A 57,671-nucleotide genomic window follows, 5' to 3' on the forward strand; every position below is an offset into this window, starting at 1 on the left:
TATGAGTTTATTAATTATGGAGTGATATAAATATGATTTGCAATATAAGTTTCAAGGTGAAATTATTGGTTATTATATTATTTTCATCTACATTTTCTTATGCCAATAATACCACTTTATTAGGTGGGAGTAGTAAAGCAGATGGTAATGAATCGACAGCGGTTGGATATAATACGTGGGCACATTCAGACCAATCAACAGCGATTGGAGCTAATGCTGGTGCTGAAGGTGAAAATGCAACGGCAATCGGTCATAAAAGTACGGCAATAGGAGATAATGCATTGTCATTAGGAAGTGGGGCAATGGCAATTGGCGAAGGTTCTCTTTCTATTGGCTCTCAAGCTTATAGTGAAGGTAAGGATGCAATTAGCATAGGTAAAGGCGCAATAAATAATGCGGAAAATGGGGTAATATTAGGTAGCGGAAGTCATCTTTCAGATAGCGCTGAAAATTCGGTTCTTATTGGGCGTAAGTCATCAGGAACAGCAAGTAATGCTATTATCCTAGGTGATAAAAGCAGTAATAATCGAGATAATACGTTATCAATAGGTAGCGATAAAAATCAGCGACAAATTATTAATGTTGCAGCAGGAACACAAGATACAGATGCAGTGAATGTTTCTCAACTGCAAGAAGAGAAAAATAATATTCTTATCGAAGCTGATAAGCGTATTCGTGACAATAATGTCGTCATCAATGATAAAATTCAGCAAGAAAAAAACACTCTACTCAAAACAACCACAACACAAATAAATGAAAATAACAAACTAATACAAAACGATATTTCGAAAGCAAATGAAGCTGTATTGAAACAAAGTGAATCTAAAGCAAAGGTATTAGCTGATGATGCAAATAAAAAATCGAATCACTATACCGACAGCAAAATAAACGAACATCAAGATATTATTGTTAATTATATCAATGATGAAAAAAATGAATTTTATCTTTATACCGAAGATAAACTTTCAAAAATAAAAGCTGGTGTTGAGTCTTATGCTGACAATAAAGTCAATGATATAAAAGAAGAAATAGAAAAGCATACTAATAATAAAATTAGTGATTCTGAAAATGATATTAAAAATTATACAAATAATAGATTTGTTGAAATTGAAAATAGTAGTAAAGAATATACTGATTTTAAAATTAATGAGTATGATGAAGAAATAGTTGAGCACATTGGTAATATTAGAGATGAAATTGCGATATCAACAGAAGAGCAAGTTAAAGGATCAGAAAAAAGCGCCAATAGTTATACGGATATAGAAATTAGTAAAATAGCTTCAAGTATGGAAGGATTTATTGGTAAAAATAATGAAAAAATAAAAAGGGAGCGTGAGAAGTATATTACTCAAAAAGGAAATGAGTATATAAATACTACTAATAACATTATTAGTGAGAGAGATGAATCGTTGAAGGAATATATCGAAAGATCAAAGCATGATTCTATCTCTATTGCGAATGAATATACCAATAATAAAATTAAAAATATCTTTATTGATAACGATATCGCACTTAAAAATATGGATAATAAAATTGATAAGGCAGATAAAAGAGCAAGTGCGGGTATTGCTTCCGTTGCAGCTATGGCGAATATTCCCTATGTAACGGCTCACACTTTTAGTTTAGGTGTGGGCGTTGGTAATTATCGAGATGCCAATGCACTTGCAACAGGTGCTCAGTATCAAATAACAGAAAGTGCAATTATTCGCGTTTCAGCTTCATGGAATACGGAAGATCGTGGTGTTGTGGGTGGAGGTGTTTCTTATGGTTGGTAAGCGTTTACTGAATTACATTGTTTAGAATAATAATGAGAAATAAGGTCGTTTTTTCTTATAGGATTGACTGGCTTTTCTGTTGTCGATTTGAATAATAAGGATAACGACCTTTATTTTTATAATGAGACAATTATGATTTATCTTCATTCTGGTGGTGGCTGTATTGAAAAGCAAGTAAGAGTAAATCAAGCTGCCACAAATAAAGCACAAGAAATTGCTAACAATAAAATGAAGCCAATAATTCAAATAAGATCGCTTACTGACATTTCTGTAGATAACGAGGATATTGGCGCAATATTGCTCATTGAACCTTCCATCGATTTAGCGCTTGAAGTGGGGCAAAGATATTCACATTCTATTGATATTATTATTGCTGAAAGTGCAAAAATGGGAATGAAATTAACAGTTTGTCAGATTGAATTTTTAGTGATAAAAATCTGTGTTCTCTAAATCTCTGCTGTATGCAGTTATCCACATTAACTGTGGATAACTCTTGTCTTACGTGTTAGTAATCTTATAATTATTTGATTTTATTGAATATTTATTGTTGATTGAAAAATATCCATTTAAATTAATTATTTTAATGTCTTGTTATTACTAAGAATAATTTACGACACAATAAAATCATGTACTTTTTAATTAAGGCAGGTCAAAAGCGAGATTATACTCTTTATAAGAGGCTATTTTTCGAATAATGGCGTAGGTTTACCGGCATTGTCGACAGCTACAAAATTAAATTGGCCATGGATCACTTCTTCACGTCCTTCAGCGTACATATTTTCCAGAAAAATAGAGACATTAACAGTTAAGCTGGTGCGCCCAACACGAATAACTTCACCTACTAGCTCAATAATCGTGCCTGAAGGGATTGGGTGGTTAAAGTTGATTTTTTCGGTTGAAACAGTCACTAGACGTTTACGGCTAAAGCGTGTAGCGGTAATAAATGACACTTCGTCCATCCAAGCTAATGCAGTACCACCAAAGAGTGTAGAGTGATGATTGGTTGTGGTTGGAAAGATAACTTTAGAAACGCGAGTAACTGAATTTTTAATTTTATCTTGTAGTTCAGGAGATAAGTCAGAGATAGACATAACAATAAAGCCTTTTCTTTTTGATACTGTAGGGAAATTACCCACAGTATAAAATAGAGTAAATTGAAAGCAAAGTAGATGAATGGCTGATAGTGTCGTCAGTAATTAAAAGGTAATTTCGCCTGTTAGAAAAAGAGCAGCATCACCTGTAAGTAAAATACGACCATTATTTAATTCACAGTCGATATTTCCACCTCGCTTGGAGACTTGTCTTGCGTGTAATTGTTTTTTATTTAGCTTATTACTCCAAATAGGCACTAACACACAATGAGAGGTGCCAGTAACGGGATCTTCATTTACCCCTTTTACAGGTGCAAAAAAACGAGAAATAAAATCAAAAGGTTTATTGCCTTTAGCAGTAATAATAACGCCGGGTAAATCTAACTGTGCGATTTGAGCAAAATCAGGTTGATAATTAATCACCGTATCAGGATCAGACAAAAAGCAAACATATCTATCACGCGCCTGCCAAACTTCATTGATGGTTAAATTTAGTTGTATTTCGAGTTGTGATTTTATGCTGTTATTTAACGTTGCAGGAATGGACGGAAAATCAAGTGTAAAGAATGAATCTTGACAAGAGACTGTGAGCTCACCAGAAAACGAATGAAATTTAAATACATTATCTGGAGCGTGTTTAATCGTTTTTAATACAAATGCGGTGGCTAATGTGGCATGTCCACACAACGGTACTTCCATTTTTGGTGTAAACCAGCGAATGTGATTACCCACTAAAAAGGCGGTTTCAGGTAAATTAATTTCACTGGCAAGTGTAATTAAGGTGGTATCAGGCAACCATTTTTCTAACAAAATAACAGCAGCAGGATTTCCTGAAAAAGGTGTAGAGGAAAAGGCATTAACATAATAAATAGGAAGAACAGTCATTCCATTACCTTAGTGATAAACTATCAATAAATAGAAGATAATGAGATTAAGTGTTTTAAATACTCTGTGCAATATATAAAAATCACCTGTTAAATAACAAGTATAAAAGCAAAAAGCCATGCCTAAATAAACGAGGCATGGCTTCTAACGAACAAGTGAAATTAAGCTTGCGCTTTCTCTTTGCTGTCTGCGTTTTGTAAAATCTTACGAACTGGGATAATCAGTGCAGCAAGAACAACGGCACAAATAACTAGTGCGATAGAAACATGAGAGAAGAAATCAGGCATAACATCCAATTTGTCTGGACGAATATTTCCACCCATTAAACCAGCAGCTAAATTACCTAATGCGCTCGCACAGAACCATAATCCCATGACCTGCCCACGCATTCTTGCTGGGGCTAAAATAGTCATTGTGGCAAGGCCAATTGGACTTAGGCATAATTCACCTAATGTCAGCAATAAAATGCTACCAATTAACCAAAGTGGTGAAACACCTTGTCCTGTCGCGATAACGCTTTCAGATGCAAACATCATGACGGTAAAGCCACCCGCTGCAAATAAAATACCAATCACAAACTTAGTGATGCTGCTTAAATTCATATTCTTACGTGCCATCATTGGCCATAACCAACTAAAGACAGGCGCAAGAACAATAATAAACAGGGCGTTTACAGATTGGAACCAAACTGCAGGGATCTCAAAGCCCATAAAGTTTAGGTCTGTATAGTCATTGGCAAATAAGTTAAACGATGTCGGTTTTTGTTCGAATGCAGACCAGAAAAGGGCAGCTGAAACCAATAAGAGGAAACAAACAAATAAACGAGAACGGTCACTACTACTTAATCCAGCAAATAGGAATAAATAGATAAAATAGGCGATAACACTACCGGAAATCACATAGACCATAAAGTTAGCCACAGCAACTGGGTTAAAAGGAATAACACCAGAAATAATCAGGCCAACAATTGCCATAAGAACGACAGATAATGCTAAAATCCATTGACCGACATTACGACGAACAACCGTAGGGCGATCCCAGCTTGAATCTAAACCAACTTCGCTATCAAAGCGGCGCATGGTCGGTACTGCGTAAAAGCGGAAAATCAGTAACGCAACAAGCATACCAATTCCGCCGATACCAAAGCCCCAATGCCAGCCATAATCACGCACTAAGAAACCCGTGATTAGTGGTGCAATAAATGAGCCCATATTGATACCCATATAAAATAAGGAGAATCCACCATCACGGCGAGTATCATCCCTTTTATATAAGGTTCCTACCATCACAGTGACACAGGTTTTAAATAACCCTGTACCCAATACAATCAGTAATAAACCGATAAAGAACAGATCTTGTGACCAAAACGCAGAAAGTGCGATGGATAGGTGCCCTAATGCGATAAAGATAGAGCCATACCATACAGCTAGGCGCTGACCTAACCAGTTATCAGCTAACCAACCCCCTGGTAGCGATGTTAAATAAACACCGCCTGCGAAAATACCCACAATAGCAGATGCCTGCTCTCTGGGGATTTCCATGCCACCCTCATAAACAGTTGCCGCCATAAATAAAATTAATAATGGACGAATACCATAGAAAGAAAAGCGTTCCCACATTTCAGTGAAGAAAAGGGAGCTTAATGGATATGGGTGGCCAAAGAAAGTTCGGCTAGATTTTGAGTGAGTAGATTGCATCTTAAATTCCCAAAAAAAACCTCTACAGGTCGTTTGCAAGTAAAAAGAACAAAATATTAGCAAGTGATGAAACAAAATTATTTCATTTTGTTATCAGTGTTCACTGCATTTAATTAATATATTTTTAACATACTTCTGTCAGAATTTAGCGACTAAAAGTATATTTAATACTTTATAAACCATTTTTTGGTGCAAAAGTCGATAAAAATCTCATTTTACAATAGTTAACCTTGCAATTTTTTGAAAAAAGAGGACAAGAAAAATTTAGTAGTCTTAACAAATAGGTGTTAAGAATGTTCTTAATAAACAATAAATTACAAAAAACAGAATAAAAAAACTAACAATTAGGCCTTTAAATGTAAAAGTGTAATTTTTTGAAGAAAAAAAACTATTAACTGATCTTATTTGTGGATTTTTTAACTACTTTTCTTGTGGCGTTCTAAAGCTTAACCAAGAATAAATTAGATTAAAAAAGACAACAGCTGCGGTGAAATAAAAAACAGCTCTAAATCCATAGCTTGCAGCAACAAAAGCACCCATTAACGGTCCTGTAACATTTCCAACATCTCTTAGTGCTTGGTTATAACTGAAGATTCGACCCGCAATAGCTGGGGTAATGTTATAGAGAATAAGCGTTTGTACTGCAGGTAACATGGCAGCATTGACCGCACCAAGTAAAAAACGTAGTGCGCCAAGTTCCCAATAACTACTGACCAGCGCCATTGGAATTAGCATAAAAATAGAGAGTCCTAGAGTAAAAATAAGGACTTTATCAGGGCCAATTCTGTCCCCTAACTTACCAAAGCGAGGGGCACTAATAAGTGCTGCGATACCAGGAACTGACGCAATAACACCACTGATAAATGCAAGATTGCTAATAGGGCCAGTTAATTCACGGATATAAAGCGTTAAAATAGGCGTAACAGAACCTGTTGCAACTTGAATAATCATGGTGGTGAAAAATAAGCAAACAACCAGCCTTTTATTTTTTAGTGACGAAAACACTTGCTTTGTAGTTAGTGCATCTTTTTTAGAAACAGGGGTAAAGTTTTCACTCACGAAAAAGAGGGTGACTAGGAAACAAATAAATAAAACCGTTGAAGTAATAAAGAAGACAGGACGTAAACCATAGAGATCGGCAAGCATTCCTCCAATTAAAGGACCGATTAAAGCGCCACTTACAGCACCTGTTGAAAGGGTACCTAATGCCCACCCACTTTTTTTGACAGGAACTTGAGTTGCAATTAGTGCGTTAGCATTAGGAACAAAGCCACCTAATACACCCAGCAAGGCACGTAATACCAGTAATTGCCATATATTTTGTGCAAAACCAATTAATACCATGACGATTGCCATGCCAAGGGCAGAGCGTAATAGCATTAATTTTCGGCCTTTCCTATCAGATAATTTTCCCCAGAAAGGGGCAGCAATAGCAGAAAAAAGAAAAGTAATACTAAAAGCTACACCCGTCCAAAGGTTAAGCTCTTCATGATCGGTTATACCTAATTCTTCAACATATAAAGGAAGAAAAGGCATAATCAAACTAAAACCTGCGCCAGTTAGAAAACAACCAAACCAGACAATATAAAGATTACGTTTCCAAGAATTATTTCGGGGCTTGAGATCCATGTTACTCCTTTAGCCGAGAACGAGAGAGTAAACCAAGAAAATAGGCTGAACATAACCGTGGTGACGTTGAATATTGTGACAACGCATCGGTCTTCTTATTTATAGTGAATAAGAATATAGCCATGATACAGAATAAGTGCGATAGGTCTTGCTCTTATAATGTGTTTTTGCAGGAGTTTACAGCTTGTGCTGTTGTTGATTTTATTATTGTAGTTTCAGCGTGTTGTCATATTGCAAAGAGGCTGCTTTGGAATAAAACAGCCAATTAGTGATTAGTGTACTTTCTTTATTTCGTTATATAAAGAAGCGTCACCTTCTGGGCGGGTTTTAAAGCGACGATGCAACCACATATATTGGTCTGGTGCACGTAAAATCTCTTGTTCAACCACTTTATTCATCGCTTTAGCAGTATTTTCCTCATTATCAACAGGAAAATCAGCAACAGCCGGAGAAATAATTAACTCATAACCCTTACCTTCAGGTAAGCGTTTGGGCGTAAATGGAATTAATGCGGGTTTGCTGATTCTTGCCAGAACATAAGTTCCCGTTGTTGTTGCCGCTTTATCAACAGCAAACAAAGGTACAAAAACGCTTTTACGTGGACCATAATCATGGTCAGGTGCATACCAAACAATTTCACCCGCTTTTAAACTACGGATCATGCCTTTAACATCTTTTCTATCGATCATAAATTTATTAGAACGTAATCGACCCCATGTTTGTAGCCAGTCCATAACAGGATTATCGTTAGGGCGGTAAACACCAACTCCTGGGTTATAGATACCAAAAATACGAGCACCTAGTTCAAGAGTAAGAAAATGGATCCCAATAAGTAAGATGCCTTGTCCTTTTTCTTGAGCCGCTGAAATGTTTTCAAGTCCGCTGACTTTAAACCAGCGCTTAACTCGCCATTCAGGCCAGAACCAAGCCATTCCAGTCTCAAATAATCCCATACCAACAGATTCAAAATTTTTATTAACTAAAGCTTCTCGTTCACTTTTAGGCATTTGTGGAAAACAAAGTTCAAGATTTCGTTTCGCTATTTGGACACGTTTTTTTAAAAAAACTTTAGAGAAACGGCCTAGGCGTGTGCCTAGCCAATAAATGACAGGATAAGGAAGCAAAACCAGAATATAGAGTACTCCGATCCCAAACCAAGTCAGCCAATACTTAGGCTGCAAAAATGATTTTTTAAATGAAGGTGACTTTATCATAAGCCTATCTATTTACTATTTTTCCAATGAATATCTTATATTGTGACACTTTTTGGCGCAGATAAGAAATTTTGTCATAAATTAGGTGAAATTATTTCAATGCCTTGTAATGCAGTCACCAATTCAGCAATATTTTTAGCTGCCATTTTATCCATCACTTTGGCTCGATGTACTTCAACAGTTCTTATTGAAACACAAGCAACTTCAGCGATTTCTCGGTTCATTAAACCTTGAATAACATAATAAGCAATGTCTTTTTCTCTAGGGGTTAATGATGCATAGCGACGACGGATATCATGTGCTGTAAAACGGGTATTTGTTTCAAGAAATGCAGCATCTAGGGCAGATAATAATGCATTGCTATCAACGGGTTTTTGTAAAAAATCAATAGCTCCTTTTTTGATCTCTTCAACGGCCATAGGAATATCACCATGACCCGTTAAAAAAATTACAGAAAGTGTACTGTGTTTATCAATTAAATGCTGGTGGACTTGTCTACCGTCAGGTTTTGGCATTCGCATATCTAACAGCACAACTCCTTGTTGATAGAGATTAACGTTGTTGATAAAGAATTCGCTATCATTCCAAACATGGGCTGAATAACCTAAGCTTTCTAATAAAAACTGACAAGCATCAGTGACAGCAAGATCATCATCAACAAGGTGAATAGTGGGCATTTTTTCTCCGTTATTTATTTTTATTAGGGAAAATAAGCGTGATTTTTAATCCGACATTATTTTGCTCGTTTTGTTGATTTTCAATGTGAATATCCGCACCTTGAGAAAGCAATAATCGCTGGCAAATCACTAACCCTAATCCAAGCCCTTCCGTTTTTGTTGTTTGGAATGGGGAAAAAGGTTGTTCGAGCTGACTATGACTCATTCCGCCTGCATCATCTTCAATAACGACAAGCAATCTATCTGGTGCTTTGTGTGTACTTATCTTCAAGTGTTTCGCACCAGCTTGCAGGCTATTGGTGATTAAATTCGATAAAATTTGCTCTAATAAGGTTTCAGGTAAACACAGCGTATCATGTTCATCAACATTGGTTTTCAGTGAAACTTGTGGATATTTTTCTTCTACACGTAAAAGTTTCCAAATATGGTGGATACATTCCGCAATATTTTGATGAGAAAGCGTAATCGTATCTGTGTTAGGTGTCTGTTTTCCAACCCATAAACGTAGATTTCTAATAATATCAGCACCGCGTTGTGCTTGCTTGTCTATTTGTTGCAATGCAGGTAATAGTGGGTGTGACTCATTTTCTTTTTTAAGGCGAATAACACTGCCTTGTGCGTAACTTTTTATGGCAGAAAGAGGCTGATTAAGTTCATGAGCAAATCCTGAAGCCATCTCCCCCAATATATTTAAGCGTTGAGCATGCTCTAATTCTTCTTTTTGCTGTCTTAATCGATTATGGGCATGCTCTAATTGCTGACTGCGACGTCTTACTAAATAGCTAATCCACACTTGGTTTAAAATAAGAAAAAGAATAGCAACCAACGAAAGACCAATTATAAATTGGTGTTGAATTGCCCAACTTTTTGCATCTTGCCAAAGTTGCCTTTGTCGTGGATGTTGGTTGACTTCTCTGAGTAAGTTTTCAACTTGTGTATGTGACGCAGGAGCTCCCCATTTCATAGGTTTACTATCATCCGTGAGTAAAATGCGAGTCACTTTATCGACTAGCTCATCAGGCACAGTGTCTAACGCTGCAAATGACCAATTAGGATACAAGGGGGTGCTAGTTAAGCACGGCGTGTTAGTTTGATAGGAAATCACTGGGCGATAATCACCTTTTCGAATCAACCCTTCATTATCCATATTTTCTAGTAGGCAGACGGGAATAATTGCCGCGTTAATATCTTCATCTCGTAAGAGATAAAGCAAGGCATCGGCGGGAAAACCAGTGAAACGTAATGTGAAATCTTTATCGGGATCAATACCTTCTTCGCGTAGCGTTTTATAACCTAAAAGATAACCACCGAAAGCATCAGGTGCAATGGCGCCGACACGCTTTCCTATTAGTTCGTGAACAGAGGTAATTGGGCTGTCATTACGAACTAAAATCAGACTACCAATCACATTTCGTGTTGTGTTATCAGGCTCATAACCAGAGCGTAACGAGAGTAACCAGCGTAATGGAAAAGCATTATCCAATTGAATAAATTGCGCAGGATTTGTCAGTAAGAAATCAACATTTTTTTTTGCTACCGCTAGCTTCATTTCTTCCAGGTTTAAAGGAACTAACACAAACGTTTCTGAAGGGAATTGTTCATTTAATGTTTGAACAAGAGGCAACCAGTGTCTTTGTGTTGAAGCATCGCCCCGTAAGGCTAAGACGCCAATGTTCCACTCTTTTGCGATGGCGTGTAGAGGAAGTACAAAAAAGAGCAGTAATAATCCGATAGTTACTGCGTTTCTTATCCCAATTATCTGTTTTATCGTCATAAATATCTAATGTTAAATATTGTTTTGGATCAAGTTCATACCCGGTATGTGGTAAACCACAATAGGTGTTGTCTTCAGTAATTTTTACAATGCACTTATAACAAAACACATACTTTTACTTTCTATTTCCTTCACTCATTGTGAGATTGTGTTGTTGAGTGATGCTGGAGACAAATATGGATCTTGGAAAACGAAAATTTTTACAACAATTAGGGGTCCTTACTGCGGGTGCTTCACTGGTTCCTTTAGCTGAAGCCGGCATTAAATTATCACCTGAGCGTCGTGAGGGCTCAGAAGATAAACGCTATGGCATGCTGATTGATTTACGCCGTTGTGTAGGATGCCAGTCCTGCACTGTGAGCTGTAATATTGAAAATCAGACACCCCAAGGGCAATTTAGGACGACAGTAAACCAATATCAGGTTGCTATCAAGGGGCAAGAGGGGATAACTAACGTCTTACTACCTAGATTATGTAACCATTGCGATGAACCACCTTGTGTGCCAGTTTGTCCAGTCCAAGCAACTTTCCAACGTAAAGACGGCATTGTTGTTGTTGATAATGAACGTTGTGTCGGTTGTGCGTATTGTGTTCAAGCATGTCCTTATGATGCACGTTTTATTAATCACTCAACACAAACTGCGGATAAATGCACTTTCTGTGCACATCGCCTTGAAGTCGGTCTATTACCTGCCTGTGTCGAATCCTGTGTTGGTGGCGCGCGTATTATCGGTGATATGAAAGATCCTAATAGCACTATCAGCAAAATGCTACGTACACATGAGAAAGAGCTGAAAGTATTAAAACCAGAAAGTGGCACATTACCACAAGTTTTCTATCTCGGTCTCAATGATGCATTTGTACAACCGTTAGTAGGTCAAGGACAACCCGCATTATGGCAGCAGGAGGTTCACTCATGATCCCGCAAGTTTCTCAAATTCAAGAAGTGATGGCGATCCCGCAAGAATATTTTTGGTTGCCTTGGGCTGTGCAGTATTTCTTTTTTATTGGTATTGCTTGCAGTGCAACACTTTACGCATGTTGGCAGTGTTGGAAAGGTCGTGCAGGTAATCAACGTTTAGAAGCCGTTGCGGTATTTATTGCAGTAACTGCTGGTATTACGGCACCGCTTGCTTTAACAGCAGATTTACACCAAACAGCGCGTGTATGGCACTTTTATGCTTATCCAACACCGTGGTCGTGGATGGCATGGGGTTCTCTGTTATTGCCATTATTCTCAGCGTTTAGCATGCTTTATTTTGTGGCAATGGTTGTTCGCTTAGTGTGGAAACGTGAATATAAATTAACACGTTGGGTTGCATTAGCTTGCTCATTAACTGCAATTGGTTTGCTGTTATATACAGGGCGCGAAGCTTCTATCTTAAAAGCAAGACCTGTGTTGTATACCTATTGGTTACCGATCCTACTGTTCTTTAGTGCAATGCAAGTACTACCAACATTGTTGGCATTAGGAACGCGTCGTGAACCTGCACATCAGCGTGAATTAGCGATGTGGTTTATAAGTTCATTAATGTTATTAGCAGTGTGTACGGGCTTTTGGATTGCAGGCGATACGATCTCAGGTCAAGCCATTAGGCAGCAATTAGCAATGGGAAGTCTTGGCTGGTGGAGTGCTATGGGTGTTATCGCACTATGGATTATCGCTCTCGTGATGGGACTTTTGATGGCAAAACAAGCCCGTTCGGTTGTATTTATTACCATTATGGCATTTGTATCAATGGGGCTTGCGTGGGTATTACGCTGGTTAATGTTAATGGGAGCGCAATATATTCCCAAATATAACATTATTACAAATCCTTATGAATTTACGCTAGGCAATGATGGTCTGATGGCAATTGTCGGAACATTTGGATTGTGGATAGCGTTAACCATCATATTTAGAGAAAGTATTCGTTGGGTTGTCAGGAGAGTGCAGCATGGCTAAGTTTACAAGACGTCAATGGCTTAAAGGTGGGTTAGTTATAGGTGGTATTGCCGCATTTGCTGCCAGCTACCGTGATGTTGCTAAACGTGCCGTAGATGGTTTAGTTGATGGCACATCGGGCAAGGTGACACTTGACAGGATCAATGGCAACTCATTATTACCTGAAGGTAAGGTTGTTAAAGAGAAAAAATGGCAAGCGAATACTGATCAATCTGTTTGTATGACCCAGTGTTTTGGTTGTTGGACGCAATGCGGTGTTCGTGCCCGTGTTGATAGAGCAAACAATAAAGTGTTACGTATTGCTGGTAACCCTTATCATCCACTTTCTCATGATCATCATTTTGGCTACAACATGCCAATTAAAGAAGCATTTGAAAAAATGAGTGGTGAAAGTGGGTTAGAAAATCGCTCTACGGCTTGTGCGCGTGGCGCAACCATGATGGAAAGCCTTGATAGCCCAACACGTATTCTTGAACCGATGAAACGAATCGGTAAACGTGGTGAAGGTAAATGGAAACGCATCAGTTTTGAACAATTGATCAAAGAAATTGTTGAAGGCGGTGATTTATTCGGGGAAGGTCATGTTGATGGTTTACGTGCCATCCGTGACTTAGAGACTCTGATCGATCCCAAACAACCCGCATTAGGCCCTAAAGCTAACCAATTATTAATGACAAATGCAGGTGATGATGGACGTGATACGTTTATTCGTCGCTTCGCTCAAAATTCATTTGGTAGTAAAAACTTTGGTGCTCATGGCTCTTATTGTGGATTAGCGTATCGAGCTGGTTCTGGCGCGTTAATGAACGATTTAGATAAAAACGCCCACGTTAAACCTGATTGGGATTACGTTGAGTTTGCACTATTCTTAGGAACCTCACCTGCACAATCAGGCAACCCATTTAAACGCCAAGGCCGCCAATTAGCTAATGCACGTATTCGTGATTCATTTAACTATGTTGTGGTGGCGCCAGCATTACCGTTAACCACTACGTTAGCGAACGATCACGGTCACTGGGTTCCTGTTCAACCGGGAACGGATGCTGCTTTAGTGATGGGAATGATCCGTTGGATCATTGAAAACAAGCGCTACAATGCAGACTATCTGTCAGTACCTAGCGAAGTTTCAATGAAAAATGTGGGTGAGAAGAGCTGGACAAATGCGACTCACCTTGTGATCAGTGATGAAAAGCATCCACTTTCAGGACAAATGCTCACAACGGCGCATTTTAATGATGTTGCTGAAGGGGAAGAGCAAAACTTAGTGTTATCACTAGATGGTGAATTAGTTCCTGCAACACAAGTTGATAAAGCACAATTATTTGCTACGTATAAAGTCACTTTAAAAACAGGCACCGAAGTGACTGTAAAATCAAGTTTTCAATTACTTGATGACGCAGCTAAACGTATGACACTGGCTGAATATAGTGAGCGTTGTAAAGTACCAGAAACGACCATTGCTGCATTAGGCCGTGAATTCACCGCTTATGGACGAAAAGCTGCCGTTATCTCTCATGGCGGTATGATGGGAGGAAATGGTTTTTATACTGCTTGGAGTGTGATTATGCTCAATGCACTAATAGGTAACTTAAACCTTAAAGGTGGAGTATCTGTTGGTGGCGGTAAATTTAACGGCGCAACAGATGGCCCTTGTTACAAAATGGATAGTTTTAAGGGGAAAGTAAAACCCAAAGGTATGGTGTTATCACGTAGTAAAGCAGCCTATGAAAAATCGGATGAATATCGTGAGCGTGTAGAGAAAGGGGAATCTCCATATCCGGCAAAAGCACCTTGGTATCCGTTTGCAGCGGGGCAATTAACTGAGCAATTGGGTTCTGCATTAGCGGGTTATCCTTATTCATTAAAAGCATGGATCACGAATATGACCAATCCTGTTTATGGGATTGCTGGTATTCGTCAAGTAATGGAAGAGCGTCTTAAGGATCCGAAGCATCTGCCTTTAATTATTGGTATTGATGCCTTTATGAATGAAACAACGGCACTGGCAGATTATATCGTTCCTGATACACATAACTTTGAAAGTTGGGGATTTAGTGCGCCTTGGTCTGGTGTTCAAGTGAAAGCAAGTACAGCACGTTGGCCGATTATTGAACCTCGTGTTGCTAAAACAGCGGAAGGTCAACCAATCTCAATGGAAACATTCTGTATTGCTGTTGCAAAAGCCTTAGATTTACCCGGCTTTGGTGATAAAGCTATTGAAGATATGGATGGAAATTTCTATCCAATCAATAGTGCAGAAGATTACTATTTACGTGTTGCTGCTAATATGGCGTTTATGGGTGAAAAGCCAGTTGCACCTGCGACTAATGAAGATATTTTGTTGAGTGGTGTTGATCGAATTTTGCCAGCAATGACTTCCACATTAAAAAATGAAGAAGTATTGCGTGTTGCATATATTTATACCCGAGGCGGTCGTTTTGCTCCTTATGACAAAGCATGGAATGGTGACGAAACGGGGCCTCAGTGGAAAAAACCATTACAAATTTGGAATGAAGAAGTTGCGAAAAACCATCATGCAATAACGGGAGAACGTTATAGCGGTTGTCCAACTTATTATCCACCACGTCTTTCAGATGGTAGTGATATTCATCAGCATTACCCTGAAAACCAATGGCCATTAAAACTAATGTCCTTTAAGTCTCATGTGGTGAGTAGTTCAACGGGTATGATCCAACGTTTACGAATGGTGAAACCGAGCAACTTGGTCGCAATTAATCCTCAAGATGGTAAAAAATGGGGTGTTAGCCATGGTGATAAGGTTCGTATTGTAACACCTGGTGGGCAAGTTGAAGCTGAGATTAGTTTACTCGATGGTGTGATGCCAGGTGTTTTAGCGATTGAACATGGTTATGGGCATCAAGAATTAGGCTCTCGTCAACATTATTTAGATGAACAACCTTTACCGATGGATAAAGGTATTGGTAATGGTATCAACCTTAATGATTTAGGGTTTGCTGATCCAACAAGAGAGATAACCAATACTTGGTTAGACTGGGTATCGGGTGCCTCTGTTCGTCAAGGTTTACCCGCTAAAATTGAACGTATCGCTTAATTATCTGCCTTTAGTTTTAACCCATCACTTCACTCTTCAAAATGGAGAGTGAAGTGATAACAAAATAAATAGCTTATTTTTATATTATAAAATAGACATAAGATTAGTTTAATTATTTTAATATCATATGTACCCTACATACATAATATTATAATAAATTTAAGGTGACTAACACGTCTATTCGTCACCATACTTACAGTGAGTAATAATAGGAATCGGACTCCTTTTTTCTTTTGTTTATTTTATAATGTAAAAGGTACAAGACTACTTTTCATATATGTATTTTAAAATGTTATATATGAAAAATAACTCAATTCTATTTTTTACGTTAATTTTTTCAGTAATGTGTCTCTTGTGTGAATATACCGTGCTATTACTAATACGTAGCTTTTTAGCTATTTGGTGATTAGGTAATTCGTTCATCCAATAATTAATAATTTTTTGCTCTTGTGTGCTGAAAATAGAACACATAGAGTGTTTATATGTTGGAAAAAATACTTGGCATCGTGATGTGAATAAAGAGGTTTTTTCAAGCACCCAAGGAAGTACTCTTTTTGGAAGGATAAAACAGTTATTTGTCAATGCGATAGGTCTTTCTTTATCAGGGTAGTTTGCATCAATGTAGAGATAAAGTCGGCAATTTTTTGTTGAAATGAAAAAAAGTTGCAAATGTTGGCAGTGTGCTATTTCTCGGCAATATCGAGTAAGATCAATAAATATAATATCAGGCATAGAATGATTAATATAATTATTGGCTTCTTGTATAGATGATACATCAATAATTTCATGTCTTATATTTCTCTTAGAGAAATAATGTTTTATACCATTACGAGTAAAGAAACACTCATCAATAATTAATACTTTCACAAATAACTTCCTTGTTTGTTTCTATTTTATTAATTTATTAAAATAAAGATAACTTCATTTTATGTCAATTCGGCTTATATATTATTTTTCTAAAGATATATCGAATAAAATAATTATTATTACTCTTGTATTAAATAATGATTTATTTATTAATGTTGTTAATTATTTTTTATGATATGAAATTTACGAATGGATAATATATAAGAGATAATTATGTTGAATAATAAAAATGAGAACAGGAGTACATTGTACTCCTGCTTTGCGTTCGCTATCTTTTTGTCGATCTTTTTATTAATGCTTGGTGTTGTCTGAAACAGAATCTTCAGATGATTCAATTTTATCAATACCTGCTTGAAGAATATGAATCAACTGTTTAGCTATGTCTGTTGTGAGCCAAAGTGTCTTATCTACAACTGCATTTTCTGGATGATGTTCATTTTCAGGGAGATAATGTAAACGCAACATCATGGCATCGTAGATGTCAACAGTACTGATATCCCAGCCTACAACAGGATGTGTCTGTATAACTTCATTTTTTCTACTCATAATACCTCCTAATCATACAGCCGGTTTTGACTAAGAGAGAAGCTCCCACACAATGTGGTTACTTTTCAGTATACGAGATTTATCATGATTAAAAAGATAAATTTTTGTTGTAACAAAAAAATGTGTGCTGGCTCTGATAAAAGAGTAATGCACCATTAACAGTCGAACATATGTTATATGGTGCATTTTAGATAAATATCAAGGGGCAAGATTAATCGACAGTAATATCCCAGTGAATATCTTCATTTGCTAAGAATGGGATAAGTGCTTCATTACCACAAAGAATTTTAGCAGGTGCTTCAATGGTTTTTTCTGTTAGCGTAATGGTACCTTCATTTACAGGTAACCCATAAAAATGTGGACCATTGAGTGAACAGAATGCTTCAAAGTGCGCTAATGCATCAAGATCTTTAAATACGGTTGCATAGGCGGCTAATGCAGTAGGGGCGTTGAATACACCCGCACAGCCGCAAGAGGACTCTTTTCGATGTTGCAAATGTGGTGCAGAATCTGTTCCTAAGAAAAAGCGAGAATTTCCAGATGCTACTGCTTGTCTTAATGCTTCTTGGTGAACATTACGTTTAAGAATTGGTAGGCAATAGAGATGAGGCTTAACACCGCCAACTAACATATGATTGCGGTTAAACATCAAGTGTTGCGGAGTAATGGTGGCACCGAGAAATTCATTTCCTTCTAACACATACTGAGCGGCTTCTTTGGTTGTAATATGTTCAAAAACTATTTTTAGCTCAGGAAATTGTTTGCGTACAGGAGACATAACGCTATCGATGAAACGCGCTTCTCTATCAAAAATATCAATATGTGAAGCAGTAACTTCGCCGTGGATCAACAATGGCATACCGATTTTTTCCATCACACTTAAGATTGGATAAATCTTTGTAATATCAGATACACCATGGCTTGAGTTTGTTGTTGCATTTGCAGGGTAAAGCTTACAGGCGGTGAAAACACCTTGTAAAAAACCTTGTTCGACTTCTGAAGGCAGTGTGCTATCCGTTAAATAACAAGTCATTAAAGGTTCGAAGTTATCACCAGCAGGAATAGCCGCTTTAATACGATCACGATAAGTACGAGCAGCTTCAATGGTTGTTACGGGTGGAACAAGGTTTGGCATGACAATGGCTCTGCCAAAATAACGACTGGTATAAGGAACAACAGTTTTTAGCATGTCATCATCACGAAAGTGAACATGCCAATCATCAGGACGGCGAATAGTGAGAGTGATAGGTTGTGTAGTGGTCATATACCGGCTCCGTGTGTCTTAGGAAAATCGAAAGATCAAGGATTGGATTGGACTAAGTAGTCAAGCCGGAAACGAATGCTAATACGAAAACGATTAAATAGCTACCATTTAATCGTATTTTTTATTATTTATTATAGAGTACCGTAAGGGAAAACAGAGAGTAAAATCAAAGAGTTACGAGGGTGACACAAATAGAAATGGCTCCTCCAACTGGACTCGAACCAGTGACATACGGATTAACAGTCCGCCGTTCTACCAACTGAACTATGGAGGAATAACATTAAGTGGCGTGTATCATATAGCGGTCGTTTTGATATGTCAAAGGACAATCCTTGATATTTATTTAAGTGCGTAGATAAGCAACATTTTGTGTATTTCTAAAACGGATGCTCTGATAAAGAGGTGAGATTTTCTACAAGAATGAATAAAAACAAAGAACGCAACATGCTCAACAGTAAAATAGAGATCTTAAAAAAACACATTAACGGAAAAGAGAATGAAATGGTTCATACGGATGGTAGAAAGCAAAAAGCCCGCACTACAATAGCGCGGGCTTTTCTAAATTTGGCTCCTCCAACTGGACTTGAACCAGTGACATACGGATTAACAGTCCGCCGTTCTACCGACTGAACTATGGAGGAAGCGTGTTCTCGTGAGAACGAGAAGAATAATAGCGAGGGTGATGAACTTTGTAAAGTAAAAAAAGTGAAATAATAGTTTAAGTGGTTAAAAAATAACTAATTTATGGGATTTAAATCAAATGAGGTTACTTTAAGATAAAAATAATTCAATAAATCATGCTAGATAATATGGAATACATGAAAACGAGAGTTTTTATTAGTGATTGAGTTATAGAAAGCTATCTCTAAAACTTAGAGAAAATGAGATCAAAAAACAAAAGTAAAAAATAAAAAGTTAGAAAGCAAAAAGCCCACACTGTAATAGTGTGGGCTTTTCTAAATCTGGCTCCTCCAACTGGACTCGAACCAGTGACATACGGATTAACAGTCCGCCGTTCTACCGACTGAACTATGGAGGAAGCGTGTTCTCGTGAGAACGAGGCGAATAATAGCTATCCTTTGGCACCTTGTAAAGTAAAAAAATGAAAAAAAACACCGTTTGCTCAAGACTGCATCAAGTTGTTTCTTTTTTGATGAAAATGTATAAAAAATAAATGGTTATCAGTAGATATTATGCTCAATAAGACATTTCTATTATGCGGTGTAATTCTAAAGTCGATAAGAAGCAATAAGCGGTCTTTTCAAAAGAAAGTTTTTCATACCGTTTAATAATACAATGTAAGGAATGCAGAGGTTAAATAGAAGATCCAGAGATAATGAATACCACCGATTTATCAACGCCAATTTTAATTGAGTTCGAAGAATTTAAAAAAACGCTCCTTTCCCATACGAAAGATAAAGAAGGAGGTTGGGATACGGCTGTTTCTGGATTAGCGTTGTGTCACTATACAGTAACGACAGAATCGGAAGGGTGGATGTATGAGCCAAGTTTGGCTATTGCGGCTCAAGGTGCAAAACAAATAACGATAGGCTTAGAAACAAATTGTTATCGCCCTATGAATATGCTTTTGACATCGTCTGATATACCCACTTTTGCTAAAGTCTGTGAAGCATCTAAAGAGGTGCCATTTTTAGCTATCTTACTTAAATTAGATCTCTCTTTATTACCTGAATTATTAGCTGAGAATAGATTTGAATTATTACAAGAGAACAATCAACATAGAGCTCAACAAGTTGTTCCCGCCACAGCACCAATATTACAAGCAGTCACTAGACTTATTAAACTGATTGATGCACCAGAAGATGTCCCTTTCATTGCTCCTTTGATCCAAAAAGAGATCCTTTATTACCTATTACGATCAAATGGTGGCGCAAGGCAGCAGTTATTGGCATCGCAACATCCTCAATGCCGTCAAATTAATCATGCTCTTGATTGGATTAAGCTACATTATCGAAACACTATCCGTATTGAAGATTTGACCACGTTAGTAGGAATGAGTACCTCTTCATTTCATTTCCACTTTAAAAATCGAACGGGTATGACACCATTACAATATCAAAAATGGCTACGCCTTAATGAAGCCCGACGCATTATGTTAATTGAAATGGCAGACGTTTCTGAAGCTGCATTTAGCGTGGGATATGAAAGCCCATCACAATTTAGTCGTGAATATCATCGATTATTTGGTCTAGCCCCTTTAAAAGATATCCAACGATTAAAAGAATCTGAGACTGGAAGGGTATCTTTGGATTATTAGGCAAGAATAATGGAGAAATGAGTTAAAGCAATAATGAATGATTGCGTTACAGTCATGCTATTAGATATTGGTATATAAAGGAGTTTGAAGTGGCTAACGTATTTATTATTAATGCATCAAAAGAATTTGGCGGTTCTGAAGGAAAACTCAACGATCATTTAACCCAAGTTGCGACGACATTGCTATCTTCATATCAGATAAATGTACAATCAACACGTATTGATGATGGTTACGATAATAGTGAAGAAGTTGATAAATATTTATGGGCTGACGTTATTATTTATCAAATGCCAGCGTGGTGGATGGAAGGGCCTTGGATCTTAAAAAAATATATTGATGATGTATTTAGTGCAGGTGACGGCAAACTATTTATTGATGATGGTCGCACACGAAAAGATCCTTCAAAAAAATATGGTTCGGGAGGATTGTTACAAGGTAAAAAATACTTACTTTCTGTGACTTGGAATGCGCCATTTGGATCTTTTGAAGACCAAGAGCAGTTTTTTGAAGGAAAAGGTATTGATGCTGTGTATTTTCCATTCCACAAAGCAAATCAGTTTTTAGGCATGGAAGGATTAAAAACCTTTGGAATGTTTGATGTGGTAAAACAACCTCAAATTGAAAAAGATGTTGAGGCGTATAAAAAACACTTAGAACAAGAAATTATTGGTTTGCATCGTTAAACTTAGCCAAGCGTATTTATTTGCTATCTATTATTTACAAGAGATCTAAACAACCACAATGTGGTAGAAATGAAAAAGATAGATTAAAAAATAAGGAAATATGGTTGATTTTAATGGGAAAATATTGTTGGAATAGTTAATAGCAAAAAGCCCGCACTGTAATAGCGCGGGCTTTTCTAAATTTGGCTCCTCCAACTGGACTCGAACCAGTGACATACGGATTAACAGTCCGCCGTTCTACCGACTGAACTATGGAGGAAGCGTGTTCTTCTTGAGAACGAGGCGCATAATAACGATGATATATCAGAGTGTCAACGCTAAAAATGGATTAAATATCTGTTTGGTCGGTTTATCAACAAAGTGGTTAAATAATAGAAGTTATCCTCCGTGTTTTTACTGTCAACACGGAGAATGGATCAGGCTTGAGGCGATAGTTGTGATGCTGAAATAGATTGCTGGACAGGATCGAACGCTATCAAATAGACATCATAAAAATGTATTTCTTGTTTTTTGCTAATAATATCACGAATGTCTTCTTTTATTTGTGGCGAAATTGCGGGGTGTTGTTGAATTTCATTTACTGCTTCATCAGAAAGCTTTTCGAAGGTATACCATTCACCGTTATAGCAAACTCTTAAATCAAGCACACCAATATCTTCAAATTTATAGATAGGCTTAATATCAAATAACAATACTCCAGCCATTACTAGGAACATCACAGTAAAAAGAACCAGTGAAATAATGCCAAAATAGGGAGAGTAGATAAGTAATGCTGCAAGTAATATATAAGAGAGAACCATGCTGATACATAACCAGATATGGTTTTTTAAAAATTGACTATTAAAGTGTGGTTTTCCGTCTCTTTTTTCAGCCTTATTGATCCGGTCTAAATCACGCTCTAAGATTTCTTTTAATACATTCATTGTAAACACCTTAAGAGATGAATGTTGCAAACTTGTTTCTTGTTGCTAGATTATCACGGAGACAAGATAAGCGGGTAGAACAGTTTTTTTAAATTCCGACATTAACTGTTATTGTAATGCCATTAAGATTATTCTTAGTTGTTGTTAATAATAGAGATAAAATATCAAATAAATTTTATACACAGTGATAAAAATGGAGGAAGAATTGTATTTTTAATGTGCAATTCGCATTTTTTTAATCTTTAGACGCATAAAACTATTGCTATTAAACTTGTCTCATGCGTTAATGAGTAAGGCCTCAATACAGACCTGATTTATGATTGACATTCTAAGTTAATGAGTTTTAAACAGCATCGCTTTTTGACCGTTTTCTTCATGTGTGCCCATAAGTTATAGGTAGTTCAGGCCAGTAGATGCCGAGAAGGCAACGTTTTATTGATATATAGGAAAGTCACATGTCTGACAAAATGAAAGGTCAAGTTAAGTGGTTCAACGAGTCTAAAGGCTTTGGTTTTATTACTCCAGCAGACGGAAGCAAAGACGTATTCGTTCACTTTTCTGCCATTCAAGGTAACGGTTTCAAAACTCTGGCTGAAGGTCAGAACGTAGAATTCACAATTGAAAACGGTGCAAAAGGTCCAGCAGCTGCTAACGTAACAGCTCTGTAATTTAAAGCCTTTTAAAAATTTTCTTCAAGCCTGTCACCTTATGGTGGCAGGCTTTTTCTTTATGGGTAAAATAAACAAAAAGAGAATGATAATATTTATCAGGAGAGAACATGAAGATTAATGATAAGGTTGTTGTGAAAACGGATGGTGTTGACGATCGTGAAGGGATCATCCTACTTATTGAAGAATTTAACGAAGGTATTATGTATTTAGTATCACTCCCTGAATATCCAAAAGGAATTTGGTTTTTTAATGAAAAAGAGGGAGGAGATGGGACATTTGTTAGGCCAATACAAGAAAAGTGATTTGTGTTTAGGTTCGGTTCATTTACAAATTTAAATCAGATAATTATACTTTTGCTAAATTTAGTGAGGAGAAGTCACCTTGGATACGCAAAATTGCAGGTTAACGGTAACTCAGTTAACCCAAAATAGATTTATTCAAATCAATAGGTAGGCTGTTTTCTTCATTAAAACTGCTTACCATTTTGGGTGGGCAGTGCATTGTAATATTCCTTTCTTGTATATTCCTGTGTTTGCACTTATCCAGAAAATCTCCCTTATGCTACTAATAAAAAAGGTAAAGATATGTGCTACATTTTTTTCTCTCTATTTCCTCCGCCTAGGTTGATACGTTAATTCTAATACTCTGAATATTTAGAGAAAATTTTTCATATATATTTTTTAATCATCATGTAGAGGAAGTAAACATGACGATGACACCTTATATTTTAAATTTGGTGATTGCCATGTGTCTTGGTGCTTTGATTGGGGCTGAGCGTCAATGGCGACAAAGAATGGCTGGTTTAAGAACGAATGCACTCGTTGCTACCGGAGCTGCTGTTTTTATCTTAAGTTCCATCGAGACTTCGCCAGATAGTCCTGGTCGAATAGCTGCTCAAGTGGTTTCGGGAATAGGCTTTCTGGGCGCGGGTGTCATTATGCGTGAAGGAATGAATATTCGAGGATTGAATACAGCGGCAACACTTTGGTGTTCTGCCGGAATTGGTGTGTTATGTGGTTTAGGTTTGTATCAATTGGCGACTATAGCAACACTTCTTATCCTTTGTGCCAATATTTTATTACGAGAAGCGGCCCAACGTATTAATGCTCAGCCACAACACCAAGCGATAGATATTGAGCAACGTTACTCAATTCGAATTATTTGTCATGAAGAAGATGAAGTTTTAGTTAGAACCCTTATTTTACAAGCAATAAATGGTTCACACGTTCGATTACAATCTTTGAGTAGTGCGGATACATTGATGCCTAGTCAACTAGAAGTTTGTGCTGAGTTGCTGGCAACTCCAGTTGAACAAAAAGAGATAGAAGCTATTGTTTGTCGTGTTAGCTTAGAAAAAAGTGTAAGTGCTATTAATTGGAAAGTTGTAGCTGAACACCCTGCTTAATTAACAATAGTTTGAGCTAAATGCATCTCTTATGATGACTCTCTATATTCTATATAGGGAGTTTTTTTGTCTCCTTAATACAGAAAAGATATTAAATATCAAAAAATAGTTTAAAAAGAATATGAATGTTATAGAAAATTATAAGCATATTGTCTGTGAGCAAATAAACGTAATGGGTGATTTTAAAACTAAGTGCCTTATTGAAGGGCGTAAGCGCTATATCATATATTAAGTATTATTACTGACATTTAGAGACAAAGTATTTTATTGAAGTAATTATTCTCTCTGTAACTATTACTATATGGAATAAAAATAGAGCGTTTATTCATAACAGACTAATTAAAAATATACAGGAAAAGACGGGATTTATTTTTATTTTATTTTAAACACCTGTTTTTATGTAATTTGATTAATATGCAATTATTTATATTGTGGTTAACCCGTATATTGTGAGCTTTGAATGAAAATGACTGAATAGTGATTAAGCGTATTTGATATGGTTTCTCTTTTTTATTAATTATTGATTTCAGATTGGTTTGATTTATCACTGTTTATTTTATCTTGAATAAATGATGAACATTAAAATCAAGTAAGCGTTTGCCATCAGTTATTTACTTATTAAATTAGGTGCTTAGGTGTATTGTAGAACAAAAAGTCGTTATTAAGGGGCTTAGAGCAGTATAGAATTTTGGGTCGGAAAGTGTGTTTTTTATTGATTATACTGGAGATTTTTTTAATACCTGGATAATACTCTCAAATTATTTCAATGTATTTGGCGAAATATATATCAATGTTTTTCATCAGGTTTGGTTTAAGTTTCAATTTTTGAGTAATATTTTTAATTTAACCAAATTAGTGTCCAGAAAAAGTGGGGTGAGTGTAGCTAAATGGCAAGTTTAACCCGCTACAGCAAAGCTGATGAATGGTCAGATAATGTTGTTCATAATTGCTCATCAGTGATATACAAAATTTTTTGAAAGAATGTAATATATTTTGTAAAAAACATGTAGGAAAAATGATACTAGTAAGTAATCTTATAATAAGAATAGAAAAATCATGCCAAGGATTTCTTTGTGTAAAATAATAATTTCATGATTTCATTATTTATAACTTTGTCAAGGATGTAAATCTTAGTTATTACAGAAGGAGAATTATCTTAGAGTGAAATAGCTATGCCATTGCCATTCATTCTGAAAATAAATATAAAGGATTATTGAGATATTGACCTTTTTTGATTTACTTAAAAAGATAAAACCAAATTCGAACTACCATTAATTAAAAAAGTATGTCATCAAAAAAAGATGAAACATTTCACGATAACGATCTCAAAAAGATAGCGCTCATTTCAATAGAACTGAAAGCAATACACAAAGTATTTGTATTCATGGCATGAATAATCTCAATTATTCTCGATTTAAAAAATAAAGTTACAATATTTTACCAATTTTTCTCTTCACAAAAAACAGAACACTTTTGGAGCGTAAATGATGGGACCTTGTTATTGCTTTTTAAGCCTAATCTAATAAATGAGATATAGATCTAACTTGCTTAGATATATCAATATTTTTATTACGATTTTATGGAGAGGAAATGCCTTTTTAAACCCAAAATTACTCAAAAAAAGGGTAATAATACGAGCTAAATTAGTGATAAAAGGTGATGAATATTTAGATATGTATTTAGCTATCTAAATAAAAGTATAACGATGTTTAAATGTCAGCCTGTGTCTAACCCTGTCAACATCAACTTTTGTTAAGCAATGGTGTTACTTAACGCCAGCACTTTTAGCCCTGTAATGCTTTAAGACTTGTGCTAGCTAGGTTGAAATGAAGGGGTTGAACACCGAAGGGGAGAGAAAGTGAAACAATACTCATCATTTTTAGGTATAAAACAAATTACGAAAAAAATTAGTTTTAGTGGTAAAAAGTAACATTTGATATTTTATAGTTTCTCTTGATGATAATGGAGTAATCAATAAGATGCTATTTTGATCGTATTTATTTTGTTTTGTTTACATTGAAAAGGTCTGGGTATACAAGTGTTAAGTGTGGTATGGTGTGTTTTTCTGTACAGGGGAAGTTCAGCATTTAGTTGTAATCTCAAATAGAAGAAACAGAATTTATATTCGATTTTGTTCTTTAATGAATTAATCACTTTATAGTAGAGATCTCTAAATCTTTTTTTATAAAATTGAAACGAATATTTCAATTTTAGTCTATTTTTTTATAATATAAAAAATTAAGATTTGCTTAAATTTTTATTTTTCTTCATTAAATATAATGTCTATAATTAATTGCAATGTATTTTACCAATATAGGTAACCATACTTTTAAATTTTTTTTTAAATCATTCTTTTTTATTTTAATTAAATAAGACTTTTTTTTATAAATTAATTCTTTGTTTCTTATATTTTTCTTAAGCTAAATATTGTATTATATTTATATTCAAATTTATTAATTGATTAGTGTAAAACTCTTCATTATTAAATTTCTTTTTTTTCTTTCTATCTTTAATATTAAAAATCCAATTAACATAAATATTATCTGTTTATAAAATAGACTGTAATTCATAAATAAAACTTACTTATAGAGGGATATTATTTAGCTATGCTTAATTTACAGTCAATAAAACTCTTATTAAGAGTTCTGTAATTTAAGTGTTAAAAGCTTATCTTTAAACATAAGTATATTTACATTATTACATATGAAACTTTAATAATGTGGAAATAAATATTCAATGATTTAAGGGGGATGGTGCATAACTAAGAATTTAATTTTATATGACTTATCCTTCTGAATCATAAAGGCATGAATTTATCCTTTTGATTTTAAAGGAAAAAAATACCTATCAAATTGAGATAAAAAAAAGAATAACTAGAAATAATTATGGTAGACTATTTTTTAAACAAATTGTAAATAAAAAGTGATCATTTCTGAAGGTTTAAGTAAATGATGAAAAAAATAATATCTGTAGAAATATTTATTAAACGGGAAGAGCTTGTTTAGATAAAGATGAGGAGTAGATATTGCAATATATGTTACTGTGATCAAAAAAATCTTCAATTTTGGATTTGTCAAATTTTTATGCTGTATTTTTAGGTTTATAAGTTTAATAGATCGTATAAAATAAAAAATTATCATTAATATTTTAATTTGGGTAGATTAGCTTATTAATTTACACAGAGTTTTATTACTTTTATCACTTGAATAGTTAATGAACTAATTCCATAATAATGATTATCTTTTTGTGATGTGACTCACATAGTATTTAAATTGGACTACTTTATCCGTTGAATAACTTAATCGTTAAGGAGTAAAGTTGTCGCGTTAGGATTATTCTTAACTAGCTATATTGGCGAGCATTTAAAGTTTACTTTTAATTTAAATGTTTTTTTCGCTACTTTTGAAAATGACCGTAACTAAGTAATACAAGGTAGTGTTACTACGTGTCATGTTCATAAAATGGGGCCTGGAAATTTAATATTACATTTATATTAATTTCCTCGGGATCTTTCATTAGGGAGATCCTCTTTGTTCAATATAATCGGACGGGATGTAAAGAGATGAGTACGGTTGAATTGCTTAAGCATATTTATGACATAAATTTATCGTATTTGCTTTTGGCGCAAAGGTTAATTAACCAAGAAAAGGCTTCAGCAATGTTTAGGCTTGGTATTAGTGATTCTATGGCTGATGCTCTTGCAGAGCTTACATTGCCTCAATTGGTTAAGTTGGCTGAAACAAACCAACTAATCTGTAATTTCCGGTTTGAAGACAGCGAAACAATAGAACAACTCACCAAAGAATCCAGAGTGGATGATTTACAACAGATCCATACTGGAATTCTTCTTTCTTCAAACTTGTTTCGTCAGTTAGCGGAACAAGATACTTCTGCAACAAAGAAACGGGCATAACAATGAGTGAGAAAAGTATCGTCCGAGAAGCGAAAGACATTCGCTTAGCAATGGAATTAATCACCTTGGGTGCCCGCTTACAAATGCTTGAAAGTGAAACTCAATTAAGTCGAGGGCGTTTAATTAAACTATACAAAGAATTAAGAGGGAGCCCTCCTCCGAAAGGAATGTTACCTTTTTCAACGGATTGGTTTATGACATGGGAACAAAATATCCATTCCTCAATGTTCTACAATGCTTACCGTTTTTTATTGAAAAATGGGGGATGTGTAGGTGTTGAGGCAGTTGTTAAAGCTTATCGTTTATACTTAGAACAATGTCCACCTGTTAAAGATCAAGAACCTATTTTAGCACTAACAAGAGCATGGACATTAGTACGCTTTGTTGAAAGTGGTATGTTACAACTTTCAGTTTGTACCAAATGTAATGGTTCATTTATTACACACGCACACCAGCCTGCTAGCAATTATGTTTGTAGTCTTTGCCAGCCTCCTTCTCGCGCAATAAAAAAACGTAAACTTTCCGCCAATCCTGCCGATATTAACTTACAACTGTTGGATGGTCTTGAACAGTTTGCAATGTGATTCGAGATTGAAAGTTAAATATCAGGTTATAGAGCTTAGTTATCTATAACCTGAGCCGTTTCCTCTCCCACTCCTATCTCTTGCTGCTATGTTCGCCATTCTCTCTATAACGAAATTAGCTAAAGGGATATCGCGTGTTAGTACTCTTAGGATATATCGTGGTTATGAGCGCCGTCATCGGGGGATATCTTCTCGTCGGTGGTAGTTTAGGCGCCTTGTACCAGCCAGCCGAATTTATAATCATCTTTGGTGCCGGTATCGGTGCTTTTATTGTAGGTAATAATGGTAGAGCAATTGTATCAACAATAAAGATCCTACCGAAATTACTTCGTAGTACCAATTACAATAAAGCGATGTACATGGATTTAATGGCACTCATGTTTCGTTTGTTGTCAAAAGCGCGTCAAAACGGCATGTTGGCATTAGAGAGAGATATCGAAAACCCACAGCAAAGTGATATTTTTTCCCAATACCCCCGCATTATGAAAGATGTCTATATGCTCAGTTTTATTACGGATTATATGCGTCTCATGGTGACAGGAAATATGAATCCTTATGAAATTGAATCTCTGATGGATGAAGAGATTGCGACTTTTGAGGAAGAGAGCGAAGTTCCTGCAACGGGATTATCTGCCATGGGTGATTCACTACCCGCGTTTGGTATTGTTGCTGCGGTGATGGGTGTCGTTAATGCATTAGGTGCAGCTGATAGACCTGCTGGTGAAATGGGGGTTCTTATTGGTCATGCAATGGTCGGGACTTTCTTAGGTATTTTATTAGCATATGGTTTTATTTCACCATTAGCGTCTCGACTCAGACAGCGCTCTAGTCAACAAATGAAAATGATGGAGTGTATCAAAACAACGCTGTTATCTAGCATGAATGGATATGCGCCACAGATAGCGGTTGAATTTGGACGTAAAACCCTCTTTCTGGCAGACAGACCTTCTTTTATTGAATTGGAAGAACATGTACGTCAGGTACGGACACCGATGCAGGCAAATCCTGATGCAATGAAAGAAGAGTAATTATGAAGAGTAATTCACAAATCATTCGGGTTAAAAAACGAGGGAGAAAGCAACATCACGCTCACGGTGGTGCATGGAAGATAGCTTATGCTGACTTTATGACTGCAATGATGGCTTTCTTTCTTGTGATGTGGTTACTTTCAATCTCTAGTCCACAAGAATTAACTCGTGTAGCAGAGTATTTTCGTACACCGTTAAAAGTCGCGATTGAACAAGGGCGATTAAGTGGAGATGCAACAAATCCTATTCCTGGAGGAGGGCGTGATCCTGTCTATAACGAAGGTGATATCTTGCCAAAAGGCGAGGAAGATAAACAGCTTAATGAAAAGCAACAATTCCGCCGATTAAAAGATAATTTAGAACAGGTTATTTTAAATGATCCTAGATTAAAAGATCTGAAGCCTCATTTATTAATCGACATGATGGATGAAGGTCTCCGCATTCAAATTATCGATAAAGCAAATCGCCCTATGTTTCGAGTTGGTAGCGCCACCGTTGAACCTTATATGAAGGATATTTTGACGGCAATTGCCCCTATTTTAAATGACACTCCATACAAAATCAGTTTATCAGGTCATACCGATGATATTCCTTATGCAAGTGGCGCTTTTAAATATAGTAACTGGGAATTGTCAACTGATCGCGCTAATGCCTCTCGTCGGGAATTAATTGGTGCAGGATTAGGTGAGTGGAAAGTGCTACGTGTTGTAGGTATGGCATCAACAGTTCATTTGGTTAAAGAGGATGGTTTTGCTCCAGCTAACCGACGGATCAGTATTCTGGTCTTAACGAAGCAAGCAGAACAAAAAATTGTACAAGAAAATGAGCGGGTTGCACCGACAGTAACAGAGGCTATTGAAATTGAACCTCTACTTTCAGGGCAAGAAACCCCACAAGAAAAAGCAGCAAATACACAGGCGGGGTCGTCTGTGTCTTCTGCATCTGAGCTTCCCGAATCAAAAAAGGAAAATGTTGAAACAGGAGTTTCTGGGGAAAGTTTGCCATCACAATCGACAAATATTACTACAAAGCAGGGAACAGCCCCCTAATTTGTTGGTAATCGCGTAAAGGTGAATGAGTAACGATGGATATTACTGAGTTTTATCAAACATTTTTTGATGAAGCAGATGAGTTGTTAGCTGATATGGAACAGCATTTACTGTTACTTGATCCAGAAAATCCTGATCAAGAACAGATGAATGCGATTTTCCGTAGTGCACACTCCATAAAAGGAGGAGCTGCAACATTTGGCTTCGTTAAACTTCAACAGACCACTCATGTGCTTGAAAACTTGCTCGATAGTGCAAGACGTCATGAGATGGCGCTCACCGACGACATTATTAACCTGTTTCTGGAAGCGAAAGATATTATGCAACAGCAATTGGATGCACATAAAAACTCACAAGAACCTGATGAGGAAACATTTAACTATATTTGTGAGAAGTTGCGTCAGCTGGCTCTCGATGTAAAAGAAGAACAATCAGCTCCTCAGGTTGAGGCCGTTGCTGGATCTGAAACTTCAGTTTTACATGTCACTGAGACTGAAACTTCTACCTCATCATCGAATGTTGAAAGTGTACAAAATGACGCCATTGTAGAAGAAATATCGAAAATGGCTGCTGATGGACATTATTACCATCACATTATTTTGTCTGATCTTAAAGAAACTGATATTGATTTAATGCTTGATGAATTAAAGCATCTTGGGGAAGTAAGCCAAGTTGAAAAACAACATCATGGCCTTGAGGCAATATTAAAAACAACCGCAACAGAAGAAGATATTAGTGCGGTACTCTGTTTTGTGATTGAGCCTGAACAAATCTCGTTTAAACAAAATACCGCGACAGAAGAAACGGCGGAACAAATTACGACACCAGAAGAGCGTGAAATATCAGTTGATGATGCTCATTTTGAAAACCAAGCTGAGCAACCAGCGCACGTTCAATCTGTTGTTGCTGAAAAAGTAACACCATCAGGATCGGCTAAAACAGCTACTTCGACAGTATCTGCACCCGCTAAAAGACCAGCCACTGCACCGGCACCTAAAACAGAATCAACCAGTATTCGTGTTGCGGTTGAAAAAGTTGATCAACTTATTAACTTAGTTGGTGAGTTGGTTATCACACAATCAATGTTGGCTCAGCATAGTGATAGCCTTGAGCCATCTATATACAGCGATTTATTAAGCTGTATTGCACAACTGCAGCGCAATTCTCGTGATCTGCAAGAATCTGTGATGTCGATTCGTATGATGCCAATGGAATATGTATTTAGCCGATTCCCACGAGTTGTACGTGATCTAGCAGGTAAAATGAATAAAAAAGTTGAGCTAAACATGATTGGTAGCTCGACAGAACTTGATAAAAGTTTAATTGAAAAAATTATCGATCCACTGACTCACTTAGTCCGAAATAGCCTCGATCATGGTATTGAAATGCCAGCAGATCGTGTTGCTGTTGGCAAGCCAGAAGCAGGACAATTAACATTGTCTGCGGAGCATCAAGGCGGCAATATTTGTATTGAAGTGACTGATGATGGCGCAGGATTAAACCGCGAACGAATTTTGAAAAAAGCTATTTCTTCAGGGCTTTCAGTCTCTGAAAATATGAGCAACGAAGAAGTTGCTATGCTTATTTTTGCACCTGGGTTCTCAACCGCTGAAGTCGTGACTGATGTTTCTGGTCGTGGTGTAGGTATGGATGTTGTGAAACGAAATATCCAAGAAATGGGTGGGCAAATTCAAATTAGTTTTGAAGTTGGCAAAGGAACCCGTATTCGTATTTTACTGCCACTTACATTAGCTATTTTGGATGGTATGTCAGTTAAAGTACAAGACGAAGTTTTTATTCTGCCATTAGGTACGGTGGTCAGCTCTTTACAGCCTGAAGAGGATGATATTTATCCATTAGCGGGTGATGAGAAATTATTACAAGTAAGAGGAGAATATTTACCTCTTATTGAATTGCATCGTACTTTTAATATTGAAGGTGCTCAAACAGATATTACTCAAGCGATTGCGGTTATCGTACAAAGTGCCGGACGCCGTTATGCTTTATTGGTAGATAAATTAGTTGGTCAGCATCAAGTTGTCGTTAAGAATATAGAAAGCAATTACCGAAAAGTACCGGGAATTTCTGCCGCAACAATTATGGGCGATGGTAGTGTGGCTTTAATTCTTGATGTGCCAGAATTACAACGCTTAAGTCATACACAAATGACAAATAAGAAAAAGAATACAACTGCAAGCGCAGTCATTTAATAGTGAGGATAAAATAAGATTATGGCTTCGGAACATTTCGAGAAATTATCCGGTGAAACTGTTGGACAAGGATTTCTAATTTTTACGCTGGGCGACGAAGAATATGGAATTGATATTTTAAAGGTTCAAGAAATTCGCGGATATGATCAAGTTACTCGTATTGCTAATTCACCTAGCTTTATTAAAGGGGTAACAAATTTAAGGGGCGTGATTGTTCCGATTGTTGATCTACGTATTAAATTTTCACAAGAAAGTGTAACTTATAATGACAATACTGTTGTTATTGTGGTTAACTTATTAAATCGAATTGTAGGAATTGTTGTTGATGGTGTTTCTGACGTTCTTACGCTAAAGCCAGAGCAAATCTGCCCTGCGCCAGAGTTTGCGGTCACAATGTCTACAGAATATTTAACGGGTTTAGGCACATTAGATGAAAGAATGCTTATTCTTGTTGATATTGAGAAATTACTCAATAGTGAAGAAATGGAATTAGTTGATAGCGCAACAATTCAAGCTAAATAAGTTTTTATTTTTTAAAAAATAATCTAAATACTGTTCCGGTAAATTTACCGGAATAGCTATTTCTGTCTTTTTTTATTTTATTAGTGAGTTATAAAGCATTAAATTAACTTTAAGGTAAATTTAAAGATAAAAAAGAACGGGTAATTTGAGTTAAGTTCTATTTTATTATTTGTTAATTTATAAGTAGCTATCACCTAGTTGTAATGTTTTTCTACTGACGGAAATAAATATAAAGTTTTTTATACTTATAATTTTAATTAAAAACAAGTATTACCACCGCTTTTTAATGGGGCTAAAACGTGACTAAGACGAAATGAAACCTATAAAGTTTCTCTTAAGTCTGCCGATAACTTGCTCATTACCATTTATTATAAAAAAGGGAAACTATGTTTAGCCGAATGAAAATAGTGACTGGATTATTATCCATTCTTCTGTTGTTTGGTGTTTTGCAATTTATTTCCGGGGGAGTTTTTTACTCAAATATTGTTGAGACAAGAAATGACCTGAATAAAACACTGATAATACAGGATCAACGTGAGCGCCTAGACGAAAGTTGGGCTAACTTACTCCAAGCTCGTAATAATATTAATCGTGCTGCTATTAGCTTTTTATTACAAGATAAAAACCTGAATGTGGATGATTCTCTTTCTGTTGACTATTTAACGGGTCTTGCTCGTAAAAATATGTCTCGTGCAGATGAGAAATTTAAAGAATTTGAAAAGAATATTACAGCTTATCAAGTTCACACAGAAGATGATGTTCGTAGCCTAAAAGGGCGTTTTATCGAATATTTTTCTGCATTAAATCAATTGGAAATTTTACTTCAAGATAAGAATTTAAAAGACTTTTTTGAGCAACCAACTACGGGTTATCAAGATGCTTTTTATAAAGAATATCTTGCCTACGTTATGCGTAATGAGAAGTTTAATGATGAACTAAACGTGGCATTAGAAGCTTCTCACCAACGTACTGTTATCACAATGGCTGTTTTAGCCATTATTGTTATCTCTGCATTAATTTTATGTTGGTTTGCGTTACGTAATGCCTTGATTAGACCATTAAATTCACTTCTATTAAGTATTAAAACCTTCTCTGAAGGGGATTTACGTCCAAATATTGAAGTAAATGGACGTAATGAAATGAGCTTGTTAGCAAATGGCTTAAAACATATGCAACAAGAGCTTATTCAAACCGTTCGTGGCGTTTATCAGAGCACAGAAAATATTTATAACAGCACAAGTGAAATTGCTGCTGGAAATAATGATCTGTCTGCACGTACCGAAGAGCAAGTGGCTTCATTAGAAGAAACCGCTGCTAGTATGGAACAGTTAACTGCAACCGTAAAACAGAATGCAGATAACGCTCGTCAAGCGAGTAACCTTGCTAACGATGCCTCAGATATCGCCCGCCAAGGCGGAAAAGTTGTTGCTAATGTGGTGCAAACAATGCACGACATAGCCGGAAGTTCTCAGAAAATCACCGATATAACAGCAGTTATCGATGGTATTGCATTCCAGACCAATATTTTGGCATTGAATGCGGCCGTTGAAGCAGCAAGAGCCGGTGAGCATGGTCGCGGATTTGCGGTAGTTGCCGGCGAAGTTCGTAACCTTGCACAGAGAAGTGCAGAAGCTGCTAAAGAAATAAAAACACTGATTGAAGATTCTGTAAGCCGTACTGAAACGGGCTCTGTGCTTGTTGAAAGTGCGGGAGAGACGATGACGCGTATTGTGGATTCAGTAACTCGAGTTACTGACATTATGGGCGAAATCGCTTCTGCATCAGATGAGCAAAGCCGAGGTATTTCACAAGTTGGCCTTGCGGTGTCTGAAATGGATCGCGTCACTCAGCAAAATGCCTCTTTAGTAGAACAATCTGCAGCCGCTGCTGCTGGTCTTGAAGATCAAGCAGTTGCATTAACCCGCTTAGTTTCAATCTTCAAATTACCGGGTCAGGAAGAAAAAACGCTAGAAAGAAAGGAATCGGATGCAACCCCTGTAGTTAAAGCCGCTGCTCCACTTATAAAACCAGGAACCTCAGAAAAGAAAAAGAGCAGCAGTGTTGAAGATCCCGCTAACTGGGAAACTTTCTAACAACAACAAGTGGCTGACAAGCGGTGGCTTTTTACCACCGCTTTAAACGAGGTGAAGGCATGTTTAGGTTTCGCAAATTAAAGATATCCACCAGTCTATATTTATTACTGATGATGTTTTGCGTTATGCAGGTGATTTCTAGTGGTGTTTCGCTAGGAATTGTCCATTTGAATAACGAACAGATCACCAGAGTTGATTTAGATACATCTAAGCGAGATGAATTAGGATTAAGTTGGGCATCTTTAATACAAACTCGTAATGCGATTAATCGTGTTGCTATCGCAGTGAAAACTGAACAGTCAACGGATTATATTCAATCTATTGAATCAATTGCACTTTCACGCTTGGAAACGGCGAATACTCATTTTCAAAATTTCCTTGCTGAAATAAATAAAGAGGCAATACCGACAGAAGAAAAAGAAATCATTGAAGCGGTAAAAAATGATTACCACGTTTTATATGGTGCATTAACTGAATTACATAGCATGTTAAAAAACGATAATTTCCAAGGTTTTTTAGACCAACCAACGGAACGTTATCAAACAGCAATGGAAAATTCATTTAACACTTATATGAATTACGTGCAGACAGAAATTACGGAATCGATAGAGCAAGGACATCGTTCTTATACTATCGCTATCTTAATGTTTATCGGTGCAATAGCGATGGTTATTGTTGTGTCAATCGCGGCTCACCGTTGGCTAAGTTTTAATATCATTAAACCTTTCGCAAGTTTAAGCCGTTATTTTAATGATGTTGCGACTGGCAAATTAAATCGTGAAATTCTTGTGTTTACGGATGATGAAATAGGGGATGTGTTTAGACAATTACGAGACATGCGTGGTGAGTTAGCGCGTTCTATTCGTATTGTTCGAGATAACAGCCACGCTATGTATTCTGGCATTCAAGAAATTTCCAAAGGAAATACGGATTTATCCTCAAGAACTGAGCAACAGGCGGCTTCATTAGAAGAAACTGCAGCAAGCATGGAAGAGTTAACAGCAACGGTAAAACAAAATGCTGATAACGCCCTACAAGCAAGTAAGCTCGCAGGATCTGCTTCTGAGACAGCCATGCGTGGTGGCCAAATTACGCACAGTGTTGTTGAAACCATGGATGCGATTACACAAAGTTCTCAAAAGATAGGAGCTATTATCAGTGTGATTGATGGTATTGCGTTCCAAACCAATATATTAGCACTTAATGCGGCTGTTGAAGCTGCACGGGCAGGCGAACAAGGACGAGGATTCTCTGTTGTTGCTGGAGAGGTTCGTAATCTTGCTCAACGCAGTGCTGATGCTGCAAAAGAAATCAAATTATTGATTGATGAATCTGTTTTACGAGTCTCTCAAGGTTCTCAACTCGTTAATAATGCAGGGCAGACAATGGAGGAACTCGTCACATCAGTAAATAAAGTCACTGAATTAATGGCAGAAATCGCCTCAGCTTCTGATGAACAAAGCAGAGGTATTCACCAAGTCGCTGATGCAGTCAGTCAGATGGATCAGGTGACACAGCAAAACGCTGCTTTGGTGGAGCAATCAGCATCTGCTGCCGCAGCATTGGAAGATCAGGCTAATAACCTTGTCGATGCTGTATCGGCATTCGAGTTGCCTGACATGGATGAGAGTAATACCTCTTCATCCCTAGAAGGTAATGGGTTGAAAAAAGCAGATAAAAAATCATTTTTTAAAAAGACCCATTAAAAAACAATGAAACGTAATGTTACTGAAGTCTTATCAGATATCGCTGCTCAACCGTTGGATATTTTTACTCAACGGTTCATGTTGTCCGATGATCAGTTCCAATCTATATGCCAATTGATTTATCAAAAGGCAGGTATTGTGCTGACTAACAACAAAAGGGAGATGGTTTATAACCGTCTCACTAGGAGGTTACGTGAATTACGGATGAATAACTTTGGTGACTATCTTGCGTTTCTTAAAAGTGATGTGCGCAACCCTGAATGGCAAGAGTTTATTAATGCTTTAACAACTAATCTCACTGCATTTTTCAGGGAAGCACATCACTTTCCTATTTTGGCAAAACATGCCAGAAAAAGAGCCGGAGGCGTCTACCGAGTATGGTGTGCAGCTGCATCTACTGGAGAAGAACCTTATTCAATAGCGATGACTTTACGCGATGTTTTTGGGAATAACCCTTATAAAACCAAAATTATTGCCAGCGATATCGATACAAATGTGTTGGATAAAGCACGAAAAGGTGTTTACCGACAAGAAGAGCTTAAAACATTAAATGATGAATATTTGAAAAAATATTTTCTCAAAGGTGTCGGCGATTTTGAAGGATACGTAAAAATTAGACCACAAATCAGCGAGATGGTCTCCTTTCAGTATTTGAATCTACTCGACAAGCAATGGGATTTAGAAGGCAGTTTTGATGCGATTTTTTGTCGTAATGTCATGATTTATTTTGATAAAACGACACAACAAACCTTACTTAACCGCTTTACCTCATTACTTAAACCAGACGGAATGCTGTTTGTTGGGCATTCTGAAAATGTAAGCCAGCTTAGCAAGGATTTCTACTTGCATGGGCATACCGTTTACGGGCTGACACCAGCAAGGAGAGGTTATGAATAAAATAACGGTACTCTGTGTTGATGATTCGGCGCTAATGCGTCAAATCATGCGAGAAATCATCAACAGTCATAGTGATATGGAAGTTGTTGATTGTGCACCAGATCCTATAGTGGCTCGTGACTTAATAAAAAAGTACAACCCACAGGTATTAACGTTAGACGTTGAAATGCCACGTATGGATGGTATTGATTTCTTGGAAAAATTGATGCGATTAAGACCTATGCCTGTCGTTATGGTTTCATCATTAACAGCTAAAGGCTCAGAAGTAACGTTAAAAGCGTTAGAACTGGGTGCTGTTGATTTCGTGACTAAACCACAGCTTGGTTTACGTGAAGGTATGCTGGCTTATAGTGAACTGATTGCAGAGAAAATTCGTGCGGCCGCTCTTGCACGAATTAGTCGGCGCGAAGTTCAAGTCGTGCCTTCTAAATCATTGTCATTTACACCGATGATTTCGAGTGAAAAGTTGATTGCTGTAGGTGCATCAACTGGTGGCACAGAGGCTATTCGTAATTTTCTAGAACCATTACCCGTTACCAGCCCAGCGGTGTTGATTACACAACATATGCCTGCAGGGTTTACACACTCATTTGCAGAACGATTAAATCGTTTGTGCCAAATCAGTGTAAAAGAAGCTGAAGATGGAGAACGTGTATTACCAGGGCATGCGTATGTTGCGCCAGGTGATTATCACATGGAGCTTCGTCGTAATGGTGCTAACTACCAGATCCACATTAATAAAGAACCTGCAGTAAACCGTCATCGTCCTTCAGTCGATGTGCTATTTCGTTCAGTCGCAAAATATGCGGGACGTAATGCCATTGGCGTTATTTTAACAGGGATGGGAAGCGATGGTGCAGCTGGGTTATTAGAAATGCGTCAAGCAGGAAGTTATACCTTTGCACAAGATGAAGCGAGTTGTGTCGTCTTTGGTATGCCTCGCGCTGCGGTTGAAATAGGCGCAGTTGATGAGGTGAAAAGTATAAGCTCAATGAGTAAAGCGGTACTGATGAAAATCAGTAGCACGCAATCATTGCGTATCTGATTAAGTTCAGTTTAAAAAGCAACACAGTAATTTGCCGATATATTTTGAAGGAGTTTTCAATGGCAAGTAAGGATCTGAAATTTTTAGTGGTTGATGATTTTTCAACAATGCGCCGCATAGTTCGTAATTTGCTAAAGGAATTAGGATTTACGAATGTAGAAGAAGCAGAAGATGGTGCTGACGCGTTAGCTAAATTACGCAATTCGGCAATTGATTTTGTGATAACAGACTGGAACATGCCAAATATGGATGGTCTAGAGCTTCTTAAAAATATTCGTAGTGATGCGGGACTTGCAGCAACACCAGTATTAATGGTGACCGCTGAAGCTAAAAAAGAAAATATCATTGCAGCAGCGCAAGCCGGTGCAAGTGGGTATGTTGTTAAACCTTTTACAGCAGCAATTCTTGAAGAAAAACTAAATAAAATTTTTGAAAAACTGGGCATCTAAGGAGTCGCAATGAGTGGGAATCCAATTATGCCGAAAGATAATATTGAAATGACATCTGATATTATCAGCCGGATCGGACAATTGACGCGGATGTTGCGCGACAGTTTGCGAGAATTAGGATTGGATAAAGCAATAGCCGAAGCAGCAGAAGCCATCCCTGACGCTAGGGAACGATTGGATTATGTTGCTCAAATGACCGCTCAGGCAGCTGAGCGTACATTGAACTGTGTCGAAGCTGCGCAACCTAAACAGGATGCGTTAAGTGCCGATGCGACTAAGCTTACTGAACGTTGGGACCAATGGTTTGAACAGCCAGAAGAGCTGAAAGATGTACGCTCTCTTGTAACCGATACCCGCAATTATTTGCGGGATATCCCTGAGAGTACGGCTTTTACTAACAGTCAGTTATTGGAAATTATGATGGCACAGGATTTCCAAGATCTGACAGGTCAGGTGATTAAGCGCATGATGAGTGTGGTTCAAGAAATTGAAAAACAACTCGTGATGGTATTAATGGAAAACCTGCCACCAGAGCAACTTGAAAAGTCTAATGTGAAAAAAGAGACTGATTCTTTATTAAATGGTCCACAGGTTAATAAAAACAACGCTGGTGTGATCAAAAATCAAGATCAAGTTGATGATTTGCTAGAAAGTCTAGGTTTTTAACCTGTGATGAGTTTTAGGGCGATAAGGACGTTGAGATATGCAGGACGCATTCGCTCTATGCTCTGCTCTTTTAGGATGGTGTACTTTATGGATAAAAAATCACGTAATAATGCTTTGATAGCTCACGCTATTGAAGAAAATGTAAGCCGCTTTTTTTAAGCGGCTTTCGAAGTTGCATAAATAAGAATCAATATAAAAAAGTGCATTATTTTCTATGAATTTCGCTGATTTCCTTATAATTAGCGACAATACGACCTTTATTGTTATTTTTATCATTAGGTTGGTTTCTAAGCGCCTACCGTCATAGCCCAAAAAGCCCCGTAAATTTGCGATTGTTCAGCCCATCAATTTCCTCTGAATTTGTCATGCTTAGAGTCATTTCATTCATGCTTTTAATCTCATTACCTAAATCGGACAGACTGTGGCTGAAGATAGCGATCTCGAAAAAACAGAGGACCCCACACCCCATAAACGGGAAAAAGCTAAAAAGGATGGACAAATTGTCCGTTCTAAAGAGCTTTCATCCGTTTTAATGATCTTGGGTGGCGTGAGTTTGCTGTGGATGAGTGGTGGATTTATCACTCGTGGGCTACATGCCATGTTAACAGAAGGATTTACGTTTAATCATCACCTTATTGGTAATGAGAATTTGTTGATCCCTCGATTTGGTAGCTTAATTAAACAAGCCGTTTTTGCACTATCCCCCGTATTTTTTGGGTTAGTACTTGTGGCGATTGGTGGCTCTGCTTTATTAGGTGGGATTAACTTTAGTAGTAAATCTATTAAGTTTGATCCGAAGAAATGGAACCCTATTTCTGGATTAAAACGTATCTTTTCAATGAATGCGTTAGCTGAGTTATTTAAAGCGATACTGAAATCAACCTTTGTGGGGATCGCAGCAACGGTGTTTTTATGGCACAACTGGAACGATATTCTTCACCTGATCACGCTTCCACCATTGAGTGCGCTCGCCAATGCGATGCAATTGTTGATTTTCGCCGTCTACATTACGGTTTTTATGCTGATCCCGATGGTGGCATTTGACATCATTTTCCAAATCCGTAGCCATTTGAAAAAGCTACGTATGACGCGCCAAGAAATTAAAGACGAATTTAAACAGCAAGAGGGTGATCCCCAACTTAAAGCACGTATTCGTCAACAACAACATGCCATGTCTCGTCGCCGAATGATGGCTGATGTGCCAAAAGCTGACGTTATTGTCACGAACCCAACACACTATGCTGTTGCTCTGCAATATAACGACAAAATGACCGCACCTAAAGTGTTAGCGAAAGGTGCAGGGGCTATTGCGTTAAAAATTAAAGAAATTGGTGCAGAAAATCGAATTCCGCTTCTAGAAGCGCCACCGCTTGCTAGGGCGTTATATCGTCACAGTGAAATAGGCCATGCAATACCTTCAACTCTTTATGCTGCGGTTGCAGAGGTACTTGCATGGGTTTATCAACTGAAACGATGGAAAACCGAAGGTGGTTTAAAACCTAAACAACCTATGAACTTGCCAGTGCCTCCCGCACTGGACTTTGCTGGAGAAGATAATCGTCATGGCTAATTTGGCCTCATTACTCCGCTTGCCGGGAAATTGGAAAAGTTCTCAGTGGCAGATACTGGCAGGGCCAGTGCTTATCTTGTTGATACTGTCGATGATGGTATTGCCATTGCCACCTTTTCTATTGGATTTATTATTTACCTTTAATATTGCACTCTCCATTATGGTGCTGTTAGTGGCAATGTTTACAAAGCGTACTTTAGACTTTGCTGCTTTCCCGACTATTTTGCTGTTTACCACGTTGTTACGTTTATCATTAAACGTTGCTTCAACACGTATCATCTTAATGGAAGGACATACAGGGCCAGAAGCTGCAGGGCGCGTTGTTGAGGCCTTTGGCCATTTCCTTGTTGGCGGTAACTTTGCTATCGGTATTGTGGTCTTTATCATCCTTATTCTGATTAACTTTATGGTTATCACCAAGGGGGCGGGACGTATTGCTGAAGTGGGTGCACGTTTTGTGTTAGATGGAATGCCTGGTAAACAGATGGCAATCGATGCTGACTTGAATGCGGGTATTATCAACGAAGAAGAAGCTAAAAAGCGTCGTAAAGAAGTCTCATTGGAATCTGACTTTTACGGTTCAATGGATGGTGCGAGTAAGTTTGTTCGTGGTGACGCCATCGCAGGCTTAATGATCCTTGTGATTAACGTGGTGGGTGGTCTTATCGTCGGTGTCGCTCAACACGGAATGGCGTTAAACGATGCAGCAACGACTTATACCCTTTTAACCATCGGTGATGGTCTGGTTGCTCAAATCCCAGCATTGATTATCTCAACCGCAGCGGGTGTTATTGTTACTCGTGTTGCTACAGATGAAGATGTTGGGCAACAGATGGTGACCCAACTATTTGATAATCCTCGTGTACTAATGCTAACCGCTGGGGTGTTAGGCTTATTAGGTTTAGTACCGGGAATGCCCAACTTTGTTTTCCTCTTTTTCACCGCAGCATTAGGCGGATTAGGTTGGTATATCTTACGTCGTAACGCTAATCCTGAAGTGCAACAACAAAAAGAGATGGAAGAAGTTGAAAAACAAAACCGTGTTGTTGAAGCGTCATGGGAAGATGTGCAACTGGAAGATCCATTAGCTATGGAAGTGGGGTATCGCTTAATTCCAATGGTAGATAATCGCCAAAATGGTGAGTTATTAGGGCGAATTAGTGGTATCCGTAAAAAATTTGCTCAAGAGACAGGATATCTCCCTCCCGTTGTTCATATTCGTGACAATATGGAGCTAAGACCTTCTTCTTACCGTATTCTTATGAAAGGGGTTGAAATTGGTCATGGAGAAGCGCATCCGGGCCGTTGGTTAGCAATCAATCCGGGTAATGCAGTGGGCTCTTTAGACGGTGATATCACTCAAGAGCCAGCCTTTGGTTTACCCGCGGTTTGGATTGATGACAGTTTAAGAGAGCAAGCACAGGTTCAAGGTTATACCGTTGTCGCGGCAAGCACTGTTATTGCAACGCACTTCAACCACGCATTAGCGAAATATGCATCAGAATTATTTGGTCGTCAAGAAGCACAAATGTTGTTTGATAGGGTCAGTAAAGAGCTCCCTAAAATGACAGAAAATATGATCCCAGATATGCTTTCACTCACGGTGTTACATAAGGTATTGCAAAATCTGCTTTCTGAGCAAGTACCTATTCGCGATATGAGAACCATATTAGAAGCCTTAGCGGAGCATGCGCCAGAACAAAAAGATCCGGCTGAATTAACCGCAGTGGTTCGTGTTGCACTTCGCCGTGCGATTACACAACACTGGTTTGGTGATCAAGATGAAATTCAGGTGATTGGTTTAGATGCAAGCTTAGAGCGTATTCTTGTTCAAGCGATGCAAAGTGGCGGTGGATTAGAGCCAGGGCTTGCTGAAAATATTGAACAACAAGCAGCAGATGCTGTACGCCATCAAGAGATGTCCGGTGGTGCACCAGTATTATTAGTGAATCACGCATTGCGTTCATTACTTTCACGCTTTTTACGTCGTAGTTTGCCACAATTGGCTGTGTTATCGAATATGGAAATTAGTGAAGGTCGTCGTATCCGTATGACATCAATGATTGGTGGGCAACCGCATTAATCATTCTCGCTGATATGCTGTTATCTAGAATTAAGGTCACTTTATTAAGTGGCCTTTTTTATGCTAATAAAAAGAAGGGTGTGATGTGTTAGATCTTTTACTCATGGCAAAGGGGGAAAGTAGGTATATCAATTAATAGGTGGTTTAGTAATGTTATACAAAAGTGTGGTAATAGTGTGGGGAATAGAGGAATAAATAATAGCTAAGGCTTAGATAAGAGAAATGGCGTGTTACGAGAAGAATATAGATAATAGTGATGTATGGTGCCTAAACTGAATAACATTTTATCGACAAAGAAAAACGCCATCAATATTGATGACGTATCGTGTGAATTCTGATAATTATCGAGAAAACCTAAACCTGAATTTTACGCCCAGCCAATGTAGAACGCTGTGCTTGCCCATCAGAACCATAAAGGGTTGGGCTGTGGTTCTTCTGCAAAAAACGGATAGCATCACTATTACGAGAAATATGTTGATCTAATAGCAATCCATTATGTTGATTAAGATGTTTTAGCTCCGCCGTAATATCCATTATTTGTATCCATAAATCAGATAAGAATGGCAACCCTGTGTAAGGTTTTTCTACACTGGCTTGTAAGCTTAGCGTATGACGCTGTTGGTCGGTATGACCTAAAGCCGACAAGACAAAATTCTTCTGTTCAGTAACTTCGTGAAGTGCATTGATATCAATGTTACCTGCACACAATAACTGCTGTTCAGCACGTAGAATACCTGCAATGGTATTGAGCTGTGATAATTGAAGATCTAAAGTCTGGCGGAGTTCTTCCATCATAATCATTAAAATATTATTGAGTTATGCTTTCAGCAGCTTCACGGAAAAGAGCATCCGCAATTTTACCGCTGTCCATGGTTAATGTTCCGTTGGCAATTGCTTCTTTTAAGCGAGCAACTTTCTCAACGTTAATGTCTTTGTTTCCAGGCTGAACAAGTTTTTTCTGCGCTTCACTTAATTTAACCGAAGTGTCACCTGTTGCAGTTTTTTGTTCAGTTGTTCCCGATTTACGTGAACCCTGTGTGACTTCACCTGGGTTACGTTGTGCAATTGCGTTAATCGGGAGCAGTGGATTTGCGCGTTCAATACTCATAGGAAAATCCTTTGTTAGGCATCAATTAATAGTCAGATGAAGCCATTGTAAAACAACCTATGTGTTTTCGCCTATCATCTTGTTTCTTTATATCGGCTGTAGAATCAAAAACTTTAATCTTACTATTACTCGTCATACTTCGAGCCGTAGCGTTGTTAACTGCATTCACTCACACTAGTCCCATTACTCGTCATACTTCAAGCCGTAGCGTTGTTAACTGCATTCACTCTCACTAGTCCCATTACTCGTCATACTTCAAGCCGTAGCGTTGTTGACTGCATTCACTCTCACTAGTCACATACTTATGTATGCTCCTAGCGATTCATTCATTTGTCGCCTAGCTACAACTTGAATTATTTAGAGTAAAAAATGTATGCAAACACCGTTTTTGTTCAAATTGTAGCGCAAGAGAGTTTACCTTGGCTTGCCGTAACTGAAACGGGTAACAAGCAATTCAATATAGGCTTATTCTGCTTATCAGCTTTTTAATTTATTAAAGAGGGATGCGAACAGAGCCATTTTCAAGTGCTTCACCAGTGACGATTTGGCCTGACTTTACTCTTACTCGGATCGTTTCATTGGCAACGGCGTTGTTTACAGCTTTACCCTCATAACGGATCTGAAAGTGAGGGCCTTGTGCAAAGACTGTTACTGTTTGACCCGCCAGTATTGCCCAAGGGCGACGAACCATGGTTGATGTTAAGGGTTTACCTGCGGATATTTGTCGCATCGCAATAGCATTTTTAATTAATGCGGGATCTCGCAATACATCATAAGGCTGTTTTTCTAACTCGCCTGTTGTCATGCTGACAGCAGACGTTTCAATGATATCATCACGATTAATGTCTTTTTTCGCGATTAAATATTCACCATTAACGCTAACATCAACTTGAATAAAACGACGTTGTTTATCACATTGAATGGGAATCGAAAGACGACCCCAATTACGAGATCCTGCGTGGCGTTGGATCTCTTGTGTTTGACAGACTGGCCATTTCTCTTCAGGTGTTAAAACGGTGACTGTCACTTTATCGCCTTGTTGATGAAGCGCGACAAAGAAATCTTGTAGTTCTTCAGGGAGTGATTTAGCAATGCTCACATTCACCATAAAGAAAAAAGAAAACAGACCGATAAGAGTTTTAACTAACATAGTTTGAATCACCTTACAGAGTTGATGCTAATTGTGCATTTGTACTTATTTAGCCAGCACAGTGTACATCGTCTTTACACGCCTTAAACGCATAAATAGCAATCCAATTTACGCCTATTCCTCCAATCATCTTTTTTTTGAGCGTTTATTCTGTCAACTGAAATTGTTTTATCAGCTGAGGTAAGTGGCTTAGCCACGAAGGATAGAAGATGCTCGATAAATTAGAAAATACGTTTCATTTTCAACAAGAAGCGCTCTCAATACGTAATAAACGCCAAGAAATTCTTGCTGCGAATATCGCTAACGCAGATACCCCAGGCTTTCAGGCTCGTGATATTGATTTTGCTTCTGAATTGAAAAAAACCATTGAAAACGGACGCACTGGCAGTCATGGCATGCAATTAGCGATGACATCAGAGCGCCATATCCCAATCAAACCTGGTTACCGCTTAGAAGCGGACTTGTTGTATCGCGTACCTCATCAAACTGCGATGGATGGTAATACCGTGGATATGGATATGGAACGTAGTAATTTTGCTGACAATAGCCTTAAGTATCAGGCTGATGTGACATTTATTAATTCGCAAGTTAAAAGCATGATGGCTGTATTGCAACAGTAAGGTAAAGAGCATGTCTTTATTTAGTATTTTCGATATTTCAAGTTCAGCACTTTCAGCGCAATCACAACGTTTAAACGTGAGTGCCAGCAATATGGCAAACGCCGACAGTGTAGCGGGTCCAGATGGCGACCCTTATCGTGCAAAGCAGGTTGTTTTTCAGGTAAATGCGCCCGCTGGTCAAGAAATTGGTGGTGTGCGTGTTACTGAGGTGGTGGATGATCCTGCTCCATTTCGTATGGAATATCAGCCAGGGCATCCTTTTGCTGATGAAAAAGGGTATGTACGTATGCCGAATGTTGATGTCGTGGGTGAAATGATTAATACCATCTCTGCTTCTCGTAGCTATCAAGCTAACGTTGAAGTCATGAACACGGCAAAATCACTGATGCAAAAAACACTGATGATAGGTCAATAGGGAGAATAAATTGTGGGTATTTCCTCCTCAATGAGTGAACCTTATGATAATACCATTATCGGGGATGCACCTTCTTCATACCATACGAAAAAAGGTGGTAGTGATGATATTAAAGGGAATTTCCTGACACTTCTCATCACTCAGATGAAAAATCAAGACCCAACAAACCCAATGCAAAATAATGAGTTAACATCTCAGTTAGCTCAAATTTCGACCGTTGAAGGTATCGAAACACTGAATAAAACAGTGAATAACATTGTTGGGCAAATTGATCAAAGTCAGGCGTTGCGAGCATCTTCCTTAGTTGGCCGTGGTGTCATGGTCTCTGGGAATAAAATTGTTGTCTTTCAGCCAACCGACGGTAAAGGTGAGACTGAAAAACCCGGTGATGGGGATGACACAATTCCAACACCTGATACTCAAAATGAAAAAACGCGTCAGCAAATGGGAACGTATAAAGCAGATGATACCGACCCAAATACCCCTGATAGTGAACACCTTTTTTCAACACCTTTTGGTTTTGAATTACTCAGTCCAACCGATTCTCTTACGATAAACATCACCAATGCGAGTGGTGTGACCGTTCGTACAATCAATATGGACAAAAAGATGCTACCGGATGTTTATAACTTCTCTTGGGATTGTACAGATGAAGATGACAATCCTGTTCCAACAGGAAGCTATAAATTTACCGTTAACGCCACGCTTAATGATGCTCAGGTCCCTGTTAAGACACTGAATTATGCGCTGGTGAATAGTGTGTCCATGGTGGATGGTGGTGCCCGCCTTGATGTTGGCTTAGGTAATACCGTTTCATTGGATGAAATTCGTCAGGTTCTTTAACTAACACATATTCAACTTGGAGGGCGCATGTCCTTTTCACAAGCAGTAAGTGGTTTAAACGCAGCAGCCGCTAACTTAGATACTATCGGTAACAATATTTCTAACTCCGCAACCTACGGTTTTAAAGGTGCGAACGTTTCTTTTGCAGACGTTTTCGCAGGTTCTGGTGCAGGTCTAGGTGTTAAAGTTGCAGGTATTAGCCAAAACTTTAAAGACGGTAGTATCACAACCACTAACCGTCCAACAGACGTGGCGATTTCTGGTGGTGGTTTTTTCCGTATTGAAGATCAAAACGGTGGCGTTTTCTATTCACGTAATGGTGAATTCGGTAAAGATAAAAATGGTTTCCTGACTAATATGCAAGGTATGCGTGTAACAGGTTACCCAGTACAGAACGTTGATGGTAAAAACGTGGTTCAAAAAGGGGCAACGCCATCACCAATCGTTATCCCTACCGATATGATGAATGCAAGTGCAACCGATAAAGTGGATATGACGGTTAACTTGAACTCAGCTGAAGAGATAATTGATCAAACGACGCATGCGTTTGATCCTAAAGATAATGACTCTTATAACTTCAGTACTAACGTAACAACTTACGATAGCTTAGGTAATGAACATAACTTGAACTTATTCTTTGTGAAAACAAAAGATAATGAATGGGAAGTTCATGCTCAAGACTCCACAACAGGTGAGCCTGCTCAAAATTTAGGCAAGTTAGTTTATAAAAATAACGGTGTATTAGACGAAACGGCAACCAGCATTAAAAATTTCACTACTGTGTCTTATAAAGGTTCAGAAACCATGGATATGGCGATGAACTTTACAGGCAGTACCCAGCAAAAAGTCTCTGAATCAAGCGTATCTAAATTAGCGCAAAACGGTTATCAAGCGGGTGAATTCACCAACTTCCGTATTGAGCAAGACGGCTCAATCATGGCGACCTACTCAAACCAACAAAGCCAAGTTGTCGGCCAAATCGCATTAGCTAACTTTGCAAATGCAGGTGGTTTAAGCTCACAAGGTGACAACATGTGGTCTGAAACTAACGGTTCAGGTTCACCAATCGTCGGTGTTGCTGGCTCTGGTGTATTTGGCAAATTAACCAATAACGCATTAGAAGCGTCTAACGTTGATATGAGCCAAGAGTTAGTCAACATGATCGTTGCTCAACGTAACTATCAATCAAACGCACAAACCATCAAGACTCAGGATCAGATCCTGCAGACTCTGGTTAGCTTGCGCTAATAACGCCGGAAATAATCTGTTATGGATCATGTGATTTATACCGCGATGGGCGGCGCCAGACACTCGATGGAAAATCAAGCTGTCGTGGCGAACAACTTAGCAAACGCATCAACGCCCGGATTCAAAGCGCAGCTTAGTGCAATGCGAGCCGTACCTGTCAATGGCGATACCTTACCAACTCGTACATTAACGGTAGCTTCAACGCCTGGTAGCGATCAGAGTCAAGGAACGATGAACTATACCGGCAGATCAATGGACGTTGCGTTAAGTGATAACGGCTATTTGGCTGTTCAGCTTGATGATGGCACCGAAGCTTATACCCGAAACGGAAACATCCAACGTAATGCGGATGGCATGTTGATGGTGCAAGGGCGTTTGTTAATGGGGGATAACGGTGCGATTGAAGTACCTCCTCAAGCAAATGTCAGTATTGCCAATAACGGTATTGTGACTGCGCATGTACCGACTGATCCGCCAAAAATGCTGGGTCAGATTGGTCGTTTAAAAATGGTAAAACCAGAGCAAAACGACTTAGTTCGTGGCGATGATGGGTTATTCCATTTATCACCAAAAGGAGCTGCGCGTGCTGGTGAGGAATTACCTGCGGATGATAGCGTGAAGGTGTTAGCTGGTGTGTTAGAAGGCAGTAATGTTAATCCAGCAGAAGCCATGGTCGATATGATAGCAAACGCAAGACGTTTCGAAATGCAAATGAAGGTTATTCATAGCGCTGATGATAATGCGCAACGAGCTAACCAATTGCTATCACTGAGTTAAATAGTGTAAGGGGAAAACCATGATCCGTTCTTTATGGATTGCTAAAACTGGGTTGGATGCACAACAGACAAACATGGATGTGATTTCCAACAACCTCGCGAACGTCAGCACCAATGGCTTTAAACGCCAACGTGCGGTTTTCGAAGATTTACTGTATCAAACAATTCGCCAACCGGGTGCGATGACTTCTGAACAGACCAATGCACCTTCAGGTTTACAAATTGGTACGGGGGTTCGTCCGGTTGCGACCGAGCGTCTGCATAGCCAAGGTAACTTAGCGCCAACAAACGGAACACGTGATGTGGCTATCAAAGGACAAGGTTTTTTCCATGTTCAGTTGCCTGATGGTACAGACGCTTATACCCGTGATGGTGCATTCCAAATGGACCAAAATGGCCAATTAGTAACAACCAGTGGTTTCCAAGTTGTACCAGCTATTATTTTGCCTGATACCGCAAAGAAAGTGATGATTGGTCGTGATGGTACAGTCAGTGTTGAGATGGAAGGTGATCCTGCGCCACAACAAGTAGGCCAATTGACACTCACTACCTTTATTAATGACAGCGGATTAGAAAGTGTGGGTGAAAACTTATACTTAGAAACCGCAAGTTCTGGTGCGCCAACTGAAAATGCCCCAGGTATCAATGGTGCAGGCTTGTTGTATCAGGGATATGTTGAAACCTCTAACGTTAACGTAGCTGAAGAGTTGGTCAATATGATCCAGACTCAACGTGCTTATGAAATTAACAGTAAAGCGATTTCAACGTCTGATCAGATGTTACAGAAACTAACGCAACTCTAATTTCGTTTGTTCATTAGCCTGACAGGGTTCCTGTCAGGCGTATTACTAAAAGAGTATCGAAGATGGATACAAAGGTCATTACTGACAATTCTGGGGCAAGAAAGCTTAGTGTCAGATGGCGTCGTCATCAACGTTTAGGTACCGCCCTGTTGGTACTGACACTGTCGGGATGCGCATATATACCCAAAAAACCGTTAGTAGAAGGTAATACAACTGCGGTTCCAACGGCACCAACAGCACCTGCACCTAATGGCTCTATTTTTCAGTCAGCTCAGCCTGTTTATTTTGGCTATCAACCTCTATTTGAAGATAGACGCCCTCGAAATATCGGTGACACGTTGACTATTACATTGCAAGAGAATGTGAGCGCAAGCAAAAACTCATCTGCGAATGCCAGCCGTAATGGTAAAGCCGGATTCCTTGCCGCGATTACGCCTGGATTCTTGGAAGGGGTATTTGGTAATAAACGTACAGATATGAGTATGGAAGGAAATAGTGACTTTGGCGGTAAAGGTGGCGCAAATGCGAATAATACCTTTAAAGGCACCATTACAGTGACCGTCGATCAGCTTCTTGCCAATGGAAACCTGCACGTTATTGGTGAAAAGCAAATTGCTATCAATCAAGGTACTGAATTTATCCGTTTTTCAGGTGTTGTGAATCCAAGAACTATCAGTGGAGCCAATACCGTAAATTCAACCCAAGTTGCTGATGCTCGTATTGAATATATCGGAGACGGTTATATCAATGAAGCACAGTCTATGGGATGGCTACAACGCTTCTTCTTAAATGTATCACCTTTTTAATGAGTAGGATCCAGATGAAAAAAATAGCGATGAGCCTTTTCTTTATCGTGATGACATGTGTCGGTTTTTCCGCCCATGCCGAACGGATCAGAGATCTCACCTCTGTTGAAGGGGTAAGAGAAAATGCGCTGATTGGTTATGGTTTAGTGGTGGGATTAGATGGAACGGGTGACCAAACAATGCAAACTCCGTTTACCACACAAAGTCTGAATAACATGCTCTCACAATTGGGGATCACCGTACCACCCGGCACCAATATGCAATTGAAAAACGTTGCTGCGGTGATGGTAACAGCAAAATTACCGCCTTTTGGTCGTACAGGGCAATCAATCGACGTCGTTGTTTCATCATTAGGTAATGCAAAAAGCTTACGTGGTGGTACGTTGCTGATGACACCACTCAAGGGTGTTGATAATCAGGTTTATGCTTTGGCTCAGGGTAATATTGTGGTTGGGGGAGCTGGTGCATCCGCAGGCGGTAATAGTGTTAAAGTTAATCAGTTAGCGGGTGGGCGTATTAGTAGCGGAGCGATTATTGAGCGCGAACTACCATCACAATTTGGTCAAACAGGTCTGTTGAACTTGCAACTGAATGAAGAAAACTTCACCTTGGCACAACATATCTCTGATAGCGTTAATAAATTAAGAGGTGTGGGTACCGCTATTCCTTTAGATGCTCGTACAGTTCAACTTCGTGTTCCTATTGGTAAAAGTGAACAAGTACGTTTCTTGGCTGAAGTTCAAAATCTTGAAATTAAACGAGTTATTGCAGATGCAAAAGTGATCATTAATGCAAGAACTGGATCTGTTGTTATGAACCGTGATGTGACATTAGGAAGCTGCGCGATCGCACAAGGCAATCTTTCTGTTACGGTTGATAGTCAAGTGAATGTAAGCCAGCCTAATACTCCATTTGCGGGTGGTAGCACTGTCGTAACACGTAATACTAGTGTGAATATGAGTGAACAAGGTGGCTCATTACAGCAAGTGAATGCAAGCGCAAGCCTAAATGAAGTGATCCGTACATTAAATGCATTAGGTGCAACACCGACTGATTTAATGTCGATATTGCAGGCAATGGAAAGCGCGGGTTGCTTACGTGCGAGACTGGAGATTATCTGATGAAAGATTTATCTCTGCTTTCTTCAATGCCGACGATGTCAGCGCCGGCATATGACAGTAATGCATTGAATAAACTTAAATATCAGGTCGGGCAAAATGCTGATCAACAAGGACTGCGCCAAGTGGCGCAGCAACTTGAAGGTGTTTTTGTTCAAATGATGTTAAAGAGCATGCGTGATGCAATACCTCAAGAGAGCATGTTTAATTCAGAAAGTACCAAAATGTATACCTCACTTTATGATCAACAAATCGCTCAAGACTTATCACAAAAAGGCTTGGGTTTTGCTGACATGATAGAAAAACAGCTTTCTGCAAAAGTTACGATGGATCCGAGCGAAATGGCGGGAAAAACGCCAATGCCATTAGATGGCAGTGATATTTTTCAATCTATGCCAACGCAAGCCTTGGGACAAATGTACCGTGCAATGCAGCCTTACCAAAATGCAATTGAAAGTACGATTGGCAAGCTTAAAGGATTATCTGAAAGCAGTGCTTCTTTTGCATCTAAACTATTAGGGCCTGCTAAACAAGCGACAGAAGGCACAGGTGTACACCATCTTTTAGTTGTTGCTCAAGCGGCGCTGGAATCGGGTTGGGGTAAACGTGAAATTCTAACGGGCGAAGGTAAGCCAAGTTATAACCTGTTTGGTATTAAAGCAGGAAGTAGTTGGAAAGGGCCGGTTACGAATATTATGACAACCGAAGTGATTGACGGTAAGCCAATTAAAATGCGTGATAATTTCCGCGTTTATGGCTCTTATGTTGAAGCCATTCAAGATTATCTCAGATTGATCACTGAAAGTCCTCGTTACGCTAAAGTGCCTCAAGCTCAAACCCCAGAACAAGCCGCTTATCGCATCCAAGAAGCGGGTTATGCTACCGATCCAGGTTATGCGAAAAAACTGGTTTCAATTATTGGTCAATTAAAAGGAAGTGGTGAGCAAGTTGCTAAAACCTATACTCACGATTTAAGCGATCTATTTTAATGCTTTCCCCTCAAGTTTAGAGGGGAAGTACCGATAATAAAGACCAGAGCATTCATTCCAACTTGCCAGCTATGCTCCGTGCATACGGGTGATGACTAAACGTAAAAGGATAGACAAATGTCCAACAGTTTAATTAATACAGCGATGAGCGGACTTAATGCGGCACAAGCTGCGATGAGCACTGTGAGTAATAACATCGCTAACCAAAATGTAAAATGGTACAACCGTCAAATGACTGTTTTTAATGAAAACAGCGGCACAATGACCGGTAATGGTTATATCGGTAATGGTGTTAATGTTAGCCGTATTCATCGTGAGTATAACGAATTTCTTGCCGGTCAAATGAACCGTGCAATGTCAAAACAAAGTGCACTTAATAGTTATACCCAAAATATCTCACAAATTAATGATTTGTTAGCAGATAAAGGGAATGATGTTTCAAGTGCTATTGACGAATTTTTTACCAGCTTACCAAATGTAACTAATAACGCAGAAGACAACCCTGCGCGTACAACGGTAATTGGTAAAGCAGAAGCAATGGTCAATATGTTTGCTAAAGCAGACCAATCATTGCGTGATCTAGAAAAAGATATTAATAGTCAGGTGACAAATACCTCTAAAAATATCAATGAATATACAAAACAGATCGCAAAACTAAATAACGAAATTAGTCGCTCTAAAGGCTTTAATGGCGCTGATCCTAACGACTTATTAGATCAACGTGATCGTCTAATTCAAGAACTAAACACACTGGTTGATGTTCAAGTGACTCAACAGGATGGTGGTTTTGTTAACGTCACATTTGCTAATGGTTTGCCATTAGTATCTGGTACTCGCTCTTATGAAGTTTCTGCTATTCCATCAAGTAAAAATAGCGAACGCCTTGTTATTGGTTATAGCAACGGTATTGATGAAGTTCGTGAAGTGGATGCAAAACGTATTAAAGGTGGCGAACTGGGCGGTGCTTATCGTAGTCGTGAAGAAGTGTTAGATCCAAGCCGTAACCAATTAAATCAATTAGCGTTAGTGTTAGGCGATCAATTTAATAAACAACATGAGCAAGGTTTTGATTTAAATGGCGACAAAGGTGAAAAATTCTTTGACCTTGGTGGCGCACATGTCATGCCTAACGGTAAAAATAAAGGCAATGCTAATTTTACTGTTGAATATACAGATACTAAAGAAGTGAAAGCGGCTGATTATACTGTTAAATATGACGGTAGTAAGTGGAATGTTACGGTAGAGCCGGGTGGTCGTAAAGTTAATGCCACATTTGATGCAAAAAAACAAGAACTGACCTTTGAAGGGATGAATATCAAAATCAATGGTACAGCACAAAAAGACGATTCTATTATTGTTCAATCTGTAGGTAATGTGATTGCAGATATGAAAGTGGCGGTAACTGATCCTAGTAAAATTGCAGCTGCTGGATCTAAAGATACTGGCCCAAGTGACAACGAAAACATGAAAAAATTGTTTGAGTTACCCGATGAAAAAATCATTGATGGTAAAACGACAATTGCGGGTGGCTATGGTTCACTGATCAGTATGGTCGGTAATAAAGTGAATACCGCTCAAGTTGACTTTGATGCTCAGGTTTCTATCACTAAAAGTATTGTCGAACAACAACAGTCTGTTTCTGGTGTGAACTTGGATGAAGAGTACGGTGAGATGTATCGCATTCAAGAATACTACATGGCAAATGCAAAAGTTATTCAAACTGCAAACAGTATGTTTGATGCGATTATGCAAGTTTTCTAAGTAACCCTTCATCAGAATAAGGAATATCACTGTGCGTTTAAGTTCAAATCAAATTTTTAGCCAGCGAGTGGACAATATCACCAGTTCACAAAGCAAATGGATGACTGAAGGAAATAAAATCTCCAGTGGTCGTCGTGTTGAAAAGCCATCAGATGATCCAATGGCGGCTTCTCAAGCGGTAATGGTGAAACAATCTGAATCTCGTAACCAGCAGTATGCGACAGCGCGTGGATTTGCAAAAAACAGTATGTCTTTGCAAATGAGCTTAGCAAGCCAAATGGTTAATATTACAACTAAAATCCAAGAAACACTGGTTGCCGCAGGTAATGATGCAACATTAAGTGATGAAGACCGTTCATCTTTGGCTGATCAATTACAAGGTTTAAAAGATCAGCTAGTAGGTATTGGCAACACAAAAGATGGTGTGGGTCGTTATATTTTTGCAGGTTTCCAATCAGATAAACCACCTTTTGTCGCTGATGCAACAGGTAAAATCACCTATCAAGGTGGTGATAAACAAATTACCCAAAAAGTAGATAGCAATATTGAAATGGTCACTAACTTCACTGGGATCGAAACATTACAATCTTCAGGTAGTAAAGGGACAGCTCCAGATATTTTTGAAGCATTAGATGGTGCTATCACTGCATTACGTGAACCTTTAACAGGTAAACCACAAGCTGATCGTGATGCAGCATTAGAAAAAATTGATGAAGCAAACCGTGTTAACCGTGCAACGTTAAATAACATTTCAAGTGTAGAAGCTAAATTAGGTTTACAACTTCAAGAGCTTGATAACTTAGATGATTTAGGTGCAGATACTTCTTTAAGAAATGCAAAACGTTTAAGCGAATTACGCGATTTAGACTGGACACAAGCGATTTCAGATTATTACCAAGAAGAGTCTGTATTACAGGCTTCTTATAAAGTCTTTAACGACATGAAAGATATGTCGATGTTCAAAATGTATCGCTAATTATTGCACTATAGCTTTAAACTATTTTGATATCTCCCCTGATATTGGTTTATCAGGGGATTTTTTTATTTATTAAATAAAACAAAGTAAACTTATTTTTTCAATGCTAAAAATAAGGTTCTTTCTTGAGTTGCAGAAGCTTTGAAACCATTATGAAGATAAAAATGTTTTGCGTTTTCAGTTAGAGCATGAACCATAATCGCTTTAACGCCAATATTTTCAGCAACATGATAACAACGCAAAACAGCATCCCTTAACAAATCAGCGCCAAGGCCTCGTCCATGGAAAGTTTTATCAACAGCAAGCCTAGCTAAAATAATCACTGGTATTGGGTCTGGCATATTGCGACGAATATGATTAATTGCCTCAGAGTGGTTAACACTACCTGTAGCTAAAGAATAGTACCCAACAACGTGTTTGTTATTTTTTTCACAGACGACGAATGTACGTGGCGCACCTAATAATTGGTTTTTTAAACCTCTTTGTTTTATCCAGTTATCTAATACACTTTCACTACTATAAAAATCAGCCACTTCATGTGAACTTAATAACGGCTCAGGTGCTGTTACTTTTCCCATAATGGTTTTCTTATTAATAACTTTTCAAGAGCAGGGTCAATATCAACCGGCGCGTCAATAATTTCTATAAATTCCGCATATTGAGCATCATTTAAATTAAAGGTTCTACGGTCTAAAATGACATCTTCAGCAGCTTGGCAGGCTGTCTCAAGAATAAAGTCAGTACGAGATTTATGGAGAATTTCAGCAGCAGTATCAATAAGTGCGCGTTGTGATTCTTTAGCGCGAATGTTGAGTTGGACATCAGATTTCATATCACGCCTCCTTG

At 38.2% G+C, this 57,671-nt stretch carries 51 protein-coding genes and 4 tRNA genes; 35 read left to right on the forward strand and 20 right to left on the reverse strand.

Annotated features, from left to right (window positions below; translation table 11 throughout):
• The first annotated feature begins 32 nt into the window (after positions 1–32).
• Together JEP40_RS07470 and JEP40_RS07475 are read left to right on the forward strand one after the other, a co-directional pair.
• Positions 33–1,775: a YadA-like family protein gene (locus JEP40_RS07470; RefSeq protein WP_198623045.1), complete on the forward strand. Its 1,743-nt coding sequence runs from the start codon at positions 33–35 to the stop codon at positions 1,773–1,775.
• Between the two features lie 132 nt (positions 1,776–1,907).
• Positions 1,908–2,225, forward strand: a complete 318-nt coding sequence (locus JEP40_RS07475; RefSeq protein ID WP_198623046.1) for a hypothetical protein — start codon at positions 1,908–1,910, stop codon at positions 2,223–2,225.
• A 230-nt stretch (positions 2,226–2,455) separates the two neighbouring features.
• Here JEP40_RS07475 and JEP40_RS07480 read toward each other — a convergent pair whose 3' ends face one another.
• The 7 genes from JEP40_RS07480 to ttrS all read right to left on the reverse strand — a co-directional run bounded on the left by JEP40_RS07480 (position 2,456) and on the right by ttrS (position 10,742).
• Complete coding sequence (locus tag JEP40_RS07480) at positions 2,456–2,866, reverse strand: acyl-CoA thioesterase (RefSeq protein WP_198623047.1); 411 nt, start codon at positions 2,864–2,866, stop codon at positions 2,456–2,458.
• A gap of 105 nt (positions 2,867–2,971) precedes the next feature.
• Entirely contained in the window at positions 2,972–3,751 is a 780-nt protein-coding gene (locus tag JEP40_RS07485) for a PhzF family phenazine biosynthesis protein (protein ID WP_198623048.1), read from the reverse strand.
• 161 nt (positions 3,752–3,912) lie between these two features.
• On the reverse strand, positions 3,913–5,448 hold the full coding sequence (locus JEP40_RS07490; RefSeq protein WP_198623049.1) for a peptide MFS transporter: 1,536 nt from the start codon (positions 5,446–5,448) through the stop codon (positions 3,913–3,915).
• A 420-nt stretch (positions 5,449–5,868) separates the two neighbouring features.
• The gene (gene mdtG / locus JEP40_RS07495) at positions 5,869–7,077 is read right to left on the reverse strand and encodes a multidrug efflux MFS transporter MdtG (protein WP_198623050.1); all 1,209 of its coding nucleotides are present in this window, start codon (positions 7,075–7,077) and stop codon (positions 5,869–5,871) included.
• Between the two features lie 272 nt (positions 7,078–7,349).
• Positions 7,350–8,291 carry a Kdo(2)-lipid IV(A) acyltransferase gene (locus JEP40_RS07500; RefSeq protein WP_198623051.1) on the reverse strand — a complete coding sequence of 314 codons (942 nt, stop codon included), beginning with the start codon at positions 8,289–8,291 and terminating at the stop codon, positions 7,350–7,352.
• A gap of 74 nt (positions 8,292–8,365) precedes the next feature.
• Positions 8,366–8,968: a tetrathionate respiration response regulator TtrR gene (ttrR, locus tag JEP40_RS07505; RefSeq protein ID WP_075673842.1), complete on the reverse strand. Its 603-nt coding sequence runs from the start codon at positions 8,966–8,968 to the stop codon at positions 8,366–8,368.
• Between the two features lie 10 nt (positions 8,969–8,978).
• Complete coding sequence (gene ttrS, locus JEP40_RS07510) at positions 8,979–10,742, reverse strand: tetrathionate respiration histidine kinase TtrS (RefSeq protein WP_198623052.1); 1,764 nt, start codon at positions 10,740–10,742, stop codon at positions 8,979–8,981.
• A 176-nt stretch (positions 10,743–10,918) separates the two neighbouring features.
• Here ttrS and ttrB point away from each other — a divergent pair, with 176 nt between their 5' ends.
• The 3 genes from ttrB to ttrA are packed head-to-tail and all read left to right on the forward strand — an operon-like array spanning position 10,919 to position 15,760.
• The gene (gene ttrB, locus JEP40_RS07515) at positions 10,919–11,662 is read left to right on the forward strand and encodes a tetrathionate reductase subunit TtrB (RefSeq protein WP_332873066.1); all 744 of its coding nucleotides are present in this window, start codon (positions 10,919–10,921) and stop codon (positions 11,660–11,662) included.
• On the forward strand, positions 11,659–12,687 hold the full coding sequence (gene ttrC / locus JEP40_RS07520) for a tetrathionate reductase subunit TtrC (RefSeq protein WP_198623181.1): 1,029 nt from the start codon (positions 11,659–11,661) through the stop codon (positions 12,685–12,687). The genes ttrB and ttrC overlap by 4 nt, the downstream gene beginning before the upstream one ends.
• Complete coding sequence (gene ttrA, locus JEP40_RS07525) at positions 12,680–15,760, forward strand: tetrathionate reductase subunit TtrA (RefSeq protein WP_198623053.1); 3,081 nt, start codon at positions 12,680–12,682, stop codon at positions 15,758–15,760. Before ttrC ends, ttrA begins: the two co-directional genes overlap by 8 nt.
• 264 nt (positions 15,761–16,024) lie before the next feature.
• On the opposite strand, the gene JEP40_RS19215 is transcribed toward ttrA, so the two are convergent.
• The 6 genes from JEP40_RS19215 to JEP40_RS07555 all read right to left on the reverse strand — a co-directional run bounded on the left by JEP40_RS19215 (position 16,025) and on the right by JEP40_RS07555 (position 19,476).
• Complete coding sequence (locus JEP40_RS19215) at positions 16,025–16,627, reverse strand: response regulator transcription factor (protein ID WP_198623054.1); 603 nt, start codon at positions 16,625–16,627, stop codon at positions 16,025–16,027.
• 291 nt (positions 16,628–16,918) lie between these two features.
• Positions 16,919–17,173: a biofilm formation regulator BssS gene (gene bssS / locus JEP40_RS07535; protein WP_064720401.1), complete on the reverse strand. Its 255-nt coding sequence runs from the start codon at positions 17,171–17,173 to the stop codon at positions 16,919–16,921.
• Between the two features lie 211 nt (positions 17,174–17,384).
• A complete protein-coding gene (gene pyrC, locus JEP40_RS07540; protein ID WP_198623055.1) occupies positions 17,385–18,437 on the reverse strand; it encodes a dihydroorotase in 1,053 nt (350 codons plus the stop codon).
• Positions 18,438–18,635: 198 nt separating this feature from the next.
• Positions 18,636–18,711, reverse strand: a tRNA-Asn gene (locus JEP40_RS07545).
• Positions 18,712–19,002: 291 nt separating this feature from the next.
• Positions 19,003–19,078: transfer RNA gene (locus JEP40_RS07550), tRNA-Asn, on the reverse strand.
• 322 nt (positions 19,079–19,400) lie between these two features.
• Positions 19,401–19,476 (reverse strand) — tRNA-Asn (locus JEP40_RS07555).
• A 297-nt stretch (positions 19,477–19,773) separates the two neighbouring features.
• Here JEP40_RS07555 and JEP40_RS07560 point away from each other — a divergent pair.
• Entirely contained in the window at positions 19,774–20,715 is a 942-nt protein-coding gene (locus tag JEP40_RS07560) for an AraC family transcriptional regulator (protein WP_198623056.1), read from the forward strand.
• Between the two features lie 89 nt (positions 20,716–20,804).
• Positions 20,805–21,398: an NAD(P)H-dependent oxidoreductase gene (locus JEP40_RS07565; protein ID WP_198623057.1), complete on the forward strand. Its 594-nt coding sequence runs from the start codon at positions 20,805–20,807 to the stop codon at positions 21,396–21,398.
• A gap of 183 nt (positions 21,399–21,581) precedes the next feature.
• On the opposite strand, the gene JEP40_RS07570 is transcribed toward JEP40_RS07565, so the two are convergent.
• Both JEP40_RS07570 and JEP40_RS07575 read right to left on the reverse strand, forming a co-directional pair.
• Positions 21,582–21,657 (reverse strand) — tRNA-Asn (locus JEP40_RS07570).
• 157 nt (positions 21,658–21,814) lie between these two features.
• A complete protein-coding gene (locus tag JEP40_RS07575) occupies positions 21,815–22,321 on the reverse strand; it encodes a YlaC family protein (RefSeq protein WP_198623058.1) in 507 nt (168 codons plus the stop codon).
• A 455-nt stretch (positions 22,322–22,776) separates the two neighbouring features.
• Here JEP40_RS07575 and cspE point away from each other — a divergent pair, with 455 nt between their 5' ends.
• The 17 genes from cspE to flhA all read left to right on the forward strand — a co-directional run bounded on the left by cspE (position 22,777) and on the right by flhA (position 44,212).
• Positions 22,777–22,989 (forward strand): transcription antiterminator/RNA stability regulator CspE, encoded by a 213-nt coding sequence (gene cspE, locus JEP40_RS07580; RefSeq protein ID WP_004243573.1) that lies wholly within the window; start codon positions 22,777–22,779, stop codon positions 22,987–22,989.
• A 110-nt stretch (positions 22,990–23,099) separates the two neighbouring features.
• Complete coding sequence (gene dsrB, locus JEP40_RS07585; RefSeq protein WP_198623059.1) at positions 23,100–23,294, forward strand: protein DsrB; 195 nt, start codon at positions 23,100–23,102, stop codon at positions 23,292–23,294.
• Positions 23,295–23,698: 404 nt separating this feature from the next.
• On the forward strand, positions 23,699–24,397 hold the full coding sequence (locus JEP40_RS07590) for an MgtC family protein (protein WP_198623060.1): 699 nt from the start codon (positions 23,699–23,701) through the stop codon (positions 24,395–24,397).
• Between the two features lie 3,562 nt (positions 24,398–27,959).
• Positions 27,960–28,310: a flagellar transcriptional regulator FlhD gene (gene flhD / locus JEP40_RS07595; RefSeq protein ID WP_036935704.1), complete on the forward strand. Its 351-nt coding sequence runs from the start codon at positions 27,960–27,962 to the stop codon at positions 28,308–28,310.
• 2 nt (positions 28,311–28,312) lie between these two features.
• Positions 28,313–28,894, forward strand: a complete 582-nt coding sequence (flhC, locus tag JEP40_RS07600; protein ID WP_006533207.1) for a flagellar transcriptional regulator FlhC — start codon at positions 28,313–28,315, stop codon at positions 28,892–28,894.
• A 134-nt stretch (positions 28,895–29,028) separates the two neighbouring features.
• Positions 29,029–29,922, forward strand: coding sequence for a flagellar motor stator protein MotA (gene motA / locus JEP40_RS07605; protein WP_198623061.1), 894 nt, complete (start codon positions 29,029–29,031; stop codon positions 29,920–29,922).
• 2 nt (positions 29,923–29,924) lie between these two features.
• Positions 29,925–30,971, forward strand: coding sequence for a flagellar motor protein MotB (motB, locus tag JEP40_RS07610; RefSeq protein ID WP_198623062.1), 1,047 nt, complete (start codon positions 29,925–29,927; stop codon positions 30,969–30,971).
• Positions 30,972–31,006: 35 nt separating this feature from the next.
• Positions 31,007–33,181 carry a chemotaxis protein CheA gene (gene cheA / locus JEP40_RS07615; protein ID WP_198623063.1) on the forward strand — a complete coding sequence of 725 codons (2,175 nt, stop codon included), beginning with the start codon at positions 31,007–31,009 and terminating at the stop codon, positions 33,179–33,181.
• Positions 33,182–33,202: 21 nt separating this feature from the next.
• Positions 33,203–33,703 carry a chemotaxis protein CheW gene (gene cheW / locus JEP40_RS07620; RefSeq protein WP_023581802.1) on the forward strand — a complete coding sequence of 167 codons (501 nt, stop codon included), beginning with the start codon at positions 33,203–33,205 and terminating at the stop codon, positions 33,701–33,703.
• A gap of 386 nt (positions 33,704–34,089) precedes the next feature.
• Positions 34,090–35,796 (forward strand): methyl-accepting chemotaxis protein, encoded by a 1,707-nt coding sequence (locus JEP40_RS07625; protein WP_198623064.1) that lies wholly within the window; start codon positions 34,090–34,092, stop codon positions 35,794–35,796.
• Between the two features lie 59 nt (positions 35,797–35,855).
• On the forward strand, positions 35,856–37,502 hold the full coding sequence (locus JEP40_RS07630; protein WP_198623065.1) for a methyl-accepting chemotaxis protein: 1,647 nt from the start codon (positions 35,856–35,858) through the stop codon (positions 37,500–37,502).
• Positions 37,503–37,508: 6 nt separating this feature from the next.
• Positions 37,509–38,399, forward strand: a complete 891-nt coding sequence (gene cheR, locus JEP40_RS07635; RefSeq protein WP_269814759.1) for a protein-glutamate O-methyltransferase CheR — start codon at positions 37,509–37,511, stop codon at positions 38,397–38,399.
• Positions 38,392–39,444: a protein-glutamate methylesterase/protein-glutamine glutaminase gene (locus tag JEP40_RS07640; protein ID WP_109407821.1), complete on the forward strand. Its 1,053-nt coding sequence runs from the start codon at positions 38,392–38,394 to the stop codon at positions 39,442–39,444. The genes cheR and JEP40_RS07640 overlap by 8 nt, the downstream gene beginning before the upstream one ends.
• Positions 39,445–39,503: 59 nt before the next feature.
• The gene (gene cheY / locus JEP40_RS07645; RefSeq protein ID WP_023581807.1) at positions 39,504–39,893 is read left to right on the forward strand and encodes a chemotaxis response regulator CheY; all 390 of its coding nucleotides are present in this window, start codon (positions 39,504–39,506) and stop codon (positions 39,891–39,893) included.
• A 9-nt stretch (positions 39,894–39,902) separates the two neighbouring features.
• Positions 39,903–40,559, forward strand: a complete 657-nt coding sequence (gene cheZ / locus JEP40_RS07650) for a protein phosphatase CheZ (RefSeq protein ID WP_023581808.1) — start codon at positions 39,903–39,905, stop codon at positions 40,557–40,559.
• 421 nt (positions 40,560–40,980) lie between these two features.
• A complete protein-coding gene (gene flhB / locus JEP40_RS07655; RefSeq protein ID WP_072068533.1) occupies positions 40,981–42,129 on the forward strand; it encodes a flagellar biosynthesis protein FlhB in 1,149 nt (382 codons plus the stop codon).
• Positions 42,122–44,212: a flagellar biosynthesis protein FlhA gene (gene flhA / locus JEP40_RS07660; RefSeq protein WP_198623066.1), complete on the forward strand. Its 2,091-nt coding sequence runs from the start codon at positions 42,122–42,124 to the stop codon at positions 44,210–44,212. The genes flhB and flhA overlap by 8 nt, the downstream gene beginning before the upstream one ends.
• Positions 44,213–44,566: 354 nt before the next feature.
• On the opposite strand, the gene JEP40_RS07665 is transcribed toward flhA, so the two are convergent.
• From JEP40_RS07665 to flgA, 3 genes are all read right to left on the reverse strand, one after another.
• Positions 44,567–45,007 carry a flagella synthesis protein FlgN gene (locus JEP40_RS07665; RefSeq protein WP_198623067.1) on the reverse strand — a complete coding sequence of 147 codons (441 nt, stop codon included), beginning with the start codon at positions 45,005–45,007 and terminating at the stop codon, positions 44,567–44,569.
• 13 nt (positions 45,008–45,020) lie between these two features.
• Positions 45,021–45,320, reverse strand: coding sequence for a flagellar biosynthesis anti-sigma factor FlgM (flgM, locus tag JEP40_RS07670; RefSeq protein WP_036935733.1), 300 nt, complete (start codon positions 45,318–45,320; stop codon positions 45,021–45,023).
• Between the two features lie 493 nt (positions 45,321–45,813).
• Positions 45,814–46,470 (reverse strand): flagellar basal body P-ring formation chaperone FlgA, encoded by a 657-nt coding sequence (gene flgA, locus JEP40_RS07675; RefSeq protein ID WP_166539684.1) that lies wholly within the window; start codon positions 46,468–46,470, stop codon positions 45,814–45,816.
• 209 nt (positions 46,471–46,679) lie between these two features.
• Here flgA and flgB point away from each other — a divergent pair, with 209 nt between their 5' ends.
• From flgB to flgL, 11 genes are all read left to right on the forward strand, one after another.
• Positions 46,680–47,090 (forward strand): flagellar basal body rod protein FlgB, encoded by a 411-nt coding sequence (flgB, locus tag JEP40_RS07680; RefSeq protein ID WP_006533174.1) that lies wholly within the window; start codon positions 46,680–46,682, stop codon positions 47,088–47,090.
• 10 nt (positions 47,091–47,100) lie between these two features.
• Positions 47,101–47,505, forward strand: a complete 405-nt coding sequence (flgC, locus tag JEP40_RS07685) for a flagellar basal body rod protein FlgC (RefSeq protein ID WP_023581815.1) — start codon at positions 47,101–47,103, stop codon at positions 47,503–47,505.
• Positions 47,506–47,517: 12 nt separating this feature from the next.
• Positions 47,518–48,348, forward strand: coding sequence for a flagellar hook assembly protein FlgD (locus tag JEP40_RS07690; RefSeq protein ID WP_198623068.1), 831 nt, complete (start codon positions 47,518–47,520; stop codon positions 48,346–48,348).
• A 27-nt stretch (positions 48,349–48,375) separates the two neighbouring features.
• Positions 48,376–49,596 (forward strand): flagellar hook protein FlgE, encoded by a 1,221-nt coding sequence (gene flgE, locus JEP40_RS07695; RefSeq protein ID WP_198623069.1) that lies wholly within the window; start codon positions 48,376–48,378, stop codon positions 49,594–49,596.
• A gap of 21 nt (positions 49,597–49,617) precedes the next feature.
• The gene (locus tag JEP40_RS07700) at positions 49,618–50,373 is read left to right on the forward strand and encodes a flagellar basal body rod protein FlgF (protein WP_198623070.1); all 756 of its coding nucleotides are present in this window, start codon (positions 49,618–49,620) and stop codon (positions 50,371–50,373) included.
• Between the two features lie 19 nt (positions 50,374–50,392).
• On the forward strand, positions 50,393–51,175 hold the full coding sequence (gene flgG / locus JEP40_RS07705) for a flagellar basal-body rod protein FlgG (protein WP_072068525.1): 783 nt from the start codon (positions 50,393–50,395) through the stop codon (positions 51,173–51,175).
• A gap of 62 nt (positions 51,176–51,237) precedes the next feature.
• Positions 51,238–51,981 carry a flagellar basal body L-ring protein FlgH gene (locus JEP40_RS07710; RefSeq protein ID WP_166539687.1) on the forward strand — a complete coding sequence of 248 codons (744 nt, stop codon included), beginning with the start codon at positions 51,238–51,240 and terminating at the stop codon, positions 51,979–51,981.
• 14 nt (positions 51,982–51,995) lie between these two features.
• Complete coding sequence (locus JEP40_RS07715; protein WP_198623071.1) at positions 51,996–53,102, forward strand: flagellar basal body P-ring protein FlgI; 1,107 nt, start codon at positions 51,996–51,998, stop codon at positions 53,100–53,102.
• A complete protein-coding gene (flgJ, locus tag JEP40_RS07720; protein ID WP_198623072.1) occupies positions 53,102–54,088 on the forward strand; it encodes a flagellar assembly peptidoglycan hydrolase FlgJ in 987 nt (328 codons plus the stop codon). Before JEP40_RS07715 ends, flgJ begins: the two co-directional genes overlap by 1 nt.
• A gap of 117 nt (positions 54,089–54,205) precedes the next feature.
• The gene (gene flgK / locus JEP40_RS07725; protein ID WP_198623073.1) at positions 54,206–55,849 is read left to right on the forward strand and encodes a flagellar hook-associated protein FlgK; all 1,644 of its coding nucleotides are present in this window, start codon (positions 54,206–54,208) and stop codon (positions 55,847–55,849) included.
• Positions 55,850–55,880: 31 nt separating this feature from the next.
• On the forward strand, positions 55,881–56,825 hold the full coding sequence (flgL, locus tag JEP40_RS07730; protein WP_198623074.1) for a flagellar hook-associated protein FlgL: 945 nt from the start codon (positions 55,881–55,883) through the stop codon (positions 56,823–56,825).
• A 92-nt stretch (positions 56,826–56,917) separates the two neighbouring features.
• Here the strand turns inward: flgL and JEP40_RS07735 are convergent, their stop codons facing one another.
• Positions 56,918–57,403: a GNAT family N-acetyltransferase gene (locus JEP40_RS07735; RefSeq protein WP_198623075.1), complete on the reverse strand. Its 486-nt coding sequence runs from the start codon at positions 57,401–57,403 to the stop codon at positions 56,918–56,920.
• Positions 57,391–57,657 carry a DUF1778 domain-containing protein gene (locus JEP40_RS07740; RefSeq protein ID WP_198623076.1) on the reverse strand — a complete coding sequence of 89 codons (267 nt, stop codon included), beginning with the start codon at positions 57,655–57,657 and terminating at the stop codon, positions 57,391–57,393. The genes JEP40_RS07735 and JEP40_RS07740 overlap by 13 nt, the downstream gene beginning before the upstream one ends.
• Positions 57,658–57,671 lie beyond the last annotated feature (14 nt).

It is taken from the genome of Proteus vulgaris (assembly GCF_016239305.1).
In the GTDB taxonomy this organism is placed as follows: Bacteria; Pseudomonadota; Gammaproteobacteria; order Enterobacterales; family Enterobacteriaceae; genus Proteus; species Proteus vulgaris_C.

What these genes read in the sequence shown, in the direction of transcription:
- JEP40_RS07470 (WP_198623045.1), top strand. Translation starts at nt 33, where the DNA reads ATGATTTGCAATATAAGTTTCAAGGTGAAATTATTGGTTATTATATTA.
- JEP40_RS07475 (WP_198623046.1), top strand. Translation starts at nt 1,908, where the DNA reads ATGATTTATCTTCATTCTGGTGGTGGCTGTATTGAAAAGCAAGTAAGA.
- JEP40_RS07480 (WP_198623047.1), bottom strand. Translation starts at nt 2,866, where the DNA reads ATGTCTATCTCTGACTTATCTCCTGAACTACAAGATAAAATTAAAAAT.
- JEP40_RS07485 (WP_198623048.1), bottom strand. Translation starts at nt 3,751, where the DNA reads ATGACTGTTCTTCCTATTTATTATGTTAATGCCTTTTCCTCTACACCT.
- JEP40_RS07490 (WP_198623049.1), bottom strand. Translation starts at nt 5,448, where the DNA reads ATGCAATCTACTCACTCAAAATCTAGCCGAACTTTCTTTGGCCACCCA.
- mdtG (WP_198623050.1), bottom strand. Translation starts at nt 7,077, where the DNA reads ATGGATCTCAAGCCCCGAAATAATTCTTGGAAACGTAATCTTTATATT.
- JEP40_RS07500 (WP_198623051.1), bottom strand. Translation starts at nt 8,291, where the DNA reads ATGATAAAGTCACCTTCATTTAAAAAATCATTTTTGCAGCCTAAGTAT.
- ttrR (WP_075673842.1), bottom strand. Translation starts at nt 8,968, where the DNA reads ATGCCCACTATTCACCTTGTTGATGATGATCTTGCTGTCACTGATGCT.
- ttrS (WP_198623052.1), bottom strand. Translation starts at nt 10,742, where the DNA reads ATGACGATAAAACAGATAATTGGGATAAGAAACGCAGTAACTATCGGA.
- ttrB (WP_332873066.1), top strand. Translation starts at nt 10,919, where the DNA reads ATGGATCTTGGAAAACGAAAATTTTTACAACAATTAGGGGTCCTTACT.
- ttrC (WP_198623181.1), top strand. Translation starts at nt 11,659, where the DNA reads ATGATCCCGCAAGTTTCTCAAATTCAAGAAGTGATGGCGATCCCGCAA.
- ttrA (WP_198623053.1), top strand. Translation starts at nt 12,680, where the DNA reads ATGGCTAAGTTTACAAGACGTCAATGGCTTAAAGGTGGGTTAGTTATA.
- bssS (WP_064720401.1), bottom strand. Translation starts at nt 17,173, where the DNA reads ATGAGTAGAAAAAATGAAGTTATACAGACACATCCTGTTGTAGGCTGG.
- pyrC (WP_198623055.1), bottom strand. Translation starts at nt 18,437, where the DNA reads ATGACCACTACACAACCTATCACTCTCACTATTCGCCGTCCTGATGAT.
- JEP40_RS07560 (WP_198623056.1), top strand. Translation starts at nt 19,774, where the DNA reads ATGAATACCACCGATTTATCAACGCCAATTTTAATTGAGTTCGAAGAA.
- JEP40_RS07575 (WP_198623058.1), bottom strand. Translation starts at nt 22,321, where the DNA reads ATGAATGTATTAAAAGAAATCTTAGAGCGTGATTTAGACCGGATCAAT.
- cspE (WP_004243573.1), top strand. Translation starts at nt 22,777, where the DNA reads ATGTCTGACAAAATGAAAGGTCAAGTTAAGTGGTTCAACGAGTCTAAA.
- dsrB (WP_198623059.1), top strand. Translation starts at nt 23,100, where the DNA reads ATGAAGATTAATGATAAGGTTGTTGTGAAAACGGATGGTGTTGACGAT.
- JEP40_RS07590 (WP_198623060.1), top strand. Translation starts at nt 23,699, where the DNA reads ATGACGATGACACCTTATATTTTAAATTTGGTGATTGCCATGTGTCTT.
- flhD (WP_036935704.1), top strand. Translation starts at nt 27,960, where the DNA reads ATGAGTACGGTTGAATTGCTTAAGCATATTTATGACATAAATTTATCG.
- flhC (WP_006533207.1), top strand. Translation starts at nt 28,313, where the DNA reads ATGAGTGAGAAAAGTATCGTCCGAGAAGCGAAAGACATTCGCTTAGCA.
- motB (WP_198623062.1), top strand. Translation starts at nt 29,925, where the DNA reads ATGAAGAGTAATTCACAAATCATTCGGGTTAAAAAACGAGGGAGAAAG.
- cheA (WP_198623063.1), top strand. Translation starts at nt 31,007, where the DNA reads ATGGATATTACTGAGTTTTATCAAACATTTTTTGATGAAGCAGATGAG.
- cheW (WP_023581802.1), top strand. Translation starts at nt 33,203, where the DNA reads ATGGCTTCGGAACATTTCGAGAAATTATCCGGTGAAACTGTTGGACAA.
- JEP40_RS07625 (WP_198623064.1), top strand. Translation starts at nt 34,090, where the DNA reads ATGTTTAGCCGAATGAAAATAGTGACTGGATTATTATCCATTCTTCTG.
- JEP40_RS07630 (WP_198623065.1), top strand. Translation starts at nt 35,856, where the DNA reads ATGTTTAGGTTTCGCAAATTAAAGATATCCACCAGTCTATATTTATTA.
- cheR (WP_269814759.1), top strand. Translation starts at nt 37,509, where the DNA reads ATGAAACGTAATGTTACTGAAGTCTTATCAGATATCGCTGCTCAACCG.
- JEP40_RS07640 (WP_109407821.1), top strand. Translation starts at nt 38,392, where the DNA reads ATGAATAAAATAACGGTACTCTGTGTTGATGATTCGGCGCTAATGCGT.
- cheY (WP_023581807.1), top strand. Translation starts at nt 39,504, where the DNA reads ATGGCAAGTAAGGATCTGAAATTTTTAGTGGTTGATGATTTTTCAACA.
- cheZ (WP_023581808.1), top strand. Translation starts at nt 39,903, where the DNA reads ATGAGTGGGAATCCAATTATGCCGAAAGATAATATTGAAATGACATCT.
- flhA (WP_198623066.1), top strand. Translation starts at nt 42,122, where the DNA reads ATGGCTAATTTGGCCTCATTACTCCGCTTGCCGGGAAATTGGAAAAGT.
- JEP40_RS07665 (WP_198623067.1), bottom strand. Translation starts at nt 45,007, where the DNA reads ATGATGGAAGAACTCCGCCAGACTTTAGATCTTCAATTATCACAGCTC.
- flgM (WP_036935733.1), bottom strand. Translation starts at nt 45,320, where the DNA reads ATGAGTATTGAACGCGCAAATCCACTGCTCCCGATTAACGCAATTGCA.
- flgA (WP_166539684.1), bottom strand. Translation starts at nt 46,470, where the DNA reads ATGTTAGTTAAAACTCTTATCGGTCTGTTTTCTTTTTTCTTTATGGTG.
- flgB (WP_006533174.1), top strand. Translation starts at nt 46,680, where the DNA reads ATGCTCGATAAATTAGAAAATACGTTTCATTTTCAACAAGAAGCGCTC.
- flgC (WP_023581815.1), top strand. Translation starts at nt 47,101, where the DNA reads ATGTCTTTATTTAGTATTTTCGATATTTCAAGTTCAGCACTTTCAGCG.
- flgE (WP_198623069.1), top strand. Translation starts at nt 48,376, where the DNA reads ATGTCCTTTTCACAAGCAGTAAGTGGTTTAAACGCAGCAGCCGCTAAC.
- JEP40_RS07700 (WP_198623070.1), top strand. Translation starts at nt 49,618, where the DNA reads ATGGATCATGTGATTTATACCGCGATGGGCGGCGCCAGACACTCGATG.
- flgG (WP_072068525.1), top strand. Translation starts at nt 50,393, where the DNA reads ATGATCCGTTCTTTATGGATTGCTAAAACTGGGTTGGATGCACAACAG.
- JEP40_RS07710 (WP_166539687.1), top strand. Translation starts at nt 51,238, where the DNA reads ATGGATACAAAGGTCATTACTGACAATTCTGGGGCAAGAAAGCTTAGT.
- JEP40_RS07715 (WP_198623071.1), top strand. Translation starts at nt 51,996, where the DNA reads ATGAAAAAAATAGCGATGAGCCTTTTCTTTATCGTGATGACATGTGTC.
- flgJ (WP_198623072.1), top strand. Translation starts at nt 53,102, where the DNA reads ATGAAAGATTTATCTCTGCTTTCTTCAATGCCGACGATGTCAGCGCCG.
- flgK (WP_198623073.1), top strand. Translation starts at nt 54,206, where the DNA reads ATGTCCAACAGTTTAATTAATACAGCGATGAGCGGACTTAATGCGGCA.
- JEP40_RS07735 (WP_198623075.1), bottom strand. Translation starts at nt 57,403, where the DNA reads ATGGGAAAAGTAACAGCACCTGAGCCGTTATTAAGTTCACATGAAGTG.
- JEP40_RS07740 (WP_198623076.1), bottom strand. Translation starts at nt 57,657, where the DNA reads ATGAAATCTGATGTCCAACTCAACATTCGCGCTAAAGAATCACAACGC.